This is a genomic window from Clostridium sp. M62/1 (genome assembly GCF_020736365.1).
Lineage (GTDB): Bacteria > Bacillota > Clostridia > Lachnospirales > Lachnospiraceae > Otoolea > Otoolea saccharolyticum_A.
Genome location: NZ_CP085988.1, coordinates 2,249,460 through 2,307,130, shown reverse-complemented (window position 1 = coordinate 2,307,130; position 57,671 = coordinate 2,249,460). Strand labels below are relative to the sequence as shown.

At 49.0% G+C, this 57,671-nt stretch carries 57 protein-coding genes and 1 riboswitch (2 of these 58 cut by a window edge); of the genes, 28 read left to right on the top strand and 29 right to left on the bottom strand.

What is annotated here, in order from left to right; genetic code table 11:
- The 23 genes from LK436_RS10775 to rsfS form a co-directional block, all read left to right on the top strand.
- Positions 1-422, top strand: the final stretch of a protein-coding gene (locus tag LK436_RS10775) for an O-antigen ligase family protein (protein ID WP_008398309.1). It extends 799 nt beyond the left edge of the window; the window shows 422 of its 1,221 coding nt (coding positions 800-1,221); its start codon lies off the left edge, out of view; it ends in the stop codon at positions 420-422.
- 20 nt (positions 423-442) lie between these two features.
- Positions 443-688: an acyl carrier protein gene (locus LK436_RS10770; RefSeq protein WP_008398308.1), complete on the top strand. Its 246-nt coding sequence runs from the start codon at positions 443-445 to the stop codon at positions 686-688.
- A 33-nt stretch (positions 689-721) separates the two neighbouring features.
- On the top strand, positions 722-2,278 hold the full coding sequence (locus tag LK436_RS10765; RefSeq protein ID WP_044931507.1) for a lipopolysaccharide biosynthesis protein: 1,557 nt from the start codon (positions 722-724) through the stop codon (positions 2,276-2,278).
- Positions 2,279-2,288: 10 nt separating this feature from the next.
- On the top strand, positions 2,289-3,503 hold the full coding sequence (locus LK436_RS10760; protein ID WP_008398306.1) for a CDP-glycerol glycerophosphotransferase family protein: 1,215 nt from the start codon (positions 2,289-2,291) through the stop codon (positions 3,501-3,503).
- The gene (locus LK436_RS10755) at positions 3,487-4,539 is read left to right on the top strand and encodes an acyltransferase family protein (protein WP_008398305.1); all 1,053 of its coding nucleotides are present in this window, start codon (positions 3,487-3,489) and stop codon (positions 4,537-4,539) included. The genes LK436_RS10760 and LK436_RS10755 overlap by 17 nt, the downstream gene beginning before the upstream one ends.
- A complete protein-coding gene (locus LK436_RS10750) occupies positions 4,536-5,660 on the top strand; it encodes an SGNH/GDSL hydrolase family protein (protein WP_147594771.1) in 1,125 nt (374 codons plus the stop codon). The genes LK436_RS10755 and LK436_RS10750 overlap by 4 nt, the downstream gene beginning before the upstream one ends.
- Positions 5,657-7,078, top strand: a complete 1,422-nt coding sequence (locus tag LK436_RS10745; protein ID WP_008398303.1) for a class I adenylate-forming enzyme family protein — start codon at positions 5,657-5,659, stop codon at positions 7,076-7,078. Before LK436_RS10750 ends, LK436_RS10745 begins: the two co-directional genes overlap by 4 nt.
- A 4-nt stretch (positions 7,079-7,082) precedes the next feature.
- Positions 7,083-8,198, top strand: coding sequence for a glycosyltransferase family 2 protein (locus LK436_RS10740; protein WP_044931506.1), 1,116 nt, complete (start codon positions 7,083-7,085; stop codon positions 8,196-8,198).
- Between the two features lie 65 nt (positions 8,199-8,263).
- Positions 8,264-9,376 carry a glycosyltransferase gene (locus tag LK436_RS10735; protein WP_227910036.1) on the top strand — a complete coding sequence of 371 codons (1,113 nt, stop codon included), beginning with the start codon at positions 8,264-8,266 and terminating at the stop codon, positions 9,374-9,376.
- Complete coding sequence (locus LK436_RS10730; protein ID WP_008398300.1) at positions 9,373-10,683, top strand: UDP-glucose dehydrogenase family protein; 1,311 nt, start codon at positions 9,373-9,375, stop codon at positions 10,681-10,683. Before LK436_RS10735 ends, LK436_RS10730 begins: the two co-directional genes overlap by 4 nt.
- Positions 10,664-11,737, top strand: a complete 1,074-nt coding sequence (locus tag LK436_RS10725) for an NAD-dependent epimerase/dehydratase family protein (RefSeq protein ID WP_008398299.1) — start codon at positions 10,664-10,666, stop codon at positions 11,735-11,737. Before LK436_RS10730 ends, LK436_RS10725 begins: the two co-directional genes overlap by 20 nt.
- Positions 11,738-11,977: 240 nt before the next feature.
- The gene (locus LK436_RS10720) at positions 11,978-13,843 is read left to right on the top strand and encodes a TIGR03960 family B12-binding radical SAM protein (RefSeq protein ID WP_008398298.1); all 1,866 of its coding nucleotides are present in this window, start codon (positions 11,978-11,980) and stop codon (positions 13,841-13,843) included.
- On the top strand, positions 13,827-14,558 hold the full coding sequence (locus LK436_RS10715) for a TIGR03936 family radical SAM-associated protein (protein WP_008398297.1): 732 nt from the start codon (positions 13,827-13,829) through the stop codon (positions 14,556-14,558). Before LK436_RS10720 ends, LK436_RS10715 begins: the two co-directional genes overlap by 17 nt.
- Positions 14,539-15,864, top strand: a complete 1,326-nt coding sequence (locus LK436_RS10710) for a ribonuclease E/G (protein WP_008398296.1) — start codon at positions 14,539-14,541, stop codon at positions 15,862-15,864. The genes LK436_RS10715 and LK436_RS10710 overlap by 20 nt, the downstream gene beginning before the upstream one ends.
- Before the next feature lie 529 nt (positions 15,865-16,393).
- Positions 16,394-17,422: a tyrosine-type recombinase/integrase gene (locus tag LK436_RS10705; protein WP_008398294.1), complete on the top strand. Its 1,029-nt coding sequence runs from the start codon at positions 16,394-16,396 to the stop codon at positions 17,420-17,422.
- A 370-nt stretch (positions 17,423-17,792) separates the two neighbouring features.
- Positions 17,793-18,101 (top strand): 50S ribosomal protein L21, encoded by a 309-nt coding sequence (gene rplU, locus LK436_RS10700; protein WP_008398292.1) that lies wholly within the window; start codon positions 17,793-17,795, stop codon positions 18,099-18,101.
- 6 nt (positions 18,102-18,107) lie between these two features.
- Entirely contained in the window at positions 18,108-18,437 is a 330-nt protein-coding gene (locus LK436_RS10695) for a ribosomal-processing cysteine protease Prp (protein WP_008398291.1), read from the top strand.
- A 3-nt stretch (positions 18,438-18,440) separates the two neighbouring features.
- A complete protein-coding gene (rpmA, locus tag LK436_RS10690) occupies positions 18,441-18,731 on the top strand; it encodes a 50S ribosomal protein L27 (protein ID WP_008398290.1) in 291 nt (96 codons plus the stop codon).
- A gap of 80 nt (positions 18,732-18,811) precedes the next feature.
- Positions 18,812-20,104: a GTPase ObgE gene (gene obgE / locus LK436_RS10685; RefSeq protein ID WP_008398289.1), complete on the top strand. Its 1,293-nt coding sequence runs from the start codon at positions 18,812-18,814 to the stop codon at positions 20,102-20,104.
- A 128-nt stretch (positions 20,105-20,232) separates the two neighbouring features.
- A complete protein-coding gene (gene yhbY / locus LK436_RS10680) occupies positions 20,233-20,526 on the top strand; it encodes a ribosome assembly RNA-binding protein YhbY (RefSeq protein ID WP_044931569.1) in 294 nt (97 codons plus the stop codon).
- A 35-nt stretch (positions 20,527-20,561) separates the two neighbouring features.
- On the top strand, positions 20,562-21,182 hold the full coding sequence (gene nadD, locus LK436_RS10675; protein WP_008398287.1) for a nicotinate-nucleotide adenylyltransferase: 621 nt from the start codon (positions 20,562-20,564) through the stop codon (positions 21,180-21,182).
- 56 nt (positions 21,183-21,238) lie between these two features.
- On the top strand, positions 21,239-21,823 hold the full coding sequence (gene yqeK, locus LK436_RS10670) for a bis(5'-nucleosyl)-tetraphosphatase (symmetrical) YqeK (protein ID WP_008398286.1): 585 nt from the start codon (positions 21,239-21,241) through the stop codon (positions 21,821-21,823).
- Positions 21,824-21,827: 4 nt separating this feature from the next.
- Positions 21,828-22,181: a ribosome silencing factor gene (rsfS, locus tag LK436_RS10665; RefSeq protein WP_008398285.1), complete on the top strand. Its 354-nt coding sequence runs from the start codon at positions 21,828-21,830 to the stop codon at positions 22,179-22,181.
- A 141-nt stretch (positions 22,182-22,322) separates the two neighbouring features.
- Here the strand turns inward: rsfS and lexA are convergent, their stop codons facing one another.
- Entirely contained in the window at positions 22,323-22,940 is a 618-nt protein-coding gene (lexA, locus tag LK436_RS10660) for a transcriptional repressor LexA (protein ID WP_008398284.1), read from the bottom strand.
- Between the two features lie 233 nt (positions 22,941-23,173).
- Here lexA and LK436_RS10655 point away from each other — a divergent pair, with 233 nt between their 5' ends.
- The gene (locus LK436_RS10655) at positions 23,174-23,530 is read left to right on the top strand and encodes a LysM peptidoglycan-binding domain-containing protein (RefSeq protein ID WP_008398283.1); all 357 of its coding nucleotides are present in this window, start codon (positions 23,174-23,176) and stop codon (positions 23,528-23,530) included.
- A 433-nt stretch (positions 23,531-23,963) separates the two neighbouring features.
- On the opposite strand, the gene LK436_RS10650 is transcribed toward LK436_RS10655, so the two are convergent.
- The 4 genes from LK436_RS10650 to LK436_RS10635 all read right to left on the bottom strand — a co-directional run bounded on the left by LK436_RS10650 (position 23,964) and on the right by LK436_RS10635 (position 30,083).
- Positions 23,964-25,178 carry an IS256 family transposase gene (locus LK436_RS10650; protein WP_227910034.1) on the bottom strand — a complete coding sequence of 405 codons (1,215 nt, stop codon included), beginning with the start codon at positions 25,176-25,178 and terminating at the stop codon, positions 23,964-23,966.
- Positions 25,179-25,301: 123 nt separating this feature from the next.
- Positions 25,302-26,354 (bottom strand): tyrosine-type recombinase/integrase, encoded by a 1,053-nt coding sequence (locus LK436_RS10645; protein WP_008398224.1) that lies wholly within the window; start codon positions 26,352-26,354, stop codon positions 25,302-25,304.
- A gap of 25 nt (positions 26,355-26,379) precedes the next feature.
- Positions 26,380-27,105, bottom strand: coding sequence for a tRNA 2-thiocytidine(32) synthetase TtcA (locus tag LK436_RS10640; RefSeq protein WP_008398221.1), 726 nt, complete (start codon positions 27,103-27,105; stop codon positions 26,380-26,382).
- A gap of 980 nt (positions 27,106-28,085) precedes the next feature.
- The gene (locus tag LK436_RS10635; RefSeq protein ID WP_166460494.1) at positions 28,086-30,083 is read right to left on the bottom strand and encodes an NlpC/P60 family protein; all 1,998 of its coding nucleotides are present in this window, start codon (positions 30,081-30,083) and stop codon (positions 28,086-28,088) included.
- Between the two features lie 299 nt (positions 30,084-30,382).
- Between LK436_RS10635 and LK436_RS10630 the strand changes: the two genes are divergently transcribed.
- From LK436_RS10630 to LK436_RS10615, 4 genes are all read left to right on the top strand, one after another.
- On the top strand, positions 30,383-30,784 hold the full coding sequence (locus tag LK436_RS10630) for a pyridoxamine 5'-phosphate oxidase family protein (protein ID WP_008398215.1): 402 nt from the start codon (positions 30,383-30,385) through the stop codon (positions 30,782-30,784).
- A 12-nt stretch (positions 30,785-30,796) separates the two neighbouring features.
- Positions 30,797-30,916: riboswitch (FMN riboswitch) on the top strand.
- Positions 30,917-31,315: 399 nt separating this feature from the next.
- Positions 31,316-31,945 (top strand): 4Fe-4S binding protein, encoded by a 630-nt coding sequence (locus tag LK436_RS10625; protein ID WP_008398212.1) that lies wholly within the window; start codon positions 31,316-31,318, stop codon positions 31,943-31,945.
- Entirely contained in the window at positions 31,942-32,724 is a 783-nt protein-coding gene (locus LK436_RS10620) for a protein-ADP-ribose hydrolase (protein WP_008398211.1), read from the top strand. Before LK436_RS10625 ends, LK436_RS10620 begins: the two co-directional genes overlap by 4 nt.
- The gene (locus tag LK436_RS10615) at positions 32,699-33,550 is read left to right on the top strand and encodes an SIR2 family NAD-dependent protein deacylase (protein ID WP_008398210.1); all 852 of its coding nucleotides are present in this window, start codon (positions 32,699-32,701) and stop codon (positions 33,548-33,550) included. The genes LK436_RS10620 and LK436_RS10615 overlap by 26 nt, the downstream gene beginning before the upstream one ends.
- A gap of 148 nt (positions 33,551-33,698) precedes the next feature.
- Here LK436_RS10615 and LK436_RS10610 read toward each other — a convergent pair whose 3' ends face one another.
- The 24 genes from LK436_RS10610 to mutS all read right to left on the bottom strand — a co-directional run.
- A complete protein-coding gene (locus tag LK436_RS10610; RefSeq protein ID WP_008398209.1) occupies positions 33,699-34,349 on the bottom strand; it encodes an AAA family ATPase in 651 nt (216 codons plus the stop codon).
- Between the two features lie 193 nt (positions 34,350-34,542).
- A complete protein-coding gene (locus LK436_RS10605; protein ID WP_044931383.1) occupies positions 34,543-35,460 on the bottom strand; it encodes an RluA family pseudouridine synthase in 918 nt (305 codons plus the stop codon).
- A gap of 166 nt (positions 35,461-35,626) precedes the next feature.
- Positions 35,627-36,148, bottom strand: a complete 522-nt coding sequence (lspA, locus tag LK436_RS10600; protein ID WP_008398205.1) for a signal peptidase II — start codon at positions 36,146-36,148, stop codon at positions 35,627-35,629.
- Between the two features lie 65 nt (positions 36,149-36,213).
- Positions 36,214-37,302: a 3-dehydroquinate synthase gene (aroB, locus tag LK436_RS10595; protein WP_008398202.1), complete on the bottom strand. Its 1,089-nt coding sequence runs from the start codon at positions 37,300-37,302 to the stop codon at positions 36,214-36,216.
- A 172-nt stretch (positions 37,303-37,474) separates the two neighbouring features.
- Positions 37,475-38,230: an RNA-binding protein gene (locus LK436_RS10590; protein ID WP_008398201.1), complete on the bottom strand. Its 756-nt coding sequence runs from the start codon at positions 38,228-38,230 to the stop codon at positions 37,475-37,477.
- 5 nt (positions 38,231-38,235) lie between these two features.
- Positions 38,236-38,766 (bottom strand): cell division protein SepF, encoded by a 531-nt coding sequence (locus LK436_RS10585; RefSeq protein ID WP_008398200.1) that lies wholly within the window; start codon positions 38,764-38,766, stop codon positions 38,236-38,238.
- Positions 38,763-39,467 (bottom strand): YggS family pyridoxal phosphate-dependent enzyme, encoded by a 705-nt coding sequence (locus LK436_RS10580; RefSeq protein ID WP_008398199.1) that lies wholly within the window; start codon positions 39,465-39,467, stop codon positions 38,763-38,765. The genes LK436_RS10585 and LK436_RS10580 overlap by 4 nt, the downstream gene beginning before the upstream one ends.
- Positions 39,468-39,511: 44 nt before the next feature.
- Positions 39,512-40,918 carry an HlyD family efflux transporter periplasmic adaptor subunit gene (locus LK436_RS10575; RefSeq protein WP_008398197.1) on the bottom strand — a complete coding sequence of 469 codons (1,407 nt, stop codon included), beginning with the start codon at positions 40,916-40,918 and terminating at the stop codon, positions 39,512-39,514.
- 332 nt (positions 40,919-41,250) lie between these two features.
- Positions 41,251-41,670: a hypothetical protein gene (locus LK436_RS10570; RefSeq protein ID WP_008398193.1), complete on the bottom strand. Its 420-nt coding sequence runs from the start codon at positions 41,668-41,670 to the stop codon at positions 41,251-41,253.
- A gap of 92 nt (positions 41,671-41,762) precedes the next feature.
- Entirely contained in the window at positions 41,763-42,764 is a 1,002-nt protein-coding gene (locus LK436_RS10565) for a D-alanyl-D-alanine carboxypeptidase family protein (RefSeq protein WP_021966581.1), read from the bottom strand.
- Between the two features lie 45 nt (positions 42,765-42,809).
- A complete protein-coding gene (mgsA, locus tag LK436_RS10560; protein WP_008398190.1) occupies positions 42,810-43,205 on the bottom strand; it encodes a methylglyoxal synthase in 396 nt (131 codons plus the stop codon).
- Between the two features lie 14 nt (positions 43,206-43,219).
- Positions 43,220-44,344 carry an FtsW/RodA/SpoVE family cell cycle protein gene (locus tag LK436_RS10555; RefSeq protein ID WP_008398189.1) on the bottom strand — a complete coding sequence of 375 codons (1,125 nt, stop codon included), beginning with the start codon at positions 44,342-44,344 and terminating at the stop codon, positions 43,220-43,222.
- Positions 44,341-44,622 carry a cell division topological specificity factor MinE gene (minE, locus tag LK436_RS10550; RefSeq protein ID WP_008398188.1) on the bottom strand — a complete coding sequence of 94 codons (282 nt, stop codon included), beginning with the start codon at positions 44,620-44,622 and terminating at the stop codon, positions 44,341-44,343. The genes LK436_RS10555 and minE overlap by 4 nt, the downstream gene beginning before the upstream one ends.
- 14 nt (positions 44,623-44,636) lie before the next feature.
- A complete protein-coding gene (minD, locus tag LK436_RS10545) occupies positions 44,637-45,428 on the bottom strand; it encodes a septum site-determining protein MinD (protein WP_008398187.1) in 792 nt (263 codons plus the stop codon).
- Positions 45,429-45,495: 67 nt separating this feature from the next.
- Positions 45,496-46,284 (bottom strand): septum site-determining protein MinC, encoded by a 789-nt coding sequence (gene minC, locus LK436_RS10540; RefSeq protein WP_008398185.1) that lies wholly within the window; start codon positions 46,282-46,284, stop codon positions 45,496-45,498.
- Between the two features lie 6 nt (positions 46,285-46,290).
- Entirely contained in the window at positions 46,291-49,146 is a 2,856-nt protein-coding gene (locus LK436_RS10535; protein ID WP_008398183.1) for a penicillin-binding transpeptidase domain-containing protein, read from the bottom strand.
- On the bottom strand, positions 49,139-49,672 hold the full coding sequence (gene mreD, locus LK436_RS10530; protein WP_008398181.1) for a rod shape-determining protein MreD: 534 nt from the start codon (positions 49,670-49,672) through the stop codon (positions 49,139-49,141). The genes LK436_RS10535 and mreD overlap by 8 nt, the downstream gene beginning before the upstream one ends.
- Position 49,673: 1 nt before the next feature.
- Positions 49,674-50,504 (bottom strand): rod shape-determining protein MreC, encoded by an 831-nt coding sequence (mreC, locus tag LK436_RS10525; RefSeq protein WP_008398179.1) that lies wholly within the window; start codon positions 50,502-50,504, stop codon positions 49,674-49,676.
- Between the two features lie 3 nt (positions 50,505-50,507).
- Positions 50,508-51,200, bottom strand: coding sequence for a RadC family protein (gene radC, locus LK436_RS10520; RefSeq protein ID WP_044931470.1), 693 nt, complete (start codon positions 51,198-51,200; stop codon positions 50,508-50,510).
- A 62-nt stretch (positions 51,201-51,262) separates the two neighbouring features.
- On the bottom strand, positions 51,263-51,517 hold the full coding sequence (locus LK436_RS10515; protein ID WP_008398176.1) for a DUF4321 domain-containing protein: 255 nt from the start codon (positions 51,515-51,517) through the stop codon (positions 51,263-51,265).
- A gap of 166 nt (positions 51,518-51,683) precedes the next feature.
- Complete coding sequence (locus LK436_RS10510) at positions 51,684-52,964, bottom strand: aminotransferase class I/II-fold pyridoxal phosphate-dependent enzyme (protein ID WP_008398175.1); 1,281 nt, start codon at positions 52,962-52,964, stop codon at positions 51,684-51,686.
- 23 nt (positions 52,965-52,987) lie between these two features.
- Positions 52,988-54,004: a tRNA (adenosine(37)-N6)-dimethylallyltransferase MiaA gene (gene miaA / locus LK436_RS10505; RefSeq protein WP_008398174.1), complete on the bottom strand. Its 1,017-nt coding sequence runs from the start codon at positions 54,002-54,004 to the stop codon at positions 52,988-52,990.
- Positions 54,005-54,066: 62 nt separating this feature from the next.
- Entirely contained in the window at positions 54,067-56,271 is a 2,205-nt protein-coding gene (mutL, locus tag LK436_RS10500; protein ID WP_008398172.1) for a DNA mismatch repair endonuclease MutL, read from the bottom strand.
- A gap of 53 nt (positions 56,272-56,324) precedes the next feature.
- A protein-coding gene (mutS, locus tag LK436_RS10495) for a DNA mismatch repair protein MutS (RefSeq protein WP_008398170.1) crosses the window boundary here: on the bottom strand, positions 56,325-57,671 show its 3' portion. Its footprint extends 1,299 nt past the window's final position; the window shows 1,347 of its 2,646 coding nt (coding positions 1,300-2,646); its start codon lies off the right edge, out of view; it ends in the stop codon at positions 56,325-56,327.

Here is a 57,671-nt window from a genome sequence, read left to right as displayed (position 1 = left end):
TTGCCAATATCGATTCCATGGGAAGAATTGAAATGTACAGGGTAATGAAGGAATACTGCCGCTTCAGCCCGGCTTATCTCGGAAGAGGGATGGGCTTTGTCTCCTACATGATTGGAAGAGGGCTGATCGATGTCGGGTACCAGTTTGCCGGTGATATTCATAACGATATGCTGAGACAGTATATCGAGCTTGGTATGGCCGGGTTTCTTCTTTGGGGATTTTTTTATTTTATATATAAGGTGAGAGGATTTTTAAAGTATGCGGGCACTGATTGCGCCTGTTTTGCAGCAGCCTGCTCCGTGTACTGTTTTGTCTGCTATCTGACAGAGAATATGTACTATCGTTTCAGCGCCAATTCTGCACTGGCAGTGGTGCTTCTGGCCTATGCTGCAGAGTACGGCAGACGGAAGGATACTGAGTAAAAAGAAAGGAAAAGAGAGCAATGGAAAGAAAAACGATGGTTGAGATGATTGAGAAGGCTATTCGAGAGGCATCGGAGCTGGATCCGGGAATGAGGATCACAGAAGACAGCTCCTTCATGGATGATCTGGAGATGGCTTCCGTAGAGATTTTTTCCATGATTGGGGATCTGGAGGCAGAGAATCAGATACGGATTCCGGAGAGAGAACTGTCGGCAGTTGAAACAGTGGGTGAACTTGCCGACCTGATCCTAGGAAAAATTCAGTAAATACTTGAAGAAAGCCGGACAGGAGGAAAACAGGTGCGCACAAAATATTCTATCATAAATATGCTTGTCTCTGTAGGCGGGCAGATTCCCAACCTGGTACTGGCATTTTTGGCCAGGGCAGTATTTGTGCGGTGCCTCTCTGCTGAATATCTGGGGGTAAACGGCCTTTTTTCCAATCTGCTGGGAATTTTGTCTCTGGCAGAGCTGGGAATCGGCTCAGCTATGTGCTACAGCCTTTATGATCCTCTTGCGAGGAAAGATGAAGAGACAATCGGGCAGCTCATGGATCTTTACCGCCTTCTGTACAGAATAGTAGCTGCAGCTGTACTTGCAGGGGGGATCTGCCTGTTCCCTTTTATGGATCTCTTCATTAAAGAACAGCCGGATATTGAGGGACTCGGATTCATTTATTTTATGTATCTGGGCAATTCTGCCGCATCTTACCTGCTTTCTTATAAACAGACGATTATCTTGGCAGATCAGAAAGCCTATATCAATGCGGCCTGTTCCCAGATAATCCAGATGGCAAAATCCGTCCTGCAGATTTTTGTATTGCTTCTCACAGGCAGTTTTTATGCCTATCTGGCAGTGCAGATTTTCTGTTCTCTGCTGACAAACCTGATTCTGTCAAAAAAGGCAGATTCTCTGTATCCGTATCTCCGGACAAAAAAGAGACCTCCTGCCAGGCCGGAAGTCAGAAAAGAGTTATTCAGGAAAATCGGAGCGATGTTTTTTCATAAGATGGGTTCCATTCTTGTAATGAATACAGATAATCTGGTGATCTCCGCCTTTGTGGGACTGGTACAGGTGGGGGTTTATTCTAATTATTTAATGGTTCTGAACCATGTGAAAACACTTTGTTCGTATGTGTACGGAGCTTTCACGGCAGGAATCGGAAATCTGTTTGCGCTGGAACAGCCCCAGGTGGTGTACCGGACTTACAGAACCCTGAATTATCTGATGTACCTGATTTTCGGATACTGTTCAGCAGCTTTATTTTCTCTTTTCAGCCCCTTTATCTGTCTGGTATTTGGAGAGAACTATGTTCTTCCCATGAGAACGGTTTTTCTTGTTACTCTTAATTTCTATATCTGGGGTATGCGCCAGATCACTTTAAAGTTTCGGGATGCCCGGGGACTTTTCTGGTATGATAGATATAAACCTTTTTTTGAGGTGGCCCTAAATCTTTTTATTTCCGTGTGGCTTGCCGGTCCGATGGGAATTGACGGGGTGATTCTGGGAACGATTTTCAGCAGCCTGATGACCAACTTCTGGGTAGAGCCGTATGTATTTCTGAGATATGGAATCAGGGAAAAATGGAAAATCAGGCTTTTCCAGTACTTTCTTACCTGGTTTTTCTGGTTTTTCCTGGCAGCTTTTGCGGCGGGAGCAGCATACTGGTTAAGCGGTTTTCTGCCGGGAGAGAGTTTTCTCTGTTTAATAGCCAGGGGAATCTGCGTGACAGCCGTATATCTGCCGTCAGTGCTTCTTTTTACATGCAGGACAGAGGAATTTAAAATGCTCTCGGAGCGTATGGTCAGTCTGATTCGTGAAGGGATAGAAAAAAGGAAAGGCAGCCGTCTGCCGTAGGGGGAAAATTATGTACGAAAAGTGGATACATTTTCAGGACAAGGTGAGGTTTATCCGTTACAGAGCCATGTATGCGGCTGCATCCGCCGCCTCTGTATTTCTAAAGAACTCGCCGCAGTTCTGCCATCTGTGGATCGTGGCGGAGCGGGGAACGGACGCAAGGGACAATGGATATCATTTTTTCAGATATGTAAGGCAGACAGCTCCAGACAGAAACGTCTGGTATATTATATCGAAGAACTCTCCCGACAGAAAGAAAGTCGAGGAATTGGGAAATGTGATTAACTATCGTTCGTTTCGTCATTTTCTTGCGTTGATTTTGTCAGAGGTTAAAATCAGTACCCACATTGTAGGGTATTCTCCAGACCTGTATCTGTTTCTGAAGTATGAGAAAAAGGGAAAAATCAGAGGGAAGAGAGTCCTTCTGCAGCACGGTATCATAAAGGAGCCAATGCCGTTTTATTACAGAAAGAACACCTCGCCTGCTCTGTTCGTCTGCTCTGCTGTGAGAGAATACGAGTTTGTGAAGAATACCTTCGGCCATCCGGAGGGAGTGGTACGTCTTCTGGGCCTGTGCCGATATGACAGCCTTCCCTTAACTCATGAGAAAAAAAAGAGAGGAAGAACGGTGCTGCTTATGCCGACCTGGCGGTTCGGGCTGGATGAGATGAGCGTCAGTCAGGTGAAAAAAAGCCTCTGGTTCAGAAAAATTCAGGAAATTCTGGAGGACAGGGAGATCCTTTCGCTTCTCGGAAAACAGGATGACGAGCTTTTATTTTATCCGCATAACCGGATGCAGAGATTCGTACCCTATTTCAAAGCCTCTTCCGAACGGGTAAAAATTCTCAGCCGGGATATGGCAGATGTCCAGGAGCTGCTGATACAGGCAGACATTTTGATTACAGATTTTTCAAGTGTGTTTTTTGACTTTGCATATATGGGAAAGCCGCTGATTTATTACCAGTTTGACAGGGAAGAATACAGAAGGAAGCATTTGAAAGAAGGATATTTTTCTTTTGAGAAGGACGGATTTGGACCTGTGTGCGGGACAAGAGAGGAATTGTTCCTAAGGCTTAAGGAGGCTCTGTCAGACGGTTTCTCAAATGAACCTTATAAAAGCAGGGCTGAAAAGTTTTTTCAGTTCAGAGATCGGCTGAACTGCAGGAGAAATTATCAGGCGGTTCTTTCGCTTATGGGGGAGGAAGAGCATGGAACGGAAAATTAAGAAAAATTCCATTGGAATGTTCGACATACATAAAGGAATCGTAATGATCCTGATCGTCTGCATTCACAGTATTTATATTGCAGAAAAGTGTACTCCTGGCTTTCAGTATCCTTTGTTTGTGAGAGGGCTGATGAAAACCTCATCCTGCGGTCTGGCTTTACTGTTTCTGATAAGCGGTTATTCCTTTCGGCCTTCCCCGTGGAAAAAAAGTTTTTTTCAGCAGGCCAGAAATCTTCTGAAACCCTATGCCTACTCCGGAGCCGCTGCGGTCTGTCTTCTGTGCATAAAGAATATAGTGAGCGGACATCCTGTTTTTTCCACAGATATTCTTTCGACTGCTGCCGGTTTTCTGCTGGCAGCTTCCTCCAATATGACTGTAGGAGGAATTCAGATATCCTCCATTCAGGTCTTATGGTATCTTATCGCCATGTTTAACAGCTGGCTTCTTCTGGAGCTGTTTATGAAACTGGGAGGAGGGGGAAAAACGGCGGCGGCGGTTCTTCTGTGCTGCGCGGCGGGGATGGCTCTTGGATGGACGGATATCCGTTTTCCCTTCTGCATTCCCCAGAGCATGTGCTGTACGGCTTTTCTGTACTGCGGATGGCTGTTAAAGAAGCACAAACTTCTGTTTAAGGATTACAGTGTTAAGATCTATGGAGTCTGTCTGGCAGTTTACTGCGTTGGAACATTAGTGGGAGATGCAAAATTTTATGAGAATATCTGGAAGCTGTGGATCCTGGAGCTGGCGATCGTTCTTGCCGGAAGTTTTTTGGCAATAGAAGCAGGCTTTTTCCTGTTTGACTGCTCGTCAGCCTTCTGGAGTCCGTTCCTGACAATCGGGCGCTATTCCCTTTGGGTTATGTGCCTTCACGCCATCGATATGCTCGTTTTCCAGTGGGAATGGGTATTCAGACTTCCGCTTCCGGGGATTTACGCAAAGTATGCGGTGCTGCTGGTATTAAGAGGTCTTTTTATCTTCTTGGGCTGTATTGTGCTTAAAAACTGGAATATGAGATGGAAAGGGAAAAAAAGATGAGAAAAAAAACAGCTTTGAAACGGCTTGCTGCATACCTGTCGGCGCTGGTAACGATTCTGGCATTGTTCGGGTGCGTCTCTGGGGAAAGGGGAACCATAGATGAAGGATGGCTGCCTGCTCTGTATGAGGTGCAGGAAGGGTTTCATTTTGCCCTCGGAGAAGACGGCAGGACTGAAAAAGTAAAATCCGGGGACTGGGATAATTATGTGCTCTGCCTGAATGAGCAGGGAAATATTCCGGAGCAGGTGAAAATCAGGTTTCCTGCAGAGGAAAGCCATCTTATAGGGGCTGTCGACGGGGAGGGTAATGTTCTTGGACGCTGGGAAACAGGTGAGGGAACCTGGAAAACGGAAATTCCGGACGGGACAGTGCAGCTCCATGTCAGTGTGTCTGCTGCAGAGCAGGAAGATATTGACATTCAGGTGAAGGGCCGGCAGAAAGAGTGCGAGAATACTCCGCTGAAAGGTAAAAATCTCTCTGTGATCGCTGACAGCGTAAGTGCCTATGGAGGATATATTCCTAAAGAATGCATTCCTTACTATTCCAAATATGATGGAAGGAATGTAGATGTAACGGATATGTGGTGGTACCGGACGGCCCGTCAGTTTGGCATGAATCTCTGTGAAGTGAACGCCAGCGGCAGCTCAGGCGTCACGCATCTGGAAATCGATGGCTTTTCAGATGAATACTATGAGAAAAGACCAGAGCTTCTGCGAAAGGAAAATCAGGAACCGGATGTGATTTTTTCCTGGCTGGGGGGGAATGATTCTCTTCGGGGTGTTTCCAGGGAGGAATTTTTTGACGCATACTGCAGGCTGGTGAATCGTCTGAAAGAACTCTACCCGAAGGCAGAGATTTATCTTCTGACGTATTATGCCCCGCCCGGCATCGGAGAAGAGTGGAGCCAAATGATGAATGAGGAAATCAGAAGGACGGCGGATGCCTGCGGAGTAAAAGTTCTGGATTCCGGAAGCTGCGGGATCAATGAGGATACCCCTCAGTATATGGTTGATTTGGATGAAGAGACAGGAAAGGCCTTGCACCCCAACCGTGAGGGCCAGAGAATGATCGCGGATCAGATTGGCAGGGAACTTATCAGACAAATGGAGGATGAAACATGACATTTAAGGAGAGGCTGAACAGCTGGAGAGAGCGCAGGGGAGAAGAAACTGCGGTCATGTATGAGGAAGACGGAACAATGAAACAGAAATCCTTCCGACAGTTCGTCTGTGAGATAGAAGCGGCAGCTTCTCTTTTTCCGCAGGGTGGGGGGAAGCGGATCTGCCTTCTGGGGCAGAACAGCTATGCTTATCTTATCGGACTTTGGGCTGTCATTGGCTCCGGCAATACGGCAGTTTTGCTGAATAGGGATCTGGATGAAGCGATACTTGAACAGCAGGTGCGGGAGACAGAGGGAGCTGTGGTTCTGGCAGATGCGGAGAACAGGGAACGGGTTCTTTCCTTTCCTGTGCCTGTACAGGCTCTGGAAGAGCTTTCTGAATACGCGGGAATCCACGGTACACCAGGAAGCACGCCGGAACTTCCATACACAGGGGAAGATGCAGAGGCGTGCATTCTGTTTTCTTCCGGGACGGGAGGAAGGAGCAAGGCAGTAATCCTGACACAGGGAAACCTCCTGGCATCATCGGTGGAGCCTCTACACGAAACAAGGGGGAAAATGCTGCTCTGCATGCCTCTGCACCATATCGGCGGGATCGCTGCAGCTCTCCACGATTTTGACAGCGGAAAAGCGCTCTGTATCTGTCCGAGTATGAAAGAGTTCCTGGGGACAGTCAGGCTCATGAGGCCGGATACCATGCTCCTGGTTCCGGCTATGCTGGAAACGCTCCTTTTCAGAGGAAAAAAAGATAAGGAATTAGAACGATATTTAAAAACGGAGGTAAAAAGAATTTACAGCGTCGGAGCTTTTCTTGAAAAAAGCCTGGAACAGCAGTGTGTGGATCTGGGGATAGAAATCTTCAGCCGGTACGGATTGACAGAAACGGCAGGTCTTGTCACGGATCCGGAAAGCTGGAAGGAGGGCTCTGTGGGGCGTGTAGCTCCCTGGAATCAGGTGAAAATTGAGGAGGGGGAGATTCTCATTAAAGGAAGGAATGTAACCCCCGGTTATCTCAATGCGCAGGATGATTCAGGCCTGTCCCTCACGGATGGATGGCTGGCTACAGGAGATGTGGGACGGGTGGATGAGGAGGGCTTCCTCTTTATAAGCGGGAGAAAAAAGAACCTGATCATTCTGGGCAACGGGGAGAATGTCAGCCCTGAGGAGCTGGAACAAAAACTTCTGCTGTGCCCGTGGATCAGAGAGGCCGTGGTATATGAAGAAAATGGAAAAATCTGCGGGGAGCTTTACTGCGGCAGTCCGTCAGACATCGGAGAAAATCAGGAGGAAATCCGCAAAGAGGCAAAAGCCTGCGTTGAGGCAGTCAATAAGACTCTCCCCAGATACTGTCGGATCCGGGAGATAAAATTCCGGGAGAGAGAGTTTGAGAAGACCTCGTCAATGAAAATCAGGAGGTGATAGGGTGGGAAGATTGCTGACAGCGCTTTCAAGAAAAACAGGCATAAACAAGCTGATGCTTGCTCTGCCCTGCCTGCCGTCACCTGGAAAGCAGAGGCCGTCTGTCTCAACCGGTGAACTGAGAAAGCTGGCGCCTGACAGGGGGAGCACGGCTGTCAGGGAAAAAAGCAGAGCCGGCTTCGTCCATGACAGATTTGACCTGGCTATCATCGTGCCGGTCTACCAGGCAGAGAGTTACCTTTACCAGTGCGTAGAATCCCTGGTAAACCAGAAAACAGAGATCCCATATCAGATCATTCTGGTGGATGACGGCACTACTGACCGAAGTTTTGAAAAAATCGCCAGTTTTCTTTCAAACGAAAAAATTTCAGTGATTCATCAGGAAAACAGAGGTCCATCTGCCGCGAGAAACAGAGGAATTGACAGCGCACAAGCCTCCTATCTCTGCTTTGTGGATTCAGATGACTTTGTAGACGCGCTTATGGTGGAACGCCTGATGAAACGGGCCATACAGACGGGCGCTGATGTGGTGGTGGGAAATTTTTCCTATTATCACGAAAATACAGGAAGAATCACGAAAAACCGGCTGGAAGACGGAAGGCCGAAAAATATTTACGATCTCTACGGAATTACCTGTGCGAAGGTTTATCATTCGAGGCTTTTTGAGCGGGTCCAGTTCCCGGAGGGGAATCTGTATGAGGACAGTATTGTAAAGCATCTTCTGCTTCCCATGGCAGGTGAGATACAGTGTGTTTCTGAGCCGGTGTATTACTACAGAATCAGAGAAAAAAGCCGGAGCCAGACGGCAAAATCTGATTACAGGTGTGTGGACAGCACCTGGATCACTTTCAGAATGGCGGAGGACAGGAGAAAATTAGGGATTGAAAAAACATCCCAGTACAGAAATTACTATCTCCGGCAGATAGCCATGAATTTTCAGCGGCAGGCCATCCTTCCCGAGAAAATGAAGAGAGAAATTTTTATTCTGACGTCAGATGCGGTGAAACAGGAATTTCCAAAAGAGGACAGACAGGAGAACAGCCGGGCGCTCAGGAGGCTTCACCGGGCGCTGCTTTCAGGAGACTATAAGACGTACCGGCGAATCTGCTTCTGGATTTAAAAGTCAGTCTGCAGGCGGCCGAATAAGGAATGGCGGCAACAAACCGTCCGAAAGGGGGAAGTGGAGTGAATATTGTTTTTATCGTTTACAAGACGGGAAAGGGAGGCGCCGAGCGGGTAACGGTTACACTGGCGGAATATCTGAGCCGCAGGGGCCACCAGGTGGGGATTCTCTGCTACAAACCTGACGGCGCCTACCCTGTTTATCCGGGAGTGAAAGTCCTGTGCCTTCCGGACTCTGGAAACTTTTTCCTCCGCCATTTAAAACGGTGGAAGGCGTACTGTGCATACTGTAAGGCTAACAGAGTGCAGGTGACTGCGGCTCTCCACCGGGGCTATGACTATACCTGGCTTTACAGGAAATTCTTCGGCGGAAAACTGATTCTCTCCCAGAGGATTGATCCGAAAGCTGAGTACAGAGGAAGGCCCTGGCTGTATCTGCAGTGCAGAACATTTTTTTCAGGCGCAGATGCCGTCGTATTTCAGACAGAGGAAGAAAAGCAATATTTTCCGAAAGGGATTCAGAGAAAAGGTTTCCTTATTCCTAATCCGGTCAGGCAGGATCTGCCCGCACCTCACTGCGGGGAGAGAAGAAAGGTGATAGTAAATTTCTGCCGGCTGGAGTCTCAAAAGAATCTGAACCTGCTGATAGATGCGTTTTCTGAAGTTTCAAAAGAGGAAAAAGCGTTTGAACTCCATATTTACGGAGACGGTCCGGAGAAAAAGCAGCTTATGGAACGGGCGGCTGCCCTTCCCTGCTCTGAAAGGATCAGAATTTTTCCGTTTGCTCCGGATATTCACGAAAGAATAAAAGATGCCTTCATGTTTGTATCTTCATCGGATTACGAAGGGATCTCAAATTCCATGCTGGAAGCGATGGCCCTGGGGCTGCCCTGTATCTGTACTGACTGCCCTGCGGGAGGCGCCAGGCTTGTAATCCGCAATGGAGAAAACGGACTGCTGGTTCCCGTCGAAAACAGAAAAAAACTGACAGAAGCCATGCTTCGTCTGATAAAGAATCCGGAGTATGCGGAAAGGCTGGGAACACGGGCAGAAAAGGTAAGAACAGCATTCTCTTCAGAAAAAATCTGCAGGAAATGGGAACTGCTGATGGAACAGACTGTTTTTGGAAAAAAAGCGGCAAAAAAGAACCGCTTGCCAGGGGAGGCAAAAGCATGAAAATTTCAGTGGCGGGAGCAGGGTATGTAGGATTGGTTGCCGCAGTATGTTTTGCAGAAAAGGGGCATCAGGTTACCTGCTTTGATACCAACGCAGAAAAAATAAATCAGATCACAGCAGGCCATTCTCCGGTCTTTGAAGAGGGACTCGAGGAGCTGATGCAAAAAAATATGAGGGAAGGGAGATTTTACTGTACCTGCGATCCTTCTCTGGCTTACGGCAGTGCTGAGGTTATCTTCATAGGGGTGGGAACGCCTCAGCTTCCGGACGGCTCCGCGGATCTTTCCTATATCGCGGCAGCAGCACGGCAGATTGCGGAGCATGCACAGAGGGATTGCCTTGTAGTAGTAAAATCAACGGTTCCCGTGGGAACGAATGACAGAGTTGAACGGCTGATCCGCGCGTATAAAAGCCACGGAGTAGACATAGAGGTGGCGTCTAATCCGGAGTTTCTGGCTCAGGGCTCGGCAGTACGGGATACGCTGAAGGCTCAGAGGATTGTCATAGGCACCCAGAGCAGAAAGGCCGAGGAAACTCTGCGCCGTGTCTACCAGAGCTTTGACATTCCCATTGTGTCTATGAGCCGCAGATCGGCAGAGATGACGAAGTACGCCTGCAATAACTTTCTGGCACTTAAAATCTCCTATATGAATGAACTTGCAAATCTGTGCGAGGTTCTGGGAGCTGATATAAAAGAAATCGAGAGAGCCATGGCCTTTGACGACAGAATTGGAGCCAGGTTTCTGAAGGCTGGAATCGGATACGGAGGCTCCTGCTTTCCAAAAGACACAAAGGCTCTTGACAGGCTTGCCAAAGAACAGGGGTGCAGCCTCCAGACTGTGGATGCTGCGATCCGCGTCAATGAAAACCAGAAAACAAGACTTCTGAAAAAGGCGAAAGAAAAACTGATGACATTCTGCGGAGTCCATGCAGCCGTTCTCGGTGTGGCCTTTAAGCCGGGAACCGATGATCTGAGAGAGGCCCCTGCTATAGATAATATCAGGCAGCTTCTGAAAGAAGGCGCCAGTATAAAGGTATATGATCCGGCTGCCGGAAACCAGTTTCGGGAATTCTGTAAAAGCGAAGGCGATGCGAATGGACGTCTTTCTCTCGTGTCCGGGTGGAAAGAGGCGCTTTTGGAGGCGGATGTCTGCTTTATTTTCACCGAGTGGCCGGAATTTCAGGAGATTGCACCGAAGATGTTTGCAGAATACATGCGAAATCCTATGGTATTGGACGGAAGAAATATTTATGACAGAAGAAAGATGGAGGAAGCGGGGGTTGAATATGAAGGAATCGGGAGCTGAGCAGACGGTTTTAATAACAGGTGCGGCCGGCTTTATCGGCTTTCATCTTACGATGGCAATGCTCAGAGAAAAAGGAAAGGCTGTGCGGATAGTCGGAATTGACAATCTGAATGATTACTATGATCCGGCTCTGAAAAGAGAAAGACTGTTTCTGGCAGAAGAAGAACAGAAAAAACAGCGGAAGGCAGGGGGAAGCAGCAGTTTTCTGTTTATACAGGCTGATGTGGCCGATGAGAAAGCGGTTGCACAGATTTTTGAAGATTACAAACCTTCACTTGTGCTCCATCTGGCTGCTCAGGCAGGTGTCAGGTATTCTGTCGATCACCCGAAGGAGTATATAAGAACGAATATTGCTGGTTTTTTTAATATTCTTGAAGCCTGCCGTTCGCTTCGGGAAAAGGGAGAGCCTTTGCATCTTGTATTTGCCTCCAGCTCCTCGGTATACGGGGATAACCAAAAGATTCCGTACAGCGTGGATGACAAAACAGATTCGCCCGCGAGTCTCTATGCTGCAACAAAGAAATCCGGCGAGCTTCTGGCAAGAGCCTACAGCAGACTGTATAAAATCCCGGCTACAGGCCTGCGTTTTTTCACAGTGTACGGGCCTTTTGGACGCCCGGATATGGCGTATTTTAAGTTTACCGAGAGGATGGTTAAGGGAATTCCCATTACGCTCTATAATTATGGAGATATGCGGAGAGATTTTACTTATGTTGATGACGTGGTCGGATGTATCCTGAAAATATCCGGCCACCCTCCGAAGTCTGAAAACGGCTGCGTCCCATTTCGGATTTTCAATATCGGAAACAGTCACCCGGAAAAGCTGGAGGATTTTGTCTGCCTTCTGGAAGAAAGCCTGAAGAGGCACGGGGTAATTAAAAAAGATACAGAGAGAGTGTATCTTCCCATGCAGCCGGGAGATGTATATCAGACCTATGCCGATATGTCAGAATATGAAAAAGAATTTGGAGCTGTGTCTTTTACCAGACTCCGGGAAGGCCTTGATCGGTTTGCAGGGTGGTATGCAGAATATCAAAGACAAAAGCGGGCGTGATACAGGGAAGGCAGCCTTTTTGGCTGAACCGTGTCAACTGGCTGATTATTACTGAAATGGTGGTTGCCTAATTCAGGAAAAACACTTATAATTATACTCCGTATTGTATTGTGTCGGATTGTGTTGTGTGATATGGAAAAACAAAAGAGCTCACGCGCTCCCTGTTCTTTTTTAAACAGACAACTGCGTGAATGCAACTTGGATTTTTATGTATAATACACAATAGAAAAGGAAATTTTTATGAGAAAACTAGCTTTAAGTGATGAAATTTTGCTGTCCATCCAGCAGCCGGCCCGGTATATCGGCGGCGAAGTGAATTCGGTAGTGAAGGACCCGAAAAAGGTGGATGTACGCTTTGCCATGTGCTTTCCGGACGTGTACGAAATCGGAATGTCCCACTTAGGCATCCAGATCCTCTATGATATGTTCAACCGAAGAGAGGACGTATACTGCGAGCGGGTGTATTCCCCGTGGCTTGATCTGGACCGGATTATGAGGGAGAAGCAGATTCCTCTGTTTGCCGTGGAATCCCAGGACCCAATAAAGGAGTTCGATTTCCTCGGAATTACGATTCAGTATGAAATGTGCTACACCAATATTCTCCAGGTGCTGGAGCTGTCCCAGATCCCGCTTCACGCAGCCGACAGGACAGAGGAGGATCCCATTGTCATCGGCGGAGGCCCCTGTACCTACAACCCGGAGCCGATTGCCGAGTTCTTCGACCTGTTCTACATGGGCGAGGGAGAGGTGGTGTATTTTGACCTTCTGGATCGGTATAAGGAAAACAAGAGAAACGGCGGCAGCAGGAGAGAGTTCCTGGAGATGGCGGCCGAGATCCCGGGCATCTATGTGCCGGCCTTCTACGATGTATTCTACAAGGAGGACGGAACCATAGACCGGATGGTTCCAAACAACCCCCATGCTAAGGAGACGGTGTCAAAGCAGCTTGTGATGGAAATGAGCGATACGTATTATCCGGAAAAACCGGTGGTTCCGTTTATCAAGGCTACCCAGGACAGGGTGGTGCTTGAGATCATGCGCGGCTGCATCCGCGGCTGCCGGTTCTGCCAGGCGGGAATGGTGTACCGCCCGGTGAGGGAGAGGAACCTTGAATACTTAAAAGATCTGGCCTATAAGATGTTAAAAAATACCGGCCATGAGGAGATCTCCCTGAGCTCTTTAAGCTCCAGCGACCACACGCAGCTGGAGGGCCTTGTGAACTTTCTCATCGATGAATTTGACGGAAAAGGAGTCAATGTATCCCTGCCGTCTTTAAGAATCGACGCTTTCTCCCTGGACGTGATGAGCAAGGTGCAGGATGTGAAGAAGAGCAGCCTTACGTTCGCGCCGGAGGCAGGCTCCCAGAGGCTTAGAAATGTCATTAACAAGGGGCTGACAGAGGAGGATATTCTCCGCGGCTCCCACGATGCCTTCCTTGGGGGATGGAACCGGGTGAAGCTCTATTTCATGCTGGGCCTTCCGACGGAGACGAAGGAGGACATGGAGGGGATTGCCGAGCTGGCTGAGAAGGTGGCTGAGGAGTACTATAAAGTTCCGAAGGATCAGAGAGTCGGAAAGGTGCAGGTCGTGTCCAGCACCTCCTTCTTTGTGCCAAAGCCGTTCACCCCGTTCCAGTGGGCTACGATGTTTACAAAGGAGCAGTATCTGGAAAAGGCTCATATAGTAAATGACAGGATGAAGTCCATGCTGAATCACAAGAGCCTGCGCTACAACTGGCATGAGGCAGATGTGACGGTCCTTGAGGGCGTCATGGCCCGCGGAGACAGAAAGGTGGCAGCAGTCATTGAGGAGGCCTACCGGAATGGGGCCCTCTATGATTCCTGGTCGGAGAGCTTTAAGAATGACGTATGGATGAAGGCCTTTGAAACCTGCGGCGTGGATCCGGATTTCTATACCCTCAGGGAGCGCTCCCTGGACGAGGTATTCCCCTGGGATTTCATTGACGCCGGAGTGACAAAGGAGTTTTTAAAGAGGGAGTGGAACCAGGCCATGAATGAGACGGTTACACCGAACTGCCGCCAGAAATGTTCTGCCTGCGGTGCATTAAAGTATAAGGGAGGCGTCTGCTATGAAAATAAGAATTAAATTCAGGAAGCAGGGCGCTGTAAAATTTATCGGCCACCTGGACATTATGCGGTATTTCCAGAAGGTCATGCGCCGGGCTGACGTAAATATCCGCTACAGCGAGGGATTCAGCCCTCACCAGATCATGTCCTTTGCCGCTCCTCTGGGCGTGGGACTCACCAGCAATGGAGAGTACATGGATATTGAGGTGCTTGACACAGACAGCTCAGAAGAGATGGTTCGCCGGATCAATGCTGTCAATGTGGAGGGGATCACGGTGACGTCCTACCGGAGACTTCCGGATTCTGCCAAAAACGCCATGGCTCTGGTGGCGGCAGCCGACTATACCATGTGGTTTAAGGAGGGCTATGAGCCGGAGGATGAGAAGGCGTTCTGGGACGGACTGGCAGAGTTTTTAAAGAGAGATTCCATCGAGGTTGTGAAAAAGACGAAAAAGGGAACAAAGGAGATGGATCTGAAGCCCTATATCTATGACTATACTATTGACAATGGCTCAGGAAAAACAGGAGCAGGGAGCATCTTTATGAAGATCTCTGCCGGAAGTACAGCCAACGTGCGGCCGGAGCAGGTGATAGGCGCCTACTTTGAGTCCATGGGGCAGGAGTACCCGCCGTTTGCCTTCCAGATTCAGAGGGAAGAAGTTTACGGCGATCAGGGAGATGAGAACGGCCACAGGTTCGTGGCTCTGGAGGACTATGGAGAGGAAATCAAATAAGCTTCTGATTACGAGATGGAACGGTCAGATTCTCACGGCACTTACCGAGGACGGCAAGTGCCGTTCTCTGAATCTGGAACCGGCAGATTCCCGGGGAATCCTGGGGAATATCTATATCGGAAAGGTAAAAAATATTGTAAAAAATATTAATTCTGCCTTTGTGGATCTGGGCAGCGGGCAGATAGGCTACTACAGCCTGAAGGAAAATAAAAGGCACCTGTTTACTGATGAGATAGCTGCCGCACAGGCGGGAAACCGGAAAAAAACAGAAGGCGAGGAGAATGGGACTGAGGAAGGGTGGATGAAAAAGTCCGATGGCTTCCCTGTCAGGGCAAAAGAGCGTCTGCCGAAGGCGGGGGATGAAATTATCGTCCAGGTAGAACGGGATGCCGTAAAGACCAAGGATCCGGTGCTCACCTCAAACCTGAATTTTACAGGAAAATATCTGGTGCTGACCCTTGGAAAAAACCAGATAGGCTTTTCCGGAAAAATCAGGGACGGAGCCTGGAAAGAAAGTCTGAAGAAAATTCTGGAGGAGAAAAAGGACGACAGCTTCGGCATCATTGTGAGGACAAACGCGAGAGAGGCAGACATACAGAGCATCCTCAGGGAGCTTGAGCTTCTGAAGGAGCGGAAAAGCCGCCTTTTTGCCACAGCCGGCTGGCGTACCTGCTACAGCCTTTTGTCTTCATCCGAGCCTTCTTATGTGAACAGTATCCGGGATACCTACGCGGAGAATCTGGAAGCGATTGTGACAGACGACAGAGACTGTTATGACGCACTCAGGACTTATATGGAGGAGAATCAGAGAGAGGATCTGGAGAAGCTGTCCTTCTATGAGGATACTATGGTCCCCCTTGCCAAGCTCTACAGCCTGGACACTGCCATGGAGCAGGCGCTGGGAAAACACGTGTGGCTCAAATCAGGGGGCTATCTTGTCATAGAGCCAACAGAGGCTCTCACCGTAATTGATGTAAATACAGGAAAATATGCGGGGAAAAAGACGCAGGCTGAGACGATTCTCAGGATCAACCGGGAGGCGGCAGTGGAGATTGCCCGGCAGATGCAGCTTCGGAACCTCTCCGGCATTATCATAGTAGACTTCATTGATATGGATGCCGATGAGGATAAGAAGGAATTAATGAGGCTTCTGGAACTGGAGCTTCTTCGGGACCCTGTAAAGACTGTGCTGGTAGAGATGACGAAGCTGGGGCTGGTAGAAATCACAAGGAAAAAGATCAGACGGCCCCTCGCAGAGCAGGTAAGAGAGCTAAGGAGCCGGCAGCAGCTAAAAGAAAAGAATTGAAAGAATAAATTAGAATTAAACAGCCAAAGGGATGAAGGGGAGAGGGGACAGAAAGAGGATAAAAGAGGAAGAAGATTAAAGAAGATAGAAGGGAGCTAAAAAGAACAGAAAGTCAAAAGAAGTTAAAAGAGAAGTTGTATCTCCGTTGGCAAGAACGCAATAAACGGCGCCATGAACGTCTTGGATAAGAAAAAGTAAAGAAAAAAAGAGAACATGAAAAAGGAATATGAAAAAATTTTCGCCCTATGAAATCGTTTTTTATAATTATTTACTTTTCCCTCCGCCTTCTCTCAAAAAGCAAAAACCTTCTTCCCTCCACACATCAAAAAATATCACCTACGACAGATACTCATTTTACATTATAGACTCCCGCTGCATAACAGTACTCCTGTATACGGCAATACTGTATATTTCCTGTATAATTTATGAATTTTTATACAGTATATTGATAACTATTTAACCAACTTGAGAGACGAGCAGATTATCAGTTAGAATCACTTAAGATATCAGAAAGGAGGCCAGCCGCTTTATGGATAAGAAGAATGAAGAATCCCTACAGTCCCTCAGCCCCTATTTCTCCCCGCTGTTTCTCTCGGCTTTTTCGGCCTACAGCTCCCGTTTTAAAAAAGAGAGAACCAGGAGAGAGTACCTGTACGCAATCGCCTCCCTCTGCAACAGCGCCGGGTGCAGCTTCTTTGAACTTCGCCCTGAGCATATTTTGGAATATTTTCAGTCGTCCGATCTGAAATCTCAAGGTTCTGCAAATGATGCAGCATCTTCAAAGCCCGCAGAGCCTTCAGTCCCTTCGCCTGCCAAAGAAACATCCCTTCACTACAATCTCAGGGTATACCGGGCCTTTGCACGCTTTCTGGACGAGCACGCCGAACAGTACGGCCTGATGCCGGTCTATACCGGGCTTTTTTCCTCTCTCAGTTCCTCTTCCGAGGAGATGGAGTTTTCCATGGAATCCCTCCCGTCCTTTGAGGCAATAAACTGTGTCCTCGGCTGGCTCAGGGAAACCAATGACTTGACCACCTTCACAGCCGTTACCCTGGCTCTGCGCTGCGCCCTCACGGTTCAGGAGCTCGTGAGTCTTCGACGATCCATGTTTTTCCTTGATGCCCATGGGAGAACAGGGCTTCGCCTTCCCGTATCAGACAGCCGTAAAAGCTCAGGCAGTTCAGGTGCCAGAAGCCGGATCGTCAAAGTCCCTGAGGATGCGGCAGAAATCATACGCCTGCTCACTGCGGGGCGTCCGGCAGGAGAGGAGAACAGGGAGCAGAGCCTTCTTCTCAATAAGTACGGCCGCCCTCTGACGGTCCGTTCCCTTCAGATGCGTCTGAGAGAGGCCTGTCTGGCCTGCAAAATCCCCGCCTTTACCATGAATGACCTGCGCACACTGGGGATTGCCATGATGCTGAGAGGAGGCGCCTCTGTCAGCCAGGCTGCCGCTTACACAGGAGCCAGAAATACAGACTGGTTTTTCCGCTACAACCGCATTGTGACAGAGTTAGATGACTCGGCAGCTGACTACAGCCATCTGAGGATCGTTCCCTAGAACCCAGTCCGGCCCCCTGTCCTTTGTCAGCAGTCAAAACTGCTCTAAAAACTGCTGTAATTTCTCGTAACAGTTCAGCCATGCGAAGATTAGGACAGGAAAACTCTTATGAAAGCACGCTTTCAACGCATTTTCCTGTCCTAATCTTCATAGGGCGGACGCCAGACGCTTCTTGTCCGCTTCAAGCGGGCAAGAAGATATATGGCTGAACTGTTACAATTTTTTCATATTTCTCCCATCAACATGGTTGACAACACGCAAAAACAATGCTATTATACTACAGTATGCCGCACAGCGAGGCTGACAAGTCCGGTGATTTTCAATCCGTCCGGCGCCGAAACTGGCGAGTAATGATAAGAGGAGGTGCCATATGTACGCAATTATTGCAACAGGTGGTAAGCAGTACAAAGTAGCCGAGGGCGATATCATTAAAGTTGAGAAACTTGGTGCAGGTGCTGGCGAGACAGTTACCTTTGATCAGGTTCTTGCCGTAAACAACGGTGAGTTAAAGATCGGATGCCCGACCGTTGACGGTGCAACAGTTTCCGCAACTGTAGTAAAAGAGGGTAAAGGCAAAAAAGTTATCGTTTACAAGTACAAGAGCAAGACTGGCTATCACAAGAAGAACGGTCACAGACAGCTCTTCACACAGGTTAAGATTGAAAAGATCAACGCTTAATCAGAGATGATAAGAGTAAACGTATTCAAAGATTCTGATGGGAACTGCCGTGGAATCCAGTTAAAGGGCCACGCAGGATATGACGATTACGGCAGAGATATTATCTGTGCTTCCGTGTCGGCTCTCGCACTCAACATGGCAAATTCTGTTGAACAGTTTACGGACGACGGATTTGACGGGAGTGTGGAGGAGGAGAGCGGAGCATTTGAATTTTCCTTTACCGGCAATATCAGCACAGAATCGAAACTCCTTATGGATTCGCTTATTCTGGGACTCCGGAATATTGCTGAAACCTACGGAGAACAATATATTAAAATCCGGTTTGAGGAGGTGTAAGTGATGTTTAAAATGAACCTTCAGTTATTCGCTCACAAAAAAGGTGTTGGTTCTACAAAGAACGGCCGTGATTCCGAGTCCAAGAGACTGGGAGCCAAGAGAGCAGATGGACAGTTTGTATTAGCTGGAAACATTCTTTACAGACAGCGTGGTACAAAGATTCATCCAGGTGTCAACGTAGGCCGCGGTGGAGATGATACATTATTCGCTAAGGTTGACGGCGTTGTTAGATTTGAGAGAAAGGGCAGAGACAAGAAGCAGGTTTCTGTTTACCCAAGAGCAATTAACGAGTAATTAAAACAGCTCCATACCTCATCGTATGGGGCTGTTTTTTGGATATGTGAAAACAAACAGCGAAAGGAACAGGTGTTATTATGTTTGCCGACAGCGCAAAAGTATATATCAGATCCGGAAAAGGCGGAGATGGCCATGTAAGCTTCAGGCGTGAACTGTATGTGGCTGCCGGTGGCCCTGACGGCGGAGACGGCGGAAGAGGCGGAGACGTAATCTTCGAGGTTGACGACGGTCTCAACACGCTGACAGACTTCCGCCATGTCCGCAAGTATGCGGCACAGGACGGTGAGCCGGGCGGGAAACGCCGCTGCCATGGAGCAGACGGTGAGGATATAATCATCAAGGTTCCCGAAGGAACTGTAATCAAGGATTTTGAGTCCGGAAAGGTGATCGCCGATATGTCCGGCGACAACCGGCGGGAAGTGATCTTAAAGGGCGGAAAGGGCGGCCTTGGCAATATGCATTTTGCCACGTCTACCATGCAGGTTCCCAAATATGCTCAGCCGGGACAGCCGGCCCAGGAGCTCTGGGTTCAGCTTGAATTAAAGGTGATCGCCGACGTGGGACTTGTGGGCTTCCCCAATGTGGGAAAATCCACCCTTCTCTCCCGTGTATCCAACGCCAGACCCAAAATTGCAAACTACCACTTCACAACCCTGAACCCCCACCTGGGAGTTGTGGACTTAAGTGAGGGGCAGGGCTTTGTGATGGCTGACATTCCGGGGCTTATTGAGGGAGCCTCCCAGGGCGTGGGCCTTGGCTACTCTTTCTTAAAGCATATTGAGAGGACAAAGGTTCTCGTCCATGTGGTGGACGCCGCGTCCACAGAAGGAAGGGATCCGGTGGCCGATATTAAGGCTATCAACGAAGAGCTGCGGGCCTATAATCCGGAGCTTCTGAAGCGTCCGCAGGTCATCGCCGCCAATAAGATTGACGCCATCTACGTGGATCCGGAAAGCGGGGAGGAGAACCCCGTAGAGCGCCTGAAAAAGGCCTTTGAGCCGGAGGGAATCCAGGTATTTGCCATCTCTGCTGTCAGCGGCCAGGGCGTGAAGGAGCTTCTCTACCACGTAAACGAGCTGCTGAAAACAGTGGATCAGGCCCCTGTTATTTTTGAAAAAGAGTTTGAATACCAGTATCAGGCTGAAAATCTGCCGTACACCGTTGAGAAGAATGAGGACGGCGTCTATGTGGTTGAGGGGCCGAAGATTGAGAAGATGCTGGGATATACAAACCTGGACTCCGAGAAGGGCTTCCAGTTCTTCCAGAAATTCCTGAAGGACTCCGGTATTCTGGCAGAGCTTGAGGAGGCCGGCATCGAGGAGGGCGATACAGTCCGCATGTACGGCCTGGAATTTGATTATTATAAATAGAGACAATATTCGTAAATGGAACTTCTATAAAGAACCGTTAAAGAAATTATGTGATATACAGAGACAGCCGCGGCGGCAGGAGGATCTTCCGTCCTGCGATGCCGCTGCCGGCTGATAGGGGAATAGATATGACAAGTAAACAGAGAGCCTATTTAAAAGGGCTGGCTATGACAATAGATCCGATTTTCCAGATTGGAAAATCCAGTGTAACTCCTGAGCTCACCGCTGCAGTGGCAGAGGCCCTGGAGGCGAGAGAACTGATTAAGCTGAGCATTCTTAAAAACTGTCTGGACGATGGAAAATCCGTTGCCGCCGTGCTGGCTGAGCGCACTCATTCTGAGGTGGTTCAGGTAATCGGAAAGAAAATCGTTCTCTATAAGCCAGCTAAGGATGAAAAAAAGAGAAAGATCGTTCTTCCGTAAGGCTGAACTGTCCGGGAAGGGAGGCCTGACTGAAAGTGAAGAAGATAGGTATTATGGGCGGAACCTTTGATCCCATCCATTCAGGCCATCTGATGCTTGGGAAGCAGGCATATGAAGAATATGATCTGGACTGTGTCTGGTATATGCCGTCCAGACAGCCGCCCCACAAAAAAGATCACGGGATCACTCCTGCTGCCCTGCGCCTTGAAATGGTGAATCTGGCAGTGGAGCGCACGCCGTTTTTTTCCTGCTCCGATTTCGAGCTTCGCAGAAAGGATGGAAACACCTATACGGCTGACACCCTCCGCCTTCTGAAAGAAGAGTATCCCGACACAGAGTTTTATTTTATTGTGGGAGCAGATTCCATCTTTGACATAGAAAAATGGTATCATCCAGAGCTTGTGATGAAGCTCGCCGTCATTTTAGCTGCAGACCGCTCCTGCGGTCACGACGATCAGCCTCTGGACAGCCAGATCCGGTACCTTTCCGCAAAATACGATGCGAGGATCTGCCGGCTCCACTCCAGGAGGATGAATGTGTCGTCAGAGCATCTGCGCGCTATGATACGCCGCGGAGAATCTGTCTCCGCCTATATCCCGGAACCTGTGGAGCAGTTTATCAGACAGAAAAATTTATATCTCGATGAAAGACAGTGACGACAGCCGAAACGGTGAGACATTCCTCACTGTCTATACTGAAGGGGGCGCCGAATATGAACAGTAAAATTTTAAGCATCCGGGAGGATCTGGCATCCAGACTGAAGCCTGGAAGGTATGAGCATTCCCTGAGCGTTTCTTTTACCTGCATGGCTCTTGCCATGAAATACGGCTTTGATCTGGACCGGGCAGAGCTGGCAGGGATTCTCCACGACTGTGCAAAATGCTACGACAACACTGCGATCATAGAAAAATGCAGAAAATACGGCCTTGAACTGACAGAGGGAGAGCTTCAGGCCCCTTCCGTTATCCATGCAAAGCTCGGGGCTTTTCTGGCAGAGCACAGATATGGGGTGACAGATCCGGAGATTTTGAGTGCCATTGCCTGTCACACTACAGGAAAACCTGAGATGAGCCTGTTGGACAAAATTTTATATATTGCAGACTACATCGAGCCGCGCCGGAACAAGGTGGAGGCACTTCCCGAAATTCGCCGTCTCGCCTTTGAAGATCTGGACGAGGCACTGTTTCAGATAATGGAGGGAACGCTTCATTATCTCGAATCATCCGGCTCTTATACGGACACAATGACACAGAAAGCGTATCATTATTATAAAGAGAAGAAAGAGGAGAGTAAATAAACAGATGAGTCAATCAAAAGATATGGTAAAGCTGGCCGTAAAGGCTCTTGAAGATAAGAAGGGTGAGGACGTAAAGATTATCGACATCCAGGGCGTTTCCATTCTGGCTGACTATTTTATTATCGCCGGTGGCTCCAATGTCAGCCAGGTTCAGGCCATGGCGGACAACGTGGAGGAAGAGCTGTTTAAGGCTGGTTTTGAACCGCGCCAGATAGAGGGCTACAGCACGGCTAACTGGATTCTGATGGATTACGGCGATATTATCGTCCACATTTTCTCACGGGAGGATCGCCTTTTCTATGATCTGGAGAGAATCTGGCGGGATGGGAAAATGCTCGAAAGCGTTGACGAACTGTAAGAATACCGGAAATGCAGAGGCCCGGAATGAAAACACGGCTGTTTTCATTCCGGGCCTCTGAGATGTATGCAGTCCGATGCATGCAATTTCGTTTGCGCAGTTTCATAATTCCGTTTGTGCAGTTCTATTGGTCCAAATCTATTACATCATCATTCTGAACAGCCCAATCACTTTTCCGAGAATCTGAACCTCATCCACAAAAATAGGCTCCATAGAAGCATTTTCAGGCTGCAGTCTATAGTAGCCGTCCTCCCGGTAGAAGCGTTTCACTGTGGCGGAATCATCCAGCAGAGCTACCACAATTTCCCCGTTTTCGGCTGTATTCGTCTTTTCCACAAGAATCTGATCCCCGTTAAAAATTCCTGCCTCGATCATACTGTCGCCCTTTACTTTGAGCATAAAAATTTCTTTATTGGGGAGAAGCTCTGACGGGATTGGAAAGTAAGTTTCGATATTTTCCTGTGCCAGAAGAGGAGTTCCGGCAGCTACTGTGCCGATCAGCGGCACATTCACAACCTCTCGGCGGGCAAGGTTGAAGCAGTCATCGATGATTTCAATGGTCCTCGGTTTCGTGGGATCGCGGCGGATATATCCGTTCTTCTCAAGAGTTTCCAGATGGGAGTGAACGGATGATGTGGATTTGAGCTTGACAGCCTCACAGATCTCTCGCACAGCCGGCGGATATCCCTTCTTTAAAATCGTTTCTTTAATATATTCTAAAATTTCCTGCTGTTTTGGTGTAATTTTCTCCTGTGACATAGTAAAACCTCCCGTAGGTATTGGCAAAAAGAGTATTCTGCCCCTGATAATACTATATTAGCATAAATCTTTAAAAAAAGCAAACTTTTGTTCGATTTTTTTAAATCCCATTGACAAACGCATGTTCGGGTAATATAATACAGTTACAAGAAAGAACACGTGTTCGGGAACATAAGTTCCCTTTGTGTATCTGCTGTTTAGGTGAAACACACAGGATAAAGGAGATTATTTTTATGAAAGGTCAGAGCAGAAGACAAAACATTTCAAAGGTACAGAAAGATTCCGTATTCAGTAGAAGAACAGCAGTGGCGGTCCTCGCCGTTCTGCTTATCTGCGCATTTTTTACCGGAATGAATCTGCTCCACTCTCAGGCGCAGGAAAAGACCAGTCCCTATCACAAATACTACACCAGCATCCGAATCCAGGAGGGAGACAGCCTTTGGAGCATAGCAGAAAGCTATAAAACACATTCGGGAAAAAGTACAGCAGAGTACGTCCATGATTTAAGACAGATGAACTCCCTCTCAGATGATACCATACACGCGGGGAACTATCTGACCGTTTACTACTATGATTTAGAGCTGAAATAGAAGAACAGAAAATAACCGGAAGACAGCCTGCTGAGAGCTGCCAAAGCAGATTACCCATCAAACAGGCTGTACTGTATTCCCTTTTTCAGAAGCCCTGGGAAAATTCCGACGGAGGCTGTAAAATATTCTGTGTCTATGGGAATGAAACCTTCCAGATAAGAATTCGATATGTAGTGGTTTTTGTCGGCTTTTGCAGCCGTATCTTTTGTCGAATTTATCTTTCTGGTTATAGTATTTCCTGCCCGCTTTCTTTTATACATGCTTTTTAAATTTTTACATGCTGATTAGACATTTACAGAAGCCAAAGCCATTTCCCGTACTTCAGGTTTAAAACGGGCTTTCCCGGCTATACTGTAAATGTCTGTATAACAGAGCCGGAACAGCTGCTTATGCCTATAAAACGCTGTCCCGGCTTTTATTGCTTTTTCTTCCTTTACAGATACGGTGTAAGACGTTCCGGATACAGAAGAATCAGCTGGCTGAGCACCTGGTCCCAGTTCCGGTATCTCTGCGTCCATTTCTTTGTCACATTTCCGCTCGCCAGATACAGAATTTTCTCCAGCGCGCTGTCGCTCGGGAATACACTCTTTGTTTTTGTTACCTTCCGGTACTGGCGGTTCAGCCCTTCTATGATGTTTGTGGTATACATGATCCGGCGGATGTCCCCTGAAAACTGGAAAAAAGAACTGACATCCTCCCAGTTGTTTTCCCAGTTACTGACCGCGTATGGGTACTTCTTTCCCCATTTTTCCTTCACTGCCTCCAGCTCTGCCAGGGCTGCTGCCTCTGTCGGGGCATTATAGACCGCTTTGAAATCAGAGGAAAATTTCTTAAGGTCATTGTAATTCACATACTTGAAGGAATTGCGCAGCATGTGGATGACGCACCGCTGGATCTGTGCCTGCGGGTATACGGCCTGGATCGCGTCCTTAAATCCCGGCAGTCCGTCCACACAGAAAAACAGGACATCCTGCACGCCGCGGTTCTTCAGGTCATTGAGCATCCCCAGCCAGAACTTTGAGGTTTCATTGGCTCCTACAGTGATGCTGAGGATTTCCTTATAGCCTTCCGTTGTAACGCCCAGCACCACATAAGCGGCCCGGCTGAGGATCCTGCCCTCTTCCCTGACCTTGTAATGGATACAGTCCATAAAGACAAAAGGGTAGATGGGATTGAGGGGACGGGACTGCCACTCTTTGATTTCAGGGAGGATCCGGTCTGTGATCTTACTGACCATTTCAGCGGACAGTTCAATCCCATAGAGGTCCTGAAGCTGGTCATGGATATCCCTGGTGCTGAGGCCTCTGGAATAAAGGGAGATCACCTTATCCTCAATGCCGGAGATATCCCGCTGGTATTTGGGGATGAGCTTCGGCTCGAATTCCCCGTTGCGGTCTCTGGGGACGTCAATCTGGAACTCTCCATACTGGCTTTTCAGGGTTTTCTGGGAATGGCCGTTCCTTTTGTTAGAGGAAACGGAATCCCCTTTCTGATTCTTTTCATAACCGAGGGAGGCATCGAGTTCCGCTTCCATCAGCTCCTGGAGGATATCCTTAAAACTGTCCCTGAGGAGGGAATAGACATCAGCAACACTGGATAAGTTGTTATCAGCAATAATCTGTCGAATCTGTTCCTTAGCTACCGGCATAAAAATACTCCTTTTCGATAAGAATTTTCATATCGTAATTCTTACCAAAAAGGAGTCATTTTCTTCCAAAGACACAAACTTTTTTACACTACCTTCCGACGCCGGAGACAGTATGCTCTTTAATCAGTTTTCTCTAAGCTTTACCTTATTCCGGGCACTTCTTCGGCGTTCATCCTCGAGGGCTGCATAATGTTTCTTCGTTGTGTTGACATCTGCGTGGCCCAGAACGTCGGCTACCAGGTAAATATCGCCTGTCTCCCGGTAAAGATTCGTTCCGTACGTGCTTCTCAGTTTATGGGGGGTGATCTTTTTCAGAGGAGTGACAATCCGTGAATACTTTTTGACCAGATTTTCAACGCTTCTCACATTCATCCTCTTTTTCTGCATGGAGAGGAACAGTGCCTCCTCGTTCCCTGGCGCTGGTATCATTTTTTTCCGCTCTTCCAGGTAGGCTCTGAGCGCCTGCTCCACCTCGTCTCCGAAATAGATGATAACCTCCTTACCGCCTTTTCTGTGTATGCGGATTCCGTCCACATTGAAATCCACGTCATTCAGATTCAGCCCGATACATTCAGACACGCGGATTCCTGTTCCCAGCAAAAGGGTCATAAGGGCCAGATCCCTGATTTTCGTCTTCTCATGGTATGCCTTCTGCCTTTCTGTAAGCTCCTGGCCGTCCTCAACCAGGTCTAACAGGCGGGCTACCTCGTCGATTTCCAGCCGGATGATCTCCTTCTCATGGAGTTTCGGCAGCTTTACCAGTGCCGCTGGATTTGTCTTAATTCTCTCATTTCTGAAAAAATAGTTGTAGAAGCTCTTCAGCGAGGACATTTTCCTCGTCAGGCCTCTCTCTGTATTGACTAAATCCTCTTTATTTTCAGTGGAATGGCATTTCAGAAATTCCAGGTATTCCTCTAAATCCATGACGCCAATCTGATCCAATACGTCCACTGTAAAGTCGCGCTTATCCCGATCTTTCCAAAGGGGATTTGTCTGGCAGAGAAAGTCAAAAAAAATGCTTAAATCGTAGGCATATGCAATCCTGGTGCGGGAGGAGGTTCTCGGCTCAATCCCCCGGAAAAAGTCAGCGCAGAAGGGCGGAAGCTCCCCTATCAGTTTTCTCAGTTTTTTCGTATTTTCAATGGTTTCCTGCTCATGGTATGAAAGATTTGCCATTTCTAATCCCTCCAAATAAGTTCTCTCAGCGGCTTCTTTCTGGCCACCCCGGAATGTTTCCCGTTATAATAGCGTGGAACAGTCTGTCTTTGACGCCAGATGCCTCCATGTTAATGGTTTTAATCAACTGCTTCACATACTCCCTCTTGGTTTTCCCGTCAACCGGACAGGGGTTTTTGCATACCGGAAGGCTGTAACGGTTTTTAAATCCTATAATATCCGCTTCCGGGATGTATAAAAAAGGTCTGATAACGAATAAATCCATTCTGTCCAGATAGGTTTTCGGAGAAAATGAGTGAAACCGCCCCTCGTAGATCAGAGAAAGCAGCATTGTGTCAATCAGATCGTCTCTGTGGTGAGCATACGCAATTTTATTGCAGCCCAAATTTTTTGCAGCCTGATTGAGGGCCCCCTTCCTCATTTTCGCACAGAGCGCACAGGGATTCGATTCCTTCCTGGTCTCAAACACCACCTGGCTGATTTCTGTAGGGACAATTGTGTAGGGAACACAGAGAGAAGAGCAGAACTCCTGAGCTGCCTCCAGATTAAAGTTTCCAAATCCCAAGTCAACAGTTATAGCACATAAATCAAAGGACTTCGGATAGAATTTCTGAATATGCTTCAGCGCATACAGCAAAGCGAGGCTGTCTTTACCTCCAGAAAGCCCCACAGCAATTTTGTCACCTGATTCAATCATTCCATAGTCATCCAAAGCCTGACGCGTCAGGCTCAACAGTCGTTGTAACTTCATAAATTCTCCTGTATCTTCAGTGTCTGGGTATTGAAATAGTTGTCTTTATTCACTGCTCGTTTACCCAATATTCATTATAACATAAGAACGATTCTCTGCAAAACTGAAAAGTCAAAATATTCTGCCTGGCTGCAGCGGTTCCAAACCACAGACTGGGAATAGATCGGAAACGGCAATTCTTTATTGCTTTCTTGTTATTTAATTAACAATTAAAACGATCAATATGGCCGACATTAGCCACAGGAAGAACTTTAAAGTATGATTTCAGAAGGGCCAAACAGCTTTGCCACAGAGAACACTAGATGGCAGGGTATAGAGTGGAACATGGAAATAGGTGCAAAATGAGGCAAGGCGTACAACGAAGCAGAAAGCGGAAAGGTGAAAAGCGAAAAGGGACAGACGATTTATATAATCAAATAATTCATAATGTAAACATAAACAGCAGACAATACAAAACACTTTATAGCAGTCAGCAGAGTTTAAATAAACAAGGCACGGACTGGGCGATTGGACGAAATGATAAAGCTGTATATCTGAAACATTGAAGATTGCAAGGAGCGCAGCATAAAACACAAAAAACACAAATTAATCCCAGGAACAGGCCATGGACCTTGTGAAGGCACAAACAGGAACCGGTGAAAGGCAAAAGAGCTGTATAAACCGCTTTTCGCACAAACTATTCGATAAACTATTCTTTCACGAATAGTTATAGATGAAGGTGGCTCTTCTGTTCCGTAAGATGTTTTCCGGTTTGTTATCGGTGATTCTGGTTTTCATGTGCTGCTGTGCTATGCAGGTCCAGCCGGGTGAACTGATGGCGATATACTGAATCATTGATAATCTATAAAAATCCCCTGTAGCCATGCCCCAGGGGAAAAGTTTTTTTATCCGATTTCCTTCAGCATCAGGTTCCGGCCTTCCAGAACGGTTTGGACAAAAGCAACAGGTTCATCTTTTTGCTCTATTTCAAACCATTATCCCTATTCCACTAAACTCCGGTAATCAGTCCATTCCCTGTTCGTATGACTTACTGTCACGTTATTGGTATTTCCGGCGCTCTCGTGGATACATATCATATCCCCCGTCGCCTCATCCCATCCCAGAAACATAACAACATGGGCATCATCTCCTGATATAACTGCAATATCTCCCGGCTTCAGCTCCTCCTTTGTGACTGCTCTTCCGCTCTCGGCCAGACTGCTGGTGCCTGCACTTGTAATCGGGGAGCCCAGAACCGACCAGTAAACCCAGTTGATCCATCCGGAACAGTCGAGGCCTTTTAAGGTGCGCCCCATTGTGTCCGGAGATGTCAGCGAAAAGAAGTTGTTTCCGCCAAATCCAGGGCAGGCCGGTTTTCCTCCATAGTAATATGGAACCTTTCCCACGGAATCCAGCGCAAAAGCTATCAGGGACTTTCTCTCCGCCGACAGCTCATCAGGCAGGAGGCTCATATACGTTTCATATTCCTGTCTCGTAAGCGTCTTTCCAAAGGACACTGCCGGGCGGGTAAAGCCGAACTGTGCCTCCCAATCCTGGTCAGCCAGGGCACACGCCGCCTTCATGGTATCGTCATTCCACCCCGGCCAAATCAGAGTCTCTGCCATGGCAGAATAAACGGCATCTTCCGGGCTCTCCTCCTCTGCAGCTTCTGTCTCCTGTATGCCCTGAGCCAGCAAAAAAAGATTGTTCTTTTCGTCAAGGCCGTTGATACGGACAGTTACTGTGACGTCCACATGTCCCGGGCACCCTGAAAAGTTCTCTCCGTCTCCCGTCTCCTGTCCCGCCGAAGCCTGCTGTGCCATTTCCTGGCTGATGTCAGGTATCTGCTGACGATTTATCTTTTCTCCCTCTGCATTACCTGTCTTCTCGCTGTATTTGGTTTTTACTGAAACTCCTGTACCTTGGCTGTTCTCATTTTTTACCGAAACATCCCCATTTTGGCTGTTCTCGCTTTTTACTGAAGTATCCATATTTTGGCTGTTTCCATTTTTTACTGCATTTCCTGCAGCTTCGCTGTCTGCTTCATTGTCTGTATTTTCTTTGCTTACAGTTTCTCCGCTCTGTTCTCTGCTGTCTGTACTTGCCGTATGGTTCTCTACCGCCTTCGCCGCCCCTTCGTCTGTCTGAGCTTTTGGATCGGAAGCCGGCCCGGAGGGCATCTGCACTGCCTGCCCTTCAGCTGAAATCTCTGCAGCTTTTTCCTGATTCAGAGTTTCATTTTCTGGAAGCACCTCTCTCTTAGGCACACTTTCTGTTTCCCCGCTCTCCTCCTCTTCACAGCCGCCGCAGTAATAGACAGAGCCTACAGAAATATCATACTGGTGAGAAAGCTCCCACAATTTAAAGGCATAGTCTTCTGTTGCTTCATAGTCATCCCAGGAGTGGTAATAGGCATAAACACTGGCTAAGGACAAAATTTCCTGTGAGTTGGTATAGCTTTCATCTGCCTGGGCATCTCCGTCTAAAAACTGCAGATGGATGCTCGTCCTGTATGGAAGCCGGTTCAAATCATGGTAAATTCTGTACATCCACTCCTGTTCCTTCTCATTCAGCTTTTCAAAAAGCTTTCCGCCCAGAGACTGAAGGTGATGGGACGGATTGAGCAGGCAGAGCCCTCTCTGTATCTCCTGAAACATCAGATTCTCCATCCCCGCTGCATTCCCTGGCTGTGAAAAGAGATATGCCAGATTCAGACTGAGGGCAGACGGGGTGTATCCGGCTCCCATATTCGACGGCTGAAGGTGTTCCAGAAACTCCTGACAGTACCAGGCAGCCTTCTTTAGAACACCCGTTTCTTTGGCACCTGTGTCTGTGAACACTTTCGTATTCCTTCCATCTATTCTGAGGCCGGCTTCAGCACCTGCCTTTCTCACCACAGCCTCCTCTTTTAAATTTTTTTTCTCATCCTCTCCGCCTTCATTTTCCTCAAAAGCGGCAAGTCCGCTGATGTCCGTATATTGTGAAATTTTAACTGGCAAAATCGAGGCCGCCGCCAGGGTAGCGGCAGCTGCTATGTATGTTCTGAGCTGATTGGTCATATCTGTATTTCGGCGTTTCGCCTGTCTCCCATCTGTAAAACTTAACTGAAAATAACCTGTACTAATAACATATCACGAACGCTCTTTCCATATCAATCACAAATCACAAAATTTTTGAATCAGAACGTCAGGCTTTCATGGTTACAAACAGGTAACTATGCCACAATATTGTGCGTACTTCACAGTCCGCACAAAGGAGATTACAATAAGCTCATAAGAAAACACAGGAGGTATTCATCATGAACGAAGTTGTTAAATTTTTACAGGAAAATCCCGTACAGTATCTGGCTACCGTAGGCCGTGACGGAAAGGCCAAGTGCCGCCCCTTCATGTTTGCCGGTGAGCTGGATGGCAGGCTGTGGTTCTGCACCAACAGCACCAAGGAAGTCTACAAGGATATGCAGGCCAATCCCAATATTGAGATTTCTGTTTCCAGTCCGGCTTATGCGTGGATCCGTCTGAACGGCGAGGCCGTTTTCGAGAACAACATGGCCGCCAAAGAGATGTGCATCCGGAACCCCATTGTCAAGGGACAGTATGGTGAGGCGGCCAACCCGATCTTCGAGGTGCTCTACCTGAAGAACGCTCACGCTGTGATTGCCGACTTCTCCGGCAATCCGCCTAAGGAGTATGACCTGTAAGAAGAGCTTTCCAACTATCTTCGGGGCAAGGTGGAATCCCTGACCGGCAGTGATAGTCTGCGAACTGCATCAGCAGCCGAAACGGTGAAATCCCGTTGCCGACGGTAATAGTCCGGATGAGAGAAGATATGACAGGAGCAGCCCCGCAGGAATCAAACCTTGTGGGGATTGTTCCTAATCTAAATCATATCTCAATAGGAGAATCATGAAAACGATTGCCGCGCAAAAAAGAACGTCGATTCAGAATGTGCGTATGCTCGCAGTGAGTGCCGTGCTCTCTGCTATTTCTTTTGTGTCTGCCTTTTTTGAATTTTATTCTGCTTCCCGTATTTGAAGCATTCATGCCGTTGGACCAGCTGATTGCTTCTTTTGGCCAGTTTATTCCCTTCATCAGGACGAAACTCGATGTTGTGCTGTTCAGCGCGTTTCCGTTCAGTTTACTGAAAGGAATCGGTATCAGCCTTGCCACCATACCGCTTTATAAACGGCTTGCCCCGATATTAAAGGGCAGACAGAAATAGGAGATTCATCATGCAGACAAGAAATTATCTGAAATATATCGCGGAAGAAATCCATTCTTCCGCATTTGCCACTGTGGACAGCCAGGGGCGGCCCGTCACCTGCGCCATCGACATCATGGACTATGATGAAAGCGGCCTCTATTTTCTGACCGCAAAAGGGAAGAACTTTTATGACCGCTTGAAAGCCAATGAAAATATCGCCTTTACTGCCATGAAGGGAGAAGATACCCTTTCCTGCGTGGCCGTATCAGTGCAGGGCAAGGCAAAAGAAATCGGCCCGGATAAATTGCCTGACTTGTTCCGTAAAAATCTGTACATGGAGAAAATCTATCCAGATATACCCTCCCGCAGCGCTCTCACTGTGTTCAAAATCTACGAGGGGGCTGGCGAATGGTTCGACCTTTCTAAACGGCCCATAGACCGGGCCAGTTTTTCTTTCGGGGGCGCACAGGCAAAGGAAACTGGCTACTTTGTGACAGATAAATGTATCGGCTGCAAACTGTGCTACTCGAAATGTCCGCAGAAATGCATTGATATTACACAAAAGCCCGTCGCGATTGAACAGGAACACTGCCTGCACTGCGGGAACTGCTTTGAAATTTGTCCCGCAGGGGCAGTCGAAAGGAGGCAGTCCCCATGACACAGCCAATTACCCAGGGACAGCGGCTTGACTTCCTTATCCGCTGCTTGCTGAACGAAAACGAGGAATATAAAAATAGAGAGATTCCTGCCGGACAGCCGGATAAGCGTCGCCTTTTGCGAAGCCTGATGAATGTGCGGCCGCCTGTACCAGCCAGTGAAGAATTTTTGAAAGTGCAGGACGCCTATCTGCAGGAACGGCTTGCAGAGCGGGGCGTTACAGAACCGGAGAATCTAACGCCGATACAGCCGGGAATATATCTCTGGCAGGGCGATATCACCACCCTTGCCGCTGACGCCATTGTAAATGCGGCGAACAGCCGGATACTGGGCTGTTTTGTTCCCTGTCACGGCTGCATTGACAACGCTATTCACACTTACGCAGGCATACAGCTCCGTATGGAGTGTGCCCGCATTATGGCTGGACAGAGGAAAGAAGAAGCCACAGGCAAGGCAAAAATCACGAAAGCCTACAATCTGCCTTGCCGCTATGTGCTGCACACCGTGGGGCCCATCATCTACGGAACCGTCACAAAGACAGACTGTGAACTGCTGGCAGGCTGCTATCGCTCTTGTTTAAAATTAGCGGCAGCTTACGGTTTGAAGAGCGTGGCATTTTGCTGTATATCCACTGGCGAATTTCATTTTCCAAATGAACTGGCGGCAGAGATTGCCATACAGACAGTCAGGACATGGCAGCAGCAGAATTCAAACAGAATCGAGGTGATCTTCAATGTTTTCAAAGACAGCGACTATGAAATCTACAAACGTCTGTTATGATAAAATATCGCGGCTGAAACACCAACTGGATACTGCAGATGCAGTTATCATCGGCGCCGGTGCTGGACTTTCCGCTTCAGCTGGCTTTACTTATACAGGAGAACGCTTTGAAAAATATTTTGGGGACTTCATTCAAAAGTATGGTTTCCGCGATATGTATTCCGGCGGCTTCTATCCCTTTGAAACTTTAGAGGAACACTGGGCATACTGGAGCCGGTATATCTACATCAACCGCTATCTGGACGCGCCAAAACCTGTATACGGCGATCTTCTGAGGCTGGTGCGGGACAAGGACTATTTCGTGCTGACTACCAATGTAGACCACTGTTTCCAGAAGGCCGGATTTGATAAGCACAGGCTGTTCTACATACAGGGCGATTATGGCCTTTGGCAGTGTTCCAGACCCTGCAGCCAGAAGACCTACGACAACGAAGCCGTTGTCAAAAGGATGCTGACCGAACAAAAGGACATGAAAGTGCCCGGTGAATTAGTGCCCCACTGCCCCGTATGCGGAGCGCCTATGTCTATGAATCTGCGGGCAGATATGACTTTTGTCGAAGATGAAGGCTGGCACAGGGCCGCTCAGCGCTATGAAGATTTTCTTCGCCGCCATGAAAGAATGCATATTCTCTATTTGGAATTGGGCGTAGGCGGCAACACGCCGTCTATCATCAAATATCCTTTTTGGAGGATGACCTGTCAGAATCCAAAGGCCGCCTATGCCTGTGTAAATCTTTCAGAAGCCTACTGCCCGAAAGAGATTCAGAGACAGGCTATTTGTATTGAAGGCGATATAGGCAGAACTTTGAATGCGCTCCATTCCTAAAACGGCCAAGCCAGCCCATACTTTTTATCGTACACAGCAAAGAGCCGCAGGCTGAAAATCATTGAAACAATTGAAACAATGCTCAGCCTGCGGCTCTTCTTAACGGCGGTTATAAAGCTGTTTTATTTAGCTATTTTATTTAGCTGTTTTATTTCTCTGACGGTTTATTTTTCCGATACTCCATCTTTGTCTCTGCAAATGCCTTAATAATCTTCACTGCCCCTTCATAGCCAACGGCACTGCTGTTGATGCACAGATCATAGCTCTTGCAGTCTCCCCAGCGCTTGCTGGAATAGTAATTGTAATAGCTGGAACGCCTTTTATCCGTCTTAATCATAATTTCTTTTGCCTTTGAGCGCTCTATATTGTGCCGCTCCATCAGATGGCGGATTTTATCTTCCTCATTTCCGCAGATAAACACAGAAACCATTCCCGGATAGTCGGCAAGCGCATAGTCAGCACAGCGGCCCACGATCACGCAGGATTCTTCCTCGGCCAGCTTCTTAATCGCATCGAACTGTGCCAGAAAAACCTTCTGATTTAAAGGCATATCAAGATAACCGCCTCCCGAATATCCGACGGAATAGGAATCCATAATCAGAGAATAGAGAAAGCTGTTTGTAGGCTTTTCATCGTGTGATTTAAAAAGCTCTTCGCAGAGTCCGCTGTGCTTTGCCGCAAGTGTCAGCAGCTCCTTGTCATAGCACTTAACACCCAGATCATTGGCCAGCAGCTGGCCGATATGGCGGCCCGCACTTCCGCTTTCACGTCCTATTGTAATCACAAGATTATGTTTCATAATAACACACTCCCCTCTGCCCGACTACTATAATTATGCTATCTATACTGATAGTATAACGCAAATTTTCCGAAAAGTCATCTATTTTTTTGCATATAAAAAATATTTATGTGCTATTAGACAAATTTTCATAAATTGTGCACATAAAAGCTCTGTCGGAACCAGAAGGAAGATTAGATTTCTCTGACTGAGCTTATCCAATTTTTCTAAGCTTATCTAAAAGCTCGGAAAAATATTCCGGAAGAGGGGCTGAAAATTCCATATAATTTCCGGTTCTCGGATGGACAATGCCGAGCACTCCTGCATGGAGTGTCTGACCCTGCAGCTTAAAAGGGATCTTGGACGGGCCGTAGACGCTGTCCCCTAAGAGCGGATGGCCGATGCTTGCCATATGGACGCGGATCTGGTGTGTCCTCCCCGTTTCAAGCTGACATTCCACGTAGGTAAACTGGCGGAACCGTTCCAGCACCCGGTAGTGGGTGACAGCCTCTTTTCCGTTTTTCCGGTTAATACTCATTTTTTTCCGATCCACCGGATGCCGTCCTATGGGGGCGTCTACCGTCCCCTCGTCCTCCTGGATTACCCCGTGGACAATGGCAAAATATTTTCTGGTGATGGAGTGCACCTTGAGCTGCTCTGCTATTGCATTGTGGGCAAAATCATTCTTGCACACAATCAGAACACCTGTCGTGTCCATATCAATCCGATGGACGATACCTGGCCTCAAGACGCCGTTGATCCCGGAAAGCCCGTCCCGGCAGTGGTACATCAGCCCGTTTACCAGAGTCTGGCTGTAGTGGCCCGCAGCCGGATGGACGACCATTCCCTTGGGCTTATTGACCAGGATAATGTCTGAATCCTCATAGATAATGTCAAGGGGGATATCCTCCGCCTTAATTTCCGGCTCTGCCGCCTCCGGCACCTCAAATTCAATCTTCTCTCCGGCAGACAGTTTATAGCTGTTTTTGACCGTCCGTTTGTCCACCTCCACAAGCTCTGATTTCAGCAGCTTCTGCAGATATGACCGGGACAGCCCGTCACAGGCTTCTGACAGAAATTTATCAATTCTCACTCCCTGAGCCTCAGCCGGCACCACATAGCTCTGTCTCAAGCTGTTTTCCTCCTCTCAGAGGCAGCGGCCTGTATGCTGTCTTCTGCAGCCTGCCCTGCACAGACTTTTGCTGCGGCCTCTTTCTCATAGTTTTTTTCCTGGCCTTCTCTTCCCGGCCCGTTCGGTTCCTGGCCTTTTAACGGCCCCTGCGGCTGCCGCAGGCTCCTTAAACAGAGTCTGCCCTTCCCTTCTTCGATGACAGGAAGGAAAGCTCCTCCTCCGAATAGACAAAAAATGCCAGGATGATCAGCAGAAACGTAGCGATCACCACATAGCAGTCAGCCACATTGAAAATCGGAAAATCGATGAGCTTAAAGTAGAGGAAATCCACCACATAGCCCTGGCTGACACGGTCAATCATATTGCCGACTGCACCTGAAGCCAGCAGGAAAAGGCAGGCTGTCAGAGGAAGATACCTCCTGGAAGCCGGCATCCTCACCAGAGCCAAAATGACCACAAGAAGCACTGCAGCTGTAATAATAAAAAACAGAATCTGTTTTCCCTGCATAATCCCGAATGCAGCTCCCCTGTTTTCAGAATAAAAAAATTCAAACACTCCATCAATCAGCACAAAAGGCTCTTTTCCCTTCAGCTTTGCAACTGCCAGAGCCTTCGTCCACTGGTCGAAGCCTATGCTCACAATAAGGCCGGCTACAAAAAAGATAAGCTGTCTGGCTTTCTGATTCATAATTATAATCTCCCTGAATATTTATCATAGACGCCGCCGCTCTGCGTTTTTCCTTAAGATGAATTTTACCTTAAGATCAACTCAAGGGCCTCAGCCATCTCCTCCCGCGTCACCGTGCGGTCCACAAATGCCTGTCCAATCTCTCTCAGAAGAATAAAGCGGATCACGCCTGAATCCATCTTTTTGTCATTGGCTGTTGCAGCGATCACCTCATCCCGGTCAAGGCCGTCTGTGAATGTTTTAAGGCCAAACCAGGAAAGGGCATCGCAAAAGCGGTCAATCTCCTCCGTTGGGAGAAGGCCTCTTTTCGCTGAGATGTACATACCTGCGATGGAGCCCAGCGCAACACATTCCCCGTGAAGAAGCTCAAAGTTTTTCAGCTTTTCTATGGCATGGCCCAGAGTGTGGCCGAAGTTTAAAAGCATCCGGTCACCTTTCTCCTCCGGATCACGTTCTACCACGCGGCGCTTAATGTGGTTGCTCTCCACTACCAGCTCTTCCAGCGTCCCCATCTCCATGCTGCGGATTTCTTCTCTGTGGGAAAGGATCCACTCATAGTAGGCTCTGGACTGGATCAGGCCATGCTTGATTACCTCGCCCATGCCGGCGGAAAACTGCTCTGCCGGAAGGGTTTTAAGGCTTCCGATATTTTCATAGACCAAACGCGGCATGTGGAAGGCTCCCACCATATTTTTATATGCGTCAAAGTCAACCCCTGTCTTTCCGCCAATGCTGCTGTCTACCTGAGAGAGCAGCGTAGTGGGAAGCTGAATGAAAGAGACTCCTCTGAGATAGGTTGCAGCGGCAAATCCGCAGAGATCTCCCACTACGCCGCCGCCCAGGGCCGCCAGCATGTCATTCCTGTCAAACTTTCCAAGAATCAGCGTTTCATAGAGGTTTCTCACCGTATCCAGATTTTTGTTTTCCTCCCCTGCAGGAAAGACGAAGGAAATGACCTGGCGGCAGCAGGGTTCCATCAGACGCTTCACCTCCTCCAGATAGAGGGGGGCGACATTGGAATCTGTCACAATGCAGATTTTTCTGGACTGCAGATTCAGCTTTTCAAGCTCTGCCGGCAGGGCTTGAAAATCCTGTTCCAGAACAATATCATAAACCGGGTTTCCATTCATTTGTACTGTCATTCTGTTTGCCATTTCTTCACTGTTCCATTACCGGCAGCCCTTAGCGGGAAAGAAAATTCCTTGCTTCTCTTCCCATGGAGCTGGCCGGCCCTTTCTGTATTTTTGACTGAACAATCGCTAAATTATTTCTGTCCACTGTCCCTCTGCCTGCTTATGCCGTCTGCTTTGTAAGGCTCTCCTCTGGTCAGCAGTATCTTCTGACGGCTGCAAAGATCCTTCCCTTTCGTGTCTCATTCTCTGTTCCCGTGAACAGAAATTTGCCCAGGCCGCGCACAGACACAATTTCTCCTCCCTTTAGCTGCATGGAAGGAGAGACGGCCAGCTTTCCGTCTACAAATACTTTCTCTCCCTGAATGTAGGGAAGGATCTTTGGCCTGGATGTGTGATAAACCAGAGAAAGCACGTTGTCAAGTCTCGGCGATGCGATGCTTCCCCGGATCTCCTCAAATTTCTGTTCTACTCTGCAGGAGAAAGCAGGAACCGCTGTGCATGAAACGCTGGTACGCCTGACCTGTCTGAGTTCTCCGGATATATACTCTGCCATCCGCTCCAGGCAGAAAATAAAACAGCCGTCCTCATTGATCACAATGTCCCCCACCATACCACGCTCGATTCCCAGGTTCATTAAAGCTCCCAGGTAATCTCTGTGAGTAAGCCCCTCGGCAAACCGGGCATTGACCGGCTCCACCTTCAGGATACTGATCGGCAGGTTTGTTGCATCCTCCTCATAGGACGGCAGAAAACAGACAATCTTCCGCTCTGCCGGTTCATAGCCGCCTGTCATGAGATAACGCACAGGCGGCAGGCTCCGCTCGATGGAGTGAAAAACTGTCTGTTCATTCAGATTCAGAAAATCGGTATATGACGGAATATCTCGCTGGTAACAGAGAGCTGCCAGCTCCATAATCCTTTTTTTCAGTAACTGCTCTTCTTTATCCATGTTCCTTATAAGTGAAAATTAAGTCCGGCAATGTTCATATTTCCGCCTGTCGACGTCCCTGAGAGGAGCTCGCGAAAGTCACCGGACAGCTCTACAGTTTCTGGTGTGGCAATAAAAATATAGTTGGAAATCTTCTGAAGGTTTCCGTTCATGGAATAAGTTGCCCCGCAGGTAAAATCAATGATCCTCTGTGCGACTTCCATATGTATGCCCTCCATGTTCAGGACTACCGCCTTTCCTTCCAGCAGGCAGTCGCAGATCTCGTGGGAATCCTCCATGGAAACCGGCTTGATCAGAGATACTTCCATTCCCCGGCGCATGGGCACCACCTTGTTGTTGGAGGAAGGCCTTGAAAGAAATCTCGGCTTCTGCTCCGGCTCCTCCTCGTAAGCATAGTCTTCGCTGTGCTGTTTATTAAATAAACGTCTGCGGGCCGGCTTCTCCTCCTCGTATTCCTCGTCGAAGTATCCGTCATCCTCATCGGTATCTGGTTCATTTAATCGCATCGTATCCATAATCTTGTTCAAAATACTCATGCTCTGCTCTCTCCATTCCTTGTCCTGGCTCCGAAAATTCCGGTGCCGACTCTAATCATGGTTGCGCCCTCCTCGATGGCAACCTCATAGTCGCCAGTCATTCCCATGGACAGCACACTCATACTAACATTATCAATGTTTTTCCCCCTTATGTCAACATATAAATTGTATAATTTTTTAAATACTTCCCGATTATCCTCCGAATTCACTACAAATGGAGCAATTGTCATAAGCCCCTTAATATGGACATGGGGCAGCAGGGAGATTTTTCTGACAGCCTCCTCTACCTCCTCCGGGCAGAATCCGAATTTGCTCTCCTCTCCGGCCACATTGACCTCCAGGAGGATATCGATGTCGAGATCCTTCTTGGCAGCCTCCTTCTCGATCTGCTCTGCAAGCCCTACCGTATCCACAGAGTGGATCAGAACTACCTTGTCAATGACCTGGCGTACCTTGTTTTTCTGGAGGTGTCCAATCATGTGCCACCTGACGTCCTCGGGCATCTGTCCGTGCTTTTCAAGGATCTCTTGGACATGGTTCTCTCCAAAGTCCCTGGATCCGGCCTCATAGGCCTCCTGAAGCATTTCCACCGGCTTTGTCTTGCTCACAGAGATCAGAGTCACATCCTCCACTCTCCTGCCGCTTCTCTCACAGGCAAGCCGTATTCTCTCTCTTACCTCTTCCAGATTTTCTCTTATCATACACTCATCTCCCAAATGTTTATTCAGAATTTTATGAATCCTTTCTATTCATAGATGATCATGCCCTCATTAACCATGGAGGCATCCAGAACAATGTGATCATAGACAGAAAGGCCGTAGTCTGTTCCCTTTGCAATGGTGAAATACTCTCCGTTTCCGGACAGCTTCTCAATTCTCTTAAACACTGCATAGCCCTTATTTATATTGTAGACGCCCTCCAGAGGAGCTGTGGCGCCGATCTGGTATCGCTCACTGGAATCCTGCTTTACGATGTAATCTCCATTTTTAAATTCCCCTTCCTCGCCGGAATTCACGTAGTAGTATTCGTCCGTAGCATAGTAAATCTCCGCCGGTGTAAATACAATAGAAGCCTCGCCGCTGTCAGAATATACTTCCCTGTAAAAGCCGGTCTGCGTCACATCGCCGTCGCCTCCGGCGGCAATAAAGTCCACAGGAATTGTAAAAAAGTCTTTCGTAGTTACGGCTGTCGCCGGAATCTTGAGCCCGTCCTCCTCCTCCGAAATTACCTCGAAATCCACAAAACGGTCAGACACAAACTGAACCATAAATTTGCTAAAATCGAGTTTTCCGTAGGACCCGCCGTCAGATCCGGTAATCTGAGAGTAGCTGCCCGACAGTGTCAGGCCGTTTCCGGTAAACTTGACCTTCAGAGTCTCCTTGTCCGCATACTCCGCCTTGTCCTCCTCGCTCAGCGGAAACAGAAGGGACCAGTTCTCCGAGGTGACAATCTTGTAAATCGGCGTTCCGGCCTCCACAAGCTGTCCGGCCTGCCCCACTGCCTTTTTATAGTTCTCCTTCTTGAAAGAGTCAGACGTCACATCTGTGGGCGCCATCCCCTCATAGGAGTCAATGGCGTAGGAGATGATTCCTGCCTGATCGCTGTATATCTGTTTAAAGTTGATTCCTCTGGCCTGAAGCTCAGCGTCCAGATCTTCCAGCGCATTGAAATTTACAAGCTCTGCCACAGAGGCATCAAGAGAATATTTTTCATCATAGACGGAGGAAAAATCGGAATCATCATAAGACAGGCACAGAGAACTGAGCCGCTTCTTGATGGAAGACAGATTTTCGTCTGAAAAAGCCTGTCCCTCTTCCTGACTCTCTTCCAGGTATTTCTCCAGCTCTCCCGTTTCATCCAGCGAGTAGATTCGGGAACCTGCAGCGGCCCGCTTGCCCTCCCGTATGTAGTAATTGACATATCCGGACTGCTCCGCGGTTTTCACCGCTTCATCTCTCAGTATCAGACCCGTATATGTTTTATCATTGACAATGCTCCCCTCCACTACCTCATAAAACTGAATCTTATCCCTGCCTACATATTTGATGACAGAATAAGCCATGTAGATAAATATGAGGAGAAAGATCAATGTGCCTATATTAAAGTTATTTCTTGGTCGTCTGTACGGTACTACCTTTTTTGTCTTGGCCATGATATGAACCGTGCTCCTTTCCCTATGTATTATAAAAGGAATCGGAAAAAAGTTCAAGACAATTCAGGAAATAAGCCTCTGTCCCGCAACAGCTCAGACTCCTGCTCTGAGGCTCAGACCAGATTATCCGCCTGTCCCTGTACATGAATATTCATGCTTACTCCGGACGTCCTCAGATTCCAACTAAAGGGAGTGCTGCATCGGCAGCACTCCCTTTTCCTTTGTACCCTGTATTCTGTAATATTCCCGGATTGTCCGGATGACATGTACTTTCTTTTCTGAGCTAAATTAGCAAAAATTATGCTATCAAATTGTTTTCTGATTATTATGTTTTATAATGAAACAACTACACTTGATTTTGCGCACTCCGGCAGATGATCCGCATCAACAGATACGCTGAGCACAAATGTAAGATGATATTTTTCGCTGATGTCCTGCAAAGTCTTAAAGGTTTCTTCGATACTCTCCCCCTCTAAGGAAGCCAGCTTCAGAAAGCTGTCAAAGTACATCTGCTCTAAGTCATGATCCTGTGAAATGATACCGCAGATGAAGCCGATGAAGCCCTCACTTGAAGTGATGGGGTACTCATTCACATTGATTAAACGGATTTTGTTGTTCAGCTCATACATATGCTTGGAGCTTTTGTCAAGATAGACGATGGAACCTGTAGATTCCTTTACTGCTGTGTTAGCCATATCAAGCAGGTATTTTGTTTTGCCTTTTCCCTTGTTTCCCGCAATAATCTGAACCATATCAAATCTCCTCCTTGGACTTTATTTAATTTGTATAAAAACTCTTTTATTATATCTCCAATTATAGTATAAATGTCTAAAAAACGCAATCACTAATCGACAATTTTAGTAATTATATTTGTCATGTTATCGTAAAGTCCCTGACGGTTCTCAGCTTTCAGCACAACGGATATATATTCCCTGCCGCTTTCGTCCCTCTCGGCCATGATCAGACAGTAGCCGGCGGCCTGAGTGGTTCCTGTTTTTCCTCCCAAGACGGTAACCCCCTGAGGAGCCTTCTCTTCCCCATTCTGATACCAGTTTCCCACTTTCCAGGTCTTTGAAACCGTATTCCCGTCTGCATCCCTGTAGGATGCCGTGTAGGAATCCGCTCCGATAACCTCCCTGAATTTCGGCAATTTAAGAGCCTCGTTAAAAATCAGATAGAGATCATAGGCCGTGGTGTAGTGCTCCGGATCGGTGAGTCCATTGGGATTTTTAAAATGAGTGTGGGTGGCTCCCAGCTCCCTGGCCTTCTCATTCATGCGCTCAGCAAAGGATTCCAAGCTGCCTGACATATGTACTGCTATGGCATTTGCCGCATCATTTCCCGAGGGGATCATAAGACCATACAGGAGCTGCTCCATCGTCAGCGTATCCCCTGGCTTGATCCCTGCAAGAGAAGCCCCAGCTTCTGTGATCACGGCATCCTGGGTTACAGTCACTTCATCGGAAAGCTCTCCTTCTTCAATGGCCAAGATGGCAGTCATCACCTTCGTAATACTGGCAGGATACAGTTCTTCAAAGACATTTTTGCTGTAGAGGACCGTTCCGTCTGTAATATTAAACAGCGCTCCGGCCTCAGCAGTCAGCTCTGTACCTGCATCTTTTGTCTCCCCGTCAACGACACAGAGAGCAGAGGCAAATAGCGGGGCCAGTGAGGCTGAGCCCTCCGATACCCCCATATTCCCCGACCTGTCGGCAAAAGAGTACGGCTCCTCCAGCGAGCTGCCTGAACAGCCTGAAAGGAGAACTGCGGCACTGCAGATGATGATAAGGGCAAACAGACGGCTAACTCTTTTTTTTCTATAATCGGACTTTAATAAGTGCTTCAAGTCATTACACTCCTGCTCTGGCAAAAACCTGTCTGCTGTAAAAAATTATCTGTACATCTCGCGCCATTCCAGATCACCTCTCTCAAGAGATTTGATCAGGAGCTCCGCTGTGGCCAGATTTGTGGCAACGGGAATGTTGTACATATCACAGATCATAACCACGTTGTTTACATCCGGCTCATGGGATTTGGCCGTGGACGGATCGCGAAGGAAAATTACGAGATCCATCTGATCGTGCTCGATCTGTGAGCTTAACTGCTGGGTGCCTCCCAGATGTCCCGGAAGATACTTGTATACGTTTAAATTTGTAACCTCCTCAATCAGCCTTCCCGTTGTTCCTGTAGCGTAAAGGGAATGCCTGCTTAAAATACCTCTGTAAGCGATACAGAAATTCTGCATCAGCTTTTTTTTGGAATCATGCGCTACCAACCCTATATTCATACTGAGCTACCTCCTTAATTATTGTTGCTTTTTCTCTGAAGTCCAATATTTAGTACAATTCCCATACCGATAAATATGCTTAAAAGCGAACTGATGCCGGAACTGATAAAGGGAAGCGGAAGTCCCGTGTTGGGAAAAATTCCCGTGGCTACGGCAATATTGGCAAAGCCCTGAAAGCCGATGAGAACCGCAATTCCAATGCAGACCAGGCGTCCGCCCATGTCTTTTGCACGGCTTGCAGTAAGCAGGCATTCAAAGACCAGAAGGGCCAGCACAGATATAATCACCATGCTTCCCACAAATCCCAGCTCCTCACCGATAACGGCAAAAATAAAGTCTGTCTGATCCTCTGCCACAAAGTTTCCGCTTTTTACAGAACCGACGCCCACATTGTTAAGGCCCTTGCCCCAGAGCTGTCCGGAGCCGATGGCCATGATGGATTTGTCCTGCTGGCTGTTTGCGTCCGCATACTGGGCGCTGCCATGGAAAATCTTGGCCAGAATTCGCTGAGCCTGATACTGATGAAGGAATGGTACAATGCCGTACTGAGCCAGATAAAGGAACAGCCCGCCGGCAGGAATTCCCACCGCCAGTACCCCGCCGATCCATTTGTAGCTCAATCCTGCAGCGTAAATTATAAAAATAAGCGGTATCGTAATTACAATGCTGGTGGACAGGTTTGGCTGAGCCAGAACGAGTCCCACGGGAAATGCCACAAGCAGCACCGCCGTGCCCAGCACAGACGGCTTATTGATTCTCTCCTGGTTTTTGGCTGCATACCAGGAGAGAACAATAATCAGTCCTACTTTCAAAAATTCCGATGGCTGAACGGTAAATCCGAAAATGTTCAGCCATCGTGTTGCTCCGTGAGAATTGTGGCCTGCAATCAAAACTGCGATTAACAGGACAACACAGCCCACATAGATTAAAATGTTGAACCGGAAGATTTTGTGGTAGTCAATAAACGAAATGATAATGGAGGCTGTGAACGAAAGCGCCACGCCCATAATCTGCTTTCCGACTACCGATGAATCTCCGCCGCTGGCGCTTCTTAACACCAGAATTCCCGCAATGCTCAGAAAAAGCATGTAGAGCACGATGCGGAAGTTGTAATTTCTCAGATTGTAGTTGAATATCATGCTGTAAAGGTTTCCTTGTTCTGATTAATGTCATGAACCGGTATGGTAGCGCAGAGCGCCGGAACATTCCTACCGTCCGGCAAGGTTCTCATCATCTGTACAGTGACGTCCTCCTCCTTCACTTCCATGTATCTGGATACAGCATGGAGCAGGTCTGTGCGTATCATCTCCAAAACTTCGGGAGAGCAGCCTGCCCGGTCAGACACCAGAAGAAGCTTCAGACGCTTTCTCGCTATTTCACCTGAATTGCTTCTGCCAAGCAGCCTGAAAATGATCATCCAGTCAGCCCTCCTTACGCCCGCTTAAGCAGGCAGGTAATTTTGGACCAGAGATTCCGGCTGTTGTCGAAGTTCAGGAATGGTACCGATTCTCCCAGTATTCTCTTGCAGATGTTTAAATATGCCTGTCCGGCGAAGCTGTTCGTCCCGGCCAAAGGTTCCCCCTGATTGGTGGAAATCACAATGTCCTCGTCGTCCGGGATGGTTCCGATTACAGGCACCGAGAGAATGTCCATCACATCGTCCACTGACATCATATCGCCTCTGCGCACCATGTCCATGCGTATTCGGTTGATAACCAGATCGATGCGTTTCATCTCGTCCGCCTCCAGAAGACCAATAATCCGGTCTGCGTCACGGATAGCGGACACCTCGGGTGTTGTCACCACGATGGCCCTGTCTGCACCTGCAACGGCATTTTTAAAGCCCTGTTCAATGCCGGCCGGGCAGTCAAGCAGTATGTAGTCAAACTCTCCTCTCAGGGAGCTGACCAGCTTTACCATCTGTCCAGGATTCACGGACGACTTGTCCCGCGTCTGGGCAGACGGCAGTAAAAACAGGTTAGGATATCTTTTGTCTTTTATCAGTGCCTGCTTCATCCGACAGTTTCCCTCCACCACGTCTACGAGATTGTAGACAATGCGGTTTTCCAGTCCCATCACCACGTCCAGGTTGCGAAGGCCGATATCTGTATCAATCAGCACTACCCGCTTTCCCAGCATGGCAAGGCCTGTTCCCACATTTGCGGAGGTGGTCGTCTTGCCTACACCGCCTTTTCCCGAGGTAATCACAATGACTTCACTCATGGCTTTATATCCTCCTGTATTCAGTTTACATCTATATTTTACCCCAAAATTGCCAAAGTTTCCAGCATTAAATAAAATTTAAGTAATTTAAGAAACTTTTTCTAATTGGTCTGACAATGATGCTGTCATCCTGGGCAGAGGCTATGACCGGCCCCTTTCCCAGCTTCTTTCCCTTATCTTCAGGGAGGGTGGAAAAATCGGCGATCCTCACCTGCATCGGAACCATCTCCATAGCCATAACTACTGCAGAAGCATTTCCGGCAGCTCCGGCGTAGGCACTTCCGTGCAGGGAACCCAGGATGACAATATTCCCTTTTGCGATCACCCTGGCCCCGTGATTTACATCCCCGATCACCACAATGCTCGCCTCTGACTCCAATACATCTCCCCGCTTCAAGTCTCCCTTGTAAAACTGGCCTGTCTGGGAGGACAGCTCCATCAGACGCTCAGTCAGAGCCTTTTCACAGCGGGCAATCCGGTTGGCGTCTGTATCGAGAAGGCAGAGGATCTCGATCTGGGAATTGTCAGTGATAGCCTGCACCACTGCGAGCTCCTCCCGTGGAGTAAGCCTTCTGCCTTCCAGAGTCAGAGTAATCTGGACAGCTCCCCAGAATCTGGCGCTGTCCTTAAATTTTTTTGCAATATCCTCCAACAGTCTTTCAAACGGAACGTCAGGATCCAAAATAACCGTCATTCCGGCCTGGCTTCCCTTAATCACTACTGTGCTGTGCATCCTCCGCGTCATCTCCCATCTGTTTTGTCTGATTGCAGCAGCTTCTCGTCTGGCAGCAGACATCCTGTCAGATGTACAGCGGTCCAGCCTTCCGCATCCATCGTCTGGCTGAACCGCCGCCATTTTATCCTATTCTCCGTTAATCTTCTCCATGGAAGCATTCAGCGCTCCGGAGCTCATAATCTCGTCAAGACTCATGTATCCGTAATAATAGCGGTACACATACTTGGCAAGAAGGGCTGCGTTGGCTGAGGTATATCCGTTTGGAATGTTTACAGCCACACTGATCTCCGGGTTCTCATAAGGCCCGAAGGAAATGAAGAACGCGTGGTTTCCCCTTGTCTTTACCTCCTGAGCTGTACCTGTCTTGCCTGCAATATTTACAGGAAGATCCTGGAACCTGGCGCTTCTCGTCACCACTCCTCTCATTCCCTGGAATACTGCGTCCCAGGTTTCCTGGGAAATATCTAACTGCTGATAGACTTCAGGCGCAAATTCCTTCACCAGATCCCCATTTGAGCTTGTCTCCTTGGACAGAAGGCTCAGCTCAAACACGGTTCCCCTGTTGGCAAGGGCTGTCACATAGCGGGCAAGCTGTACATTGGCAAAGGCATGGGTGCCCTGTCCAATAGCAGAACGCTCCGGATCCATATCGCTGATCTGAGGCTCTGACTCGAAAATCTCGATTCCGGAGGTATGATCCAGGCCAAACATGGATGCATATTTTTTCAGAATCTCCAGCCCCTGTTCCGGCCTGTAATTTCCGGCAGCATCTGTGGAAAGCCTGTGAGCCAGCTCTCCGAAAAATACGTTGCAGGAGTTGGCAATGCCTCCCACCACATTCAAAGGTCCGTGGTGGCCTGTACACTTAAGGGGAATACTGATTTCCTTGTATACACCGTCACACACAATGATGTCAGAAAGATTGATCGTTTTCTCCTCAAGCCCCGCAATGGCGGTGATCGGCTTAAAGGTGGAGCCTGGCGCCTTCAGCGTTGTGGTGGCGTTGTTTCTCAGCGGACCTGAGAGATCGCTGTTTACCTGGGCGAAATAATCCACATTGTTAATCCGGTTGTTGTCATAGCCCGGGTAGGTGACAAGGGCCAGCACCTTTCCCGTGTGAACATCTGTCACCACGCAGGACGCAGTGCAGGGATCCAGAGCCAGCTGTGCCGGAGTGAGCTCAATATTCCTGATTTTTTCCATCATAAAGGAATAGGTGTAGTTGGAATCCCCCTGTCTGAGGGCCGCCACCTGAGCCTCATCGTAGGCCAGCACACCCTGGTCGTAGAGGGCAAGGCAGAGCTCTTTTCCTGTCACCACGTCATTGTAGATCAGGTACCGGTAAATCCTCTTGGAGAAGGCGTCGTTGTCCTGGAGAAGCTCGAAGATGCGCTCCACCAGAACACTGTACACATCGTCCGCGCTGGAATACCGGCTCTCTATATCGAGCTTTGTGGTGTCAATCCAGTTGCTGGCAATTCCATAGTACAGGTAATCCCGAAGGCTCATATTTCCCGCTCTCCAGGATTCATACTCCTCGCTCTTTGTGTCAATCTCAGAGGTCATGATGATCCCCTCTGAGTCGGAGGAGAGGAGCGTGTAGATATACTGCATATACGACTGCATCTCTTCTGTCAGTGCATTCATGGGAGCTGCCGAACTGCTGGTCAGCTCATTTCTCAGCTCGTTTTCTATCCTCGCCTTCGCGCTCTCGAACTTGGCGTTTATCTGCCGCTCTGTATCGGAGGCCTCCTCGGAGGCAAACGCATGAAAGGAGAGCACATTGTTGTTTATCAGCTGGAAATAGGCATCCTTGACAGGCAGCTTGATCTCGGAGGCATCCACATTGTTGATCTGATCCGGCTCCTGGTTCACGATAACATTCGTGAGGATACCGGCAAGCTGCTTTTCGATAATATGGTAGATACCCTTCTGGAGGTCCCGGTCAAGGGACAGCCAGACATCGTTTCCGGCAGTCGGCTCCACCACATTGGCCGTTTCAATTACCTTTCCCAGGTTATCCACATAGATCGTCTGAGAGCCTTTCTTTCCCTTCAGATCCAGTTCCATGGACGCCTCAATTCCCGTACGTCCGGCCACGTCATTCAGCTCATAGTCGTCGCTCTGTTTTTTCAGTTCCTCCAGGCCGTCAAACGTGACCTTTCCTGTGTATCCTATGACAGGGGCAAAGTAGATGGCGTCATTGTAAACGCGGATGGTAGACTCCTCAATGTCCACGCCTGGCAAATCGGCCTTGTGCTCCATGATGTCAGCCATGGTTTCATCGCTGATATTCTCTGCCACTGTCGTCGCATTGTACTTCTGGTAGCTGGTAAACCTCATGGTGTATCGGATGTTTACTATCTGGACAGCCGTGCTGAGAGGAATCTCCACGGGATTTCCGTCTTCATCCTTCACCTCATCGAGATCGTAGGTTTCCATCTGTCCCCGCAAAAGTTCTTCTGCCGTGACACTCGATGGATGCTCTCCTTCCGGATCGTCCAGCTCGTCCACGCTCCTCAGTCCGTACAGATCCCGCAGAAACCGCTTTCTGGCTGCCTCGGACGCCGATGTGTAGGATACATTTCCCTCTGCGTCGACGGCGATTTCCAGGCTGCCCTCCACTGTCTCTCCGTGTTCGTTCAGTATTTCCACCAGCTCCCAGAGCATGAGGTTCCAGGCATTGCTGTCCTCCAGGGCGCCGATGTCCTGCACAGTCACGTTGTAGGCCAGCTCATTATAAGCCAGCACATTGCCGTTCCTGTCGTAGATATTACCTCTTGTGCTGTCCGTTTTGATTACCTTTTCGGTCAGCTCTATATATTCAGCCTGATACTCTTCGCCCCGCACAATCTGAAGCACAAACAGGCGCCCAACCAGTATTCCGTACAGCAGCAGGAACACCAGGGAAATGACGAAAAGCCGGGAGGTAACTGTCTTTTTTACCAGTTCCTTTAAATATTCAAGTAAATCATTAAACAATGGTAGAATCTCTCCTTTGCATCCGCTCTTCCAGCTTTCTGCTTATAAAGAGGAAGAACCGGTAAACCAGCAGTGTGGTCACAGTGGTAAAAATGATCTCGGGAATCATAATCTCCTTAAAATAATAGAGGAAATCCAGTCTGGCCCTGATCAGGAAGCGGAACACGTAGATGTACATGTTGTAGGCCAGATCATTGGTAATGCTTAAAATAAGAGGCAGCGTGATGTAGTCCTCGTAGTAGTATTTTGTAAAAACTCCATTGATATATCCCACATTGATGAAAAACAGGGTATAGAAGCCAAAGGGGCCGCTGTAAAACAGATCCATGAACAGCCCTGCCACCAGGCCATAGCAGATACCGGCTCCCTTTCCGTCAATAAACCCATTGGTAAATACCAGAATCAGAAGCAGGTTCGGCGCCGCCGACAGAAAACCAATCTGAGGGAACACACAGATCTGGATGGTAAAGGCCAGGATCAGAAGGATAATATTGATTAAAATTTTCCTTATGCTGTTTCTGCTCATATTACTCCTCACCGCCGTCCTTGAGCTGTGTGATGACAAGCACCTCCTGGAGATTGTCGAACTGGGCTACCGGTACAATCTCTCCCGATTTTGTCACATTGTTGGAATCAGTGGTAAGCTCCTTGGCGTAGCCCACCAGGATTCCCGGCAGGAACACATCGCTGATATTGGATGTGACAATTTTATCGCCCTCCTGAATATCAGCTTCTTTCTTTACGTGGTCAAGACCGAGAAGCCCTTCTTTATAAAGCGTCAGATCTCCGCTGACGATGCAGTTGTCTCCGGAGCGCATGGACATGCAGCTGACGCGGCTGGAATCATCAATGATAGAGCGGACAGTGGCGTAATTGGCGCCAACGTCGGTGACAATGCCCACCAGGCCGCCTCCGGCGATCACATTCATATTCTCCCTGATCCCGTCGTCGGCTCCTTTGTTAATCCGGAATATCTGAAACCAGTTTCCTGAATCCTTGGCGATTACTCTGGCCGCTACTTTTTCATACTGCATATAGTCCTGGTCAAGCTCATAGAGCTCTCTCAGCCTTTCCAGCTCATACTGTTCAGCCTGGAGCCTGTTGTTTTCCTCTGTAAGCTCTGCCACGCGGTTTTTCAGATCCTCATTTTCTGCCTGAGCCTCCCGCAGCGTGGAAAGATCCCTGATACCGTTGTAAAGGCTTGTCCCGACGGCGTTGACTCCCGACTGGAAGGGAACCAGCACATAGCCCACACCGGTTCTCAGAGGAGCCAGAATGCTGTTGTTGATGGATGTGACGGCGATCAGCACAATACAGAATAAAGACAGTCCCGCCAGAATATACTTGCTGTTCTTCATATTTTATATAATTCCCCGTTCTTTAAAGCTGAAGTAGGAATTGTCCCCGATAATGACATGATCAAGCAGGGTAACTCCCAGAAGTTCCCCTGCCTGGGCCACCTGGCGTGTCAGTCTGATGTCCTCCCCGCTGGGGGACGGATCCCCGCTCGGATGATTGTGGACAAGGGCCAGACGGACAGCATGGTACCGCAGGGCCTCAATGAAAATCTCTCTGGCTGAGGCCACAGAGGCATTGACTGTCCCGCGAAACAGGCACGATTCCCGTATCAGCATATTTTTCGTATTAAACATCATAAGATGAAGCTCTTCCTGTTCCATATGGCGCATATCTTCCATATAGAAGGCGGCGATGGATTCCGGGCCGTCAAAAGACTTGATTTCTTTCTGCGCAAGGGTTTTCCAGATACGTCTGGAAAGCTCGCCGATGCACAGAAGCTGAAGCCCCTTCACCCTGCCGATTCCCTTCACCGCCGTAAGCTCCGGCAGCGTCAGGTGCAGGAGCCCTAAAATCCCCTGAGGTTCATTTAAGGCCAGAATTCTCTGGGCCAGAGAGAGGGAATGCTCTCCTCTGGCTCCTGTGCGGATAATAATAGAGAGAAGTTCCGCGTCTGTCAGAGCTTCAGGCCCCAGACGCTCACATCTCTCATAGGGCCTGTCCGGCCCCGGAATTTCTTTCATGGTTTGATAGTCCATATCTGCCACTCCTTTCTGCTCGTGCCTCTCCAGGTACAACGGGACTGACAGAATGCCTCCCGTCAAAGCAGACGGTAGGCTATGATGGCGACTGCTACGCCAATGATGCTGGCCATGGTAATGCGGATCGTAAGGCCGAAGGTGATGACAAGGATGCCGAAGTTCAGCACAATCGGCTCCTTCACTCCAAAGGATTCCCCGAAATTCAGCCAGGCAAGGGCGGGAAAGCCGGACGCCACCTCACCGATAAAGCCTCCCAGCACAATCCCCGCCATTAAAAGTAAAAGAAGAATCCAAAAATTTTTCGCTCTGCCCATAGATAAGCCTCCTGCACACGTACACACCGCAGATACAGCGGCCGGACGAAACAGCATCTCTATCCCACCTATTTTAACATAATCACTGCGGTGTGTATATATGAGAATTTCTATTTTTTTCTAAAACATTTCTTAAAAAAGTGGAAAAATTTTCCCGATTCTCCCGCTAAATTGTCGTAATTCCTGCGTCAATCAGCCTCTGAAGTGACATGAGGATTCCCAGCTTTGCATGGTACCAGGTCAGACCGCCCTGGAAGAATACGGAATACGGCGGCTTAATGGGGCCGTCTGCGGAAAGTTCGATGGAAGAGCCCTGGATAAAGGCTCCGGCAGCCATAATTACCTGGGAATCATATCCCGGCATATCCCACGGCTCCGGCGTCACAAAGCTGTCCACAGGAGCTGCCGCCTGGATGCCCTCACAGAAGGCGATCACGCCCTCCGGCTTTCCGAAGGTAACTGCCTGGATAATGTCATGACGGGACTCAGTGCTGTTTGGAACCACGTCAAAGCCCAGCTTCTCGTAGATGGCCGCAGCAAAAATTGCCCCCTTGAGAGCGCCTGCAGTAACAGTCGGAGCCAGGAAGAGTCCCTGGAAGAGAGACTGGTTCACGCCGAGGCTGGCCCCAACCTCTCTTCCAAGTCCAGGTGCCCCCAGACGGTAGGAGGCATTCTCAACACACTCCTTCGTACCCGCAATATAGCCGCCGATAGGAGCCAGGCCGCCTCCTGGATTTTTGATCAGAGAGCCTACCACCATGTCTGCTCCCACATCACTGGGCTCGATGGTCTCCACAAACTCTCCATAGCAGTTGTCAACCATGCAGATAACATCCGGCTTTATGCTCTTCACAAAAGAGATCAGCTCCCCGATGCGGGCTACAGACAGCGTGGGTCTGGTCGCATATCCCTTGGAGCGCTGGATGGTCACCAGCTTCGTCCTGTCATTTATGGCCTCACGGATGCCCTCAAAGTCAAAGCTGCCGTCCGGCAGGAGATCTACCTGTCTGTAGGTGATGCCGTATTCCCGGAGAGAGCCGTTGGATTTTCTGATCCCAATTACTTCCTCCAGGGTGTCGTAGGGCTTTCCCACAGGGGAGAGCAGCTCATCGCCTGGGCGAAGGTTTCCTGCCAGCGCAGTGTAAAGAGCATGGGTTCCGCAGGTAATCTGCGGGCGCACCAGAGCATCCTCTGTATGGAATACGCTGGCGTATACCTTTTCCAGCGTTTCCCTTCCCAGATCATTGTAGCCGTATCCCGTAGTTCCCGAAAAGTGGATATCGCTCAGCCTGTTCTCCTGCATGGCGGAAATTACCTTGAGCTGGTTAAACTCCGCATTCTCGTCGATCGCCCTGAACCGCTCTCTTAAGCTCTCCTCTATCTTTTTTCCGAACTCAAGCACCTCTCTGCTGATTCCGAGTTTTTCATACATTCCCGTTAATTCCATTTTGTATTCCTTTCTGCCTTATCTTATTCTATCTTTCCCTTGTCCTGCTCTGTTCCTTCCTCATTTTTCCTGTCAGCAGAACGGATCTGCCTGTGTGGAAAGGTCCTGCGGCAGTCGTCAAGCACCACTTTAAGCATTCGCTCCCTGTCGTTTCCAAAGGCCTCCAGATTCAGCCATCTCACGTCCCTCTCTCTCTTAAACCAGGTAATCTGCCGTTTGGCGAAGTGGCGGGTATCCCGCTTTATAATATAAACGGCCTCGTCAAGAGAGCACTCTCCGTTCAGATAGTCCAGAATTTCCTTGTACCCCAGTCCCTGCATGGAAACCATATCCCTGGTATAGCCCATGTCTCTGAGAGTTTTTACTTCCTCCACCAGTCCTGCTTCAAGCATCCGGCTTACCCGCTCGTCGATCCGGCTGTAGAGAACTGGGCGGGGCAGGTCAATTACATAATATAAAAACTCATAGGGCGAAAACTTTTGCCTTTCTTCCCTGTTGTGTTCCGAGATCTTCCGCCCGGTCTGCCGGTAAAATTCGATGGCCCGGATCACCCTTTTTACATTATTTTCATGTATCGCATCTGCAGACTCGGGATCCACCTCCCGCAGCAGTTCATGGAGAGCCCTGGGTCCCTTCTCCCTGGCGGTCTGCTCCAGCTCTCTCCTGATTTCTGTGCTCTCGTCTGTCTCTGTGAAGTCGATGTCATAGAGGAGAGCCTGAATGTAAAATCCGGTTCCTCCTGCCACAATAGGAATATGCCCGCGGCTGTAAATTTCTTCCCTGGCCTTTTTCGCCATGGACTGAAACTTCACTACATTGAAGTCCTCCGACGGCTCCAGCACATCGATCAGATGATGGGGAACTCCATCCATCTCCTCCTCTGTCACTTTGGCGGATCCGATGTCCATATGGCGGTAGACCTGCATGGAATCTGCGCTTATAATCTCTCCCCCGATTCTCTTGGCCAGCTCAATGGAGAGAGCCGTCTTTCCCGACGCCGTAGGACCTGTGATAATAATAAGAGGACGTTTCTGTTCCATGTCTTAAATCTCCTTTTCCGCCTGCGCCGCAGGCAGGCTCATTCACTGTCTCACTCAATACCCTATACTATCCGCTTAAATTTCTTTTCCAGCTCATAGCGGCTCATAGAGATGATCGTGGGCCGGCCGTGAGGGCAGGCATAGGGATTTTCCAGCTCCAGAAGCTCGTCGATCAGGGCCCTGGCCTCCGCCTCAGATAAACGGTGGTTTCCCTTGACAGCCGCCTTGCAGCTCATGCTGGCGATCTTCTCATTGAGCAGATCGGAATTTCCCCTGTCCATCTCGTCAGACAGTCCGTCTATCATCTCCATGAGAAGCTCCTTTTTGGCGATGGAAAAGAGGTTTGCAGGGACCGCCCGCACTGCATACTCCCTGCCGCCAAAGGGTTCTATCTCAAAGCCGATTCCCGTAAAATGCTCCATATATTTTTCTAAGAGGAGTTTCTCACTGCTGTTCAGGGTGAGAATGATAGGAGGGTTAATCATCTGGGAGGTGTATTCCCGGCTCTTCAGAGAAGCCACTGTCTTTTCGTACAGAACCTTCTCGTGGGCCGCATGCTGGTCGATAATATACAGGCTGTCCCTGTACTCTACCAGCCAGTAGGTGTCAAACAGCTGGCCGATGATCCGGTGTTCCTCCCTGGCCTCCCGGCTCAGAAGCTTAGGCTCAAACAGGCTGAGCTGCTCCGGCTGCCCTGAGACTTCCGGATTCCCTCCGCCGTCCTGCCCATCCTGCTGCCCCTTAGCCTTAGCAGCCTGCACCCTGGCAGCTCTCCCGCTCTCATCCTCATCAGAAGCCCCCGGGGAACGCACCCCAAGCGATTCCTGCTCTTTTGCAGGAGCATGGATCATTCCCATCCCGGGGCCTTTTCCTGCCTCTGAAAGGTGAGAACCGTATGCTGAAGTATTTTCCCTGATAAGTCCGCTTCCCGGAAGGGGCCGTGCCTTTTCTGTATCCCTTTCCATATTCTTTTCCGTATTTTTTTCCATATCCTTTTGGGGCACATCTTCCCTTGCGGGCCCTCCAGACTCTGTCCCTGGGTTTTTATCCGGCTGACTGTCCTGCCGGAGCGCTTCCCTTTCTATTGGAATTTCCGGAGAGAGAAGGGCCTTTCTCTTCCTCTCAAAGGGCTCCGGCCGGTCAAAGCGCACCGGCTTCAGAGCCGGACGGTTTTCTCCGTATCCTGCCGGACCTGAACCGGTCTTCCCGGACAGCTCCTGCGACCTGTTCTCTCCCCTCTCTATCCTCTCAGAGCCAATCCCTACCTCCGGGATCAGCTCCCTTCCTGCCAGGGCCATAGACACCGTGTGGTAGACCATTTTGTAGATCATCTCCCCGTCGCGGAAGCGAAGCTCCATTTTGGCCGGATGTACGTTGACATCCAGGAAGGAGGACTCGATGGCAAAATGCAGCATGGTAAAAGGATACTTATGCTGCATCATAAACGGCTTATAGGCATCCTCGATGGCCTTGTTTATGAGGCTGCTCTTAATGTACCTGCCGTTGATAAAATAATTTTCAAAATTTCTGTTTCCCCTGGCAATCAGTGGCTTTCCGATAAAGCCTGTCACACGCACCGGATCCTCCCCCATATCCACAGGGAGTAGATTTGAGGCGATCTCCCTTCCGTAGATGGTATAGATAATGTCTCTCAGGCTGTGGTTTCCCGAGGTATGCAGGCGGCTCTGCCCGTTCTGGATAAAACGGATGGAAACCTCCGGGTGGGAGAGGGAAATCTTCTCTACCAGATCCGCAATGTGGGCCCCTTCCGTGGCCGGCGTTTTTAAAAACTTCCTTCTGGCCGGCGTATTGTAGAAAAGGTTTCTCACCAAAAAGGTTGTTCCCTCCGGTGCCCCCACCTCCTCAATGCTCTTCTCCTCCCCTCCGTCGATGCAGTACCTTGTCCCGGACATGCTGTCCTCTGTCTTTGTGATCAGCTCCACCTGAGCCACGGAGGCGATGCTGGACAGCGCCTCGCCCCGAAAGCCCAAGGAGGCCACGGTAAACAGATCCTCCACCGTCCTGATTTTGCTGGTGGCGTGGCGCAGAAAGGCGGTGGGAATCTCCTCCCTTGGAATGCCGCAGCCGTTGTCTGTCACCCGGATCAGGCCGATTCCCCCTTCCTTGATTTCAATGGTCACCGCCGTAGCCCTGGCGTCAATGGCGTTTTCCAAAAGCTCCTTCACCACAGAGGCAGGCCGCTCAATCACCTCTCCCGCCGCAATCTGGTTGATCGTATTCTGGTCAAGTACCCTGATATTTGCCAATCCCTCTTCCTCCTTGCTCGCAACTGACAGACGGCCGGCCGCCGGCCTCCTGCCTATTTATCTGCTTCCCATCGGTTTTTAAGCCGTGACTGGAACTTGTCAAGAGTCACCAGAGCCTCCACCGGAGACAGGCGGCTGATATCGATCTCCATCAGCTCCCTGATGATATCCTCCTCCCGCACGGTGTCAAAGATGGACATCTGCTGAAGATCCACTTCGTCCGGCCTCTCCACGCTCTTTTTCGGCTGTACGGTACGGCTGCCGGACGCAATCTCCTTGGCCCTCGCCGTAATATCCGCGTCAGACAGCTCCTCCACCAGCTCCTTGGCCCTTGTGATCACCTGTTCCGGAACACCGGCCAGCTTGGCCACCTGGATGCCGTAGCTCTTGTCTGCCCCTCCCTTTACGATCTTTCGCAGGAACACAATATTGTCCCCCTGCTCCTTCACTGCAATGCAGTAATTGTTGACGCCGCTTATGGCGCCCTCCAGCTCCGTCAGCTCATGGTAGTGGGTGGCGAACAGTGTCTTGGCACCCAGCGTCTTCGTGTTGCTGATATACTCCACCACCGCCCAGGCGATGGACAGGCCGTCGAAGGTGCTGGTTCCCCTTCCGATCTCATCCAGGATCAGAAGGCTGTTTCTCGTGGCATTGCGGAGGATGTTGGCCACTTCCGTCATCTCCACCATAAAGGTACTCTGTCCCGAAGCCAGATCGTCTGAGGCTCCGACTCTGGTGAAAATCCGGTCGCAGAGACCGATGTTGGCCTCATCTGCAGGCACAAAGCTGCCAATCTGAGCCATCAGTGTGATCAGAGCAGTCTGCCTCATATAGGTGGACTTTCCGGCCATATTCGGCCCGGTGATAATGGAAATGCGGTTCTTCCCGTTGTCCAGATAGGTGTCATTGGACACAAACATGTCATCCCGCATCATCTGCTCCACCACCGGGTGGCGGCCGTTCTTAATGTGGATGACTCCCCTCTCATTGATCTTTGGCTTCACATAATTGTGCCTGGTGGCCACTGTGGACAGAGAGATCAGCACATCCAGAAGGGCGATGGCCTTGGCCGTCTGCTGAATCTTTTCCACCTGGGCTCCTGCCGTGTCCCTGACCTGGCAGAACAGATCGTATTCCAGGGAAAACAGCCTGTCTTCCGCTCCCAGAATGGTCCCCTCCAGCTCCTTCAGCCGGTCTGTGGTAAAGCGCTCCGCATTGGTGAGGGTCTGCCGGCGCACAAAGTAGTCAGGCACCTGGTCCTTAAAGGAGTTCGTCACCTCAAAATAGTAGCCGAACACCTTGTTGAACTTGATTTTCAGATTTTTAATTCCCGTCTTCTCCCTCTCCTCGGCCTCCAGAGCAGCCAGCCAGTCCTTCCCCTCTGTCTTGGCATGGCGCAG

What these genes read in the sequence shown, in the direction of transcription:
- LK436_RS10585 (WP_008398200.1), bottom strand. Translation starts at nt 38,766, where the DNA reads ATGAGTATTTTGAACAAGATTATGGATACGATGCGATTAAATGAACCA.
- LK436_RS10510 (WP_008398175.1), bottom strand. Translation starts at nt 52,964, where the DNA reads ATGGAATTAACGGGAATGTATGAAAAACTCGGAATCAGCAGAGAGGTG.
- LK436_RS10695 (WP_008398291.1), top strand. Translation starts at nt 18,108, where the DNA reads ATGATAAGAGTAAACGTATTCAAAGATTCTGATGGGAACTGCCGTGGA.
- LK436_RS10705 (WP_008398294.1), top strand. Translation starts at nt 16,394, where the DNA reads ATGGATAAGAAGAATGAAGAATCCCTACAGTCCCTCAGCCCCTATTTC.
- LK436_RS10575 (WP_008398197.1), bottom strand. Translation starts at nt 40,918, where the DNA reads ATGGCCAAGACAAAAAAGGTAGTACCGTACAGACGACCAAGAAATAAC.
- LK436_RS10615 (WP_008398210.1), top strand. Translation starts at nt 32,699, where the DNA reads ATGAAATCTACAAACGTCTGTTATGATAAAATATCGCGGCTGAAACAC.
- yhbY (WP_044931569.1), top strand. Translation starts at nt 20,233, where the DNA reads ATGACAAGTAAACAGAGAGCCTATTTAAAAGGGCTGGCTATGACAATA.
- miaA (WP_008398174.1), bottom strand. Translation starts at nt 54,004, where the DNA reads ATGGAACAGAAACGTCCTCTTATTATTATCACAGGTCCTACGGCGTCG.
- LK436_RS10570 (WP_008398193.1), bottom strand. Translation starts at nt 41,670, where the DNA reads ATGGTTCAGATTATTGCGGGAAACAAGGGAAAAGGCAAAACAAAATAC.
- minE (WP_008398188.1), bottom strand. Translation starts at nt 44,622, where the DNA reads ATGATCATTTTCAGGCTGCTTGGCAGAAGCAATTCAGGTGAAATAGCG.
- lexA (WP_008398284.1), bottom strand. Translation starts at nt 22,940, where the DNA reads ATGTCACAGGAGAAAATTACACCAAAACAGCAGGAAATTTTAGAATAT.
- LK436_RS10590 (WP_008398201.1), bottom strand. Translation starts at nt 38,230, where the DNA reads ATGGATAAAGAAGAGCAGTTACTGAAAAAAAGGATTATGGAGCTGGCA.
- LK436_RS10750 (WP_147594771.1), top strand. Translation starts at nt 4,536, where the DNA reads ATGAGAAAAAAAACAGCTTTGAAACGGCTTGCTGCATACCTGTCGGCG.
- LK436_RS10725 (WP_008398299.1), top strand. Translation starts at nt 10,664, where the DNA reads ATGAAGGAATCGGGAGCTGAGCAGACGGTTTTAATAACAGGTGCGGCC.
- aroB (WP_008398202.1), bottom strand. Translation starts at nt 37,302, where the DNA reads ATGGCAAACAGAATGACAGTACAAATGAATGGAAACCCGGTTTATGAT.
- LK436_RS10715 (WP_008398297.1), top strand. Translation starts at nt 13,827, where the DNA reads ATGAAAATAAGAATTAAATTCAGGAAGCAGGGCGCTGTAAAATTTATC.
- radC (WP_044931470.1), bottom strand. Translation starts at nt 51,200, where the DNA reads ATGGACTATCAAACCATGAAAGAAATTCCGGGGCCGGACAGGCCCTAT.
- yqeK (WP_008398286.1), top strand. Translation starts at nt 21,239, where the DNA reads ATGAACAGTAAAATTTTAAGCATCCGGGAGGATCTGGCATCCAGACTG.
- rpmA (WP_008398290.1), top strand. Translation starts at nt 18,441, where the DNA reads ATGTTTAAAATGAACCTTCAGTTATTCGCTCACAAAAAAGGTGTTGGT.
- mreD (WP_008398181.1), bottom strand. Translation starts at nt 49,672, where the DNA reads ATGAGCAGAAACAGCATAAGGAAAATTTTAATCAATATTATCCTTCTG.
- LK436_RS10515 (WP_008398176.1), bottom strand. Translation starts at nt 51,517, where the DNA reads ATGGGCAGAGCGAAAAATTTTTGGATTCTTCTTTTACTTTTAATGGCG.
- lspA (WP_008398205.1), bottom strand. Translation starts at nt 36,148, where the DNA reads ATGAATCAGAAAGCCAGACAGCTTATCTTTTTTGTAGCCGGCCTTATT.
- rplU (WP_008398292.1), top strand. Translation starts at nt 17,793, where the DNA reads ATGTACGCAATTATTGCAACAGGTGGTAAGCAGTACAAAGTAGCCGAG.
- mreC (WP_008398179.1), bottom strand. Translation starts at nt 50,504, where the DNA reads ATGAAGAACAGCAAGTATATTCTGGCGGGACTGTCTTTATTCTGTATT.
- LK436_RS10580 (WP_008398199.1), bottom strand. Translation starts at nt 39,467, where the DNA reads ATGATAAGAGAAAATCTGGAAGAGGTAAGAGAGAGAATACGGCTTGCC.
- LK436_RS10770 (WP_008398308.1), top strand. Translation starts at nt 443, where the DNA reads ATGGAAAGAAAAACGATGGTTGAGATGATTGAGAAGGCTATTCGAGAG.
- LK436_RS10655 (WP_008398283.1), top strand. Translation starts at nt 23,174, where the DNA reads ATGAAAGGTCAGAGCAGAAGACAAAACATTTCAAAGGTACAGAAAGAT.
- LK436_RS10650 (WP_227910034.1), bottom strand. Translation starts at nt 25,178, where the DNA reads ATGCCGGTAGCTAAGGAACAGATTCGACAGATTATTGCTGATAACAAC.
- mgsA (WP_008398190.1), bottom strand. Translation starts at nt 43,205, where the DNA reads ATGAATATAGGGTTGGTAGCGCATGATTCCAAAAAAAAGCTGATGCAG.
- LK436_RS10755 (WP_008398305.1), top strand. Translation starts at nt 3,487, where the DNA reads ATGGAACGGAAAATTAAGAAAAATTCCATTGGAATGTTCGACATACAT.
- minD (WP_008398187.1), bottom strand. Translation starts at nt 45,428, where the DNA reads ATGAGTGAAGTCATTGTGATTACCTCGGGAAAAGGCGGTGTAGGCAAG.
- LK436_RS10625 (WP_008398212.1), top strand. Translation starts at nt 31,316, where the DNA reads ATGCAGACAAGAAATTATCTGAAATATATCGCGGAAGAAATCCATTCT.
- LK436_RS10620 (WP_008398211.1), top strand. Translation starts at nt 31,942, where the DNA reads ATGACACAGCCAATTACCCAGGGACAGCGGCTTGACTTCCTTATCCGC.
- minC (WP_008398185.1), bottom strand. Translation starts at nt 46,284, where the DNA reads ATGGCGGCGGTTCAGCCAGACGATGGATGCGGAAGGCTGGACCGCTGT.
- LK436_RS10645 (WP_008398224.1), bottom strand. Translation starts at nt 26,354, where the DNA reads ATGGCAAATCTTTCATACCATGAGCAGGAAACCATTGAAAATACGAAA.
- LK436_RS10745 (WP_008398303.1), top strand. Translation starts at nt 5,657, where the DNA reads ATGACATTTAAGGAGAGGCTGAACAGCTGGAGAGAGCGCAGGGGAGAA.
- LK436_RS10710 (WP_008398296.1), top strand. Translation starts at nt 14,539, where the DNA reads ATGGAGAGGAAATCAAATAAGCTTCTGATTACGAGATGGAACGGTCAG.
- obgE (WP_008398289.1), top strand. Translation starts at nt 18,812, where the DNA reads ATGTTTGCCGACAGCGCAAAAGTATATATCAGATCCGGAAAAGGCGGA.
- rsfS (WP_008398285.1), top strand. Translation starts at nt 21,828, where the DNA reads ATGAGTCAATCAAAAGATATGGTAAAGCTGGCCGTAAAGGCTCTTGAA.
- LK436_RS10730 (WP_008398300.1), top strand. Translation starts at nt 9,373, where the DNA reads ATGAAAATTTCAGTGGCGGGAGCAGGGTATGTAGGATTGGTTGCCGCA.
- LK436_RS10555 (WP_008398189.1), bottom strand. Translation starts at nt 44,344, where the DNA reads ATGATATTCAACTACAATCTGAGAAATTACAACTTCCGCATCGTGCTC.
- LK436_RS10630 (WP_008398215.1), top strand. Translation starts at nt 30,383, where the DNA reads ATGAACGAAGTTGTTAAATTTTTACAGGAAAATCCCGTACAGTATCTG.
- LK436_RS10610 (WP_008398209.1), bottom strand. Translation starts at nt 34,349, where the DNA reads ATGAAACATAATCTTGTGATTACAATAGGACGTGAAAGCGGAAGTGCG.
- LK436_RS10760 (WP_008398306.1), top strand. Translation starts at nt 2,289, where the DNA reads ATGTACGAAAAGTGGATACATTTTCAGGACAAGGTGAGGTTTATCCGT.
- LK436_RS10720 (WP_008398298.1), top strand. Translation starts at nt 11,978, where the DNA reads ATGAGAAAACTAGCTTTAAGTGATGAAATTTTGCTGTCCATCCAGCAG.
- LK436_RS10640 (WP_008398221.1), bottom strand. Translation starts at nt 27,105, where the DNA reads ATGAAGTTACAACGACTGTTGAGCCTGACGCGTCAGGCTTTGGATGAC.